The 40,853-nt window shown below is 39.5% G+C and carries 23 protein-coding genes; 2 read left to right on the forward strand and 21 right to left on the reverse strand.

The window, feature by feature from the left end; all coding sequences use genetic code 11:
• The 16 genes from ACT29I_RS23705 to ACT29I_RS23780 form a co-directional block, all read right to left on the reverse strand.
• The coding region (locus ACT29I_RS23705) for a hypothetical protein (RefSeq protein ID WP_444794599.1) at positions 1-206 on the reverse strand (206 nt) is incomplete at its 3' end.
• A 207-nt stretch (positions 207-413) separates the two neighbouring features.
• Complete coding sequence (locus ACT29I_RS23710; RefSeq protein ID WP_444794600.1) at positions 414-3,533, reverse strand: glycoside hydrolase family 2 TIM barrel-domain containing protein; 3,120 nt, start codon at positions 3,531-3,533, stop codon at positions 414-416.
• A gap of 20 nt (positions 3,534-3,553) precedes the next feature.
• Complete coding sequence (locus ACT29I_RS23715) at positions 3,554-6,205, reverse strand: M6 family metalloprotease domain-containing protein (RefSeq protein WP_444794601.1); 2,652 nt, start codon at positions 6,203-6,205, stop codon at positions 3,554-3,556.
• A 73-nt stretch (positions 6,206-6,278) separates the two neighbouring features.
• On the reverse strand, positions 6,279-6,884 hold the full coding sequence (locus ACT29I_RS23720) for a lysine exporter LysO family protein (protein WP_444794602.1): 606 nt from the start codon (positions 6,882-6,884) through the stop codon (positions 6,279-6,281).
• Positions 6,885-6,886: 2 nt separating this feature from the next.
• Positions 6,887-7,174: a LysO family transporter gene (locus tag ACT29I_RS23725; protein ID WP_444794603.1), complete on the reverse strand. Its 288-nt coding sequence runs from the start codon at positions 7,172-7,174 to the stop codon at positions 6,887-6,889.
• An 84-nt stretch (positions 7,175-7,258) separates the two neighbouring features.
• Positions 7,259-8,200 carry a hypothetical protein gene (locus ACT29I_RS23730; RefSeq protein ID WP_444794604.1) on the reverse strand — a complete coding sequence of 314 codons (942 nt, stop codon included), beginning with the start codon at positions 8,198-8,200 and terminating at the stop codon, positions 7,259-7,261.
• A gap of 18 nt (positions 8,201-8,218) precedes the next feature.
• Positions 8,219-9,718 carry a RagB/SusD family nutrient uptake outer membrane protein gene (locus ACT29I_RS23735; RefSeq protein ID WP_444794605.1) on the reverse strand — a complete coding sequence of 500 codons (1,500 nt, stop codon included), beginning with the start codon at positions 9,716-9,718 and terminating at the stop codon, positions 8,219-8,221.
• A gap of 19 nt (positions 9,719-9,737) precedes the next feature.
• Positions 9,738-13,169, reverse strand: a complete 3,432-nt coding sequence (locus ACT29I_RS23740; protein WP_444794606.1) for a TonB-dependent receptor — start codon at positions 13,167-13,169, stop codon at positions 9,738-9,740.
• Positions 13,170-13,277: 108 nt separating this feature from the next.
• The gene (locus ACT29I_RS23745) at positions 13,278-14,276 is read right to left on the reverse strand and encodes a FecR family protein (protein WP_444794607.1); all 999 of its coding nucleotides are present in this window, start codon (positions 14,274-14,276) and stop codon (positions 13,278-13,280) included.
• Positions 14,277-14,357: 81 nt separating this feature from the next.
• Positions 14,358-14,909, reverse strand: a complete 552-nt coding sequence (locus tag ACT29I_RS23750; RefSeq protein WP_444794608.1) for an RNA polymerase sigma-70 factor — start codon at positions 14,907-14,909, stop codon at positions 14,358-14,360.
• A gap of 325 nt (positions 14,910-15,234) precedes the next feature.
• The gene (gene ald, locus ACT29I_RS23755; protein ID WP_444794609.1) at positions 15,235-16,374 is read right to left on the reverse strand and encodes an alanine dehydrogenase; all 1,140 of its coding nucleotides are present in this window, start codon (positions 16,372-16,374) and stop codon (positions 15,235-15,237) included.
• Positions 16,375-16,497: 123 nt separating this feature from the next.
• Positions 16,498-17,478, reverse strand: a complete 981-nt coding sequence (locus ACT29I_RS23760; RefSeq protein WP_444794610.1) for a LamG domain-containing protein — start codon at positions 17,476-17,478, stop codon at positions 16,498-16,500.
• A 169-nt stretch (positions 17,479-17,647) separates the two neighbouring features.
• Positions 17,648-19,012, reverse strand: a complete 1,365-nt coding sequence (locus ACT29I_RS23765) for a DUF3472 domain-containing protein (protein ID WP_444794611.1) — start codon at positions 19,010-19,012, stop codon at positions 17,648-17,650.
• Between the two features lie 120 nt (positions 19,013-19,132).
• Positions 19,133-20,464 carry a BT_3987 domain-containing protein gene (locus ACT29I_RS23770; RefSeq protein WP_444794612.1) on the reverse strand — a complete coding sequence of 444 codons (1,332 nt, stop codon included), beginning with the start codon at positions 20,462-20,464 and terminating at the stop codon, positions 19,133-19,135.
• A gap of 48 nt (positions 20,465-20,512) precedes the next feature.
• Positions 20,513-22,327: a RagB/SusD family nutrient uptake outer membrane protein gene (locus ACT29I_RS23775; protein ID WP_444794613.1), complete on the reverse strand. Its 1,815-nt coding sequence runs from the start codon at positions 22,325-22,327 to the stop codon at positions 20,513-20,515.
• A gap of 19 nt (positions 22,328-22,346) precedes the next feature.
• Positions 22,347-25,412 (reverse strand): SusC/RagA family TonB-linked outer membrane protein, encoded by a 3,066-nt coding sequence (locus tag ACT29I_RS23780; protein WP_444794614.1) that lies wholly within the window; start codon positions 25,410-25,412, stop codon positions 22,347-22,349.
• A gap of 514 nt (positions 25,413-25,926) precedes the next feature.
• Here ACT29I_RS23780 and ACT29I_RS23785 point away from each other — a divergent pair.
• Both ACT29I_RS23785 and ACT29I_RS23790 read left to right on the forward strand, forming a co-directional pair.
• Positions 25,927-30,066: an ATP-binding protein gene (locus ACT29I_RS23785; protein WP_444794615.1), complete on the forward strand. Its 4,140-nt coding sequence runs from the start codon at positions 25,927-25,929 to the stop codon at positions 30,064-30,066.
• A gap of 350 nt (positions 30,067-30,416) precedes the next feature.
• Positions 30,417-33,131, forward strand: a complete 2,715-nt coding sequence (locus tag ACT29I_RS23790) for a LamG-like jellyroll fold domain-containing protein (RefSeq protein WP_444794616.1) — start codon at positions 30,417-30,419, stop codon at positions 33,129-33,131.
• 765 nt (positions 33,132-33,896) lie between these two features.
• Here ACT29I_RS23790 and ACT29I_RS23795 read toward each other — a convergent pair.
• The 5 genes from ACT29I_RS23795 to ACT29I_RS23815 all read right to left on the reverse strand — a co-directional run bounded on the left by ACT29I_RS23795 (position 33,897) and on the right by ACT29I_RS23815 (position 40,573).
• Positions 33,897-34,112, reverse strand: a complete 216-nt coding sequence (locus ACT29I_RS23795) for a hypothetical protein (protein WP_444794617.1) — start codon at positions 34,110-34,112, stop codon at positions 33,897-33,899.
• Positions 34,081-34,218, reverse strand: coding sequence for a hypothetical protein (locus ACT29I_RS23800; protein ID WP_444794618.1), 138 nt, complete (start codon positions 34,216-34,218; stop codon positions 34,081-34,083). Before ACT29I_RS23800 ends, ACT29I_RS23795 begins: the two co-directional genes overlap by 32 nt.
• 316 nt (positions 34,219-34,534) lie before the next feature.
• Positions 34,535-36,037 carry a SusD/RagB family nutrient-binding outer membrane lipoprotein gene (locus tag ACT29I_RS23805; protein ID WP_444794619.1) on the reverse strand — a complete coding sequence of 501 codons (1,503 nt, stop codon included), beginning with the start codon at positions 36,035-36,037 and terminating at the stop codon, positions 34,535-34,537.
• A gap of 17 nt (positions 36,038-36,054) precedes the next feature.
• Complete coding sequence (locus ACT29I_RS23810) at positions 36,055-39,435, reverse strand: SusC/RagA family TonB-linked outer membrane protein (protein WP_444794620.1); 3,381 nt, start codon at positions 39,433-39,435, stop codon at positions 36,055-36,057.
• Between the two features lie 160 nt (positions 39,436-39,595).
• Entirely contained in the window at positions 39,596-40,573 is a 978-nt protein-coding gene (locus tag ACT29I_RS23815; protein ID WP_444794621.1) for a FecR family protein, read from the reverse strand.
• Positions 40,574-40,853: the final 280 nt, after the last annotated feature.

The following is a 40,853-nucleotide window of genomic DNA, read 5'->3' on the forward strand; positions in this document are numbered from 1 at the left end:
ACATACCGACCACTTCCATGCGACAAAACAAGTTCTTTGTTGAATGTTAAGAAATCGAATGGTTTTTCAAATTGTTGACGGTATCTTTGTTCTTTATGCTTACCATAGCGTCCTAACTGCAAAAAGTTAATACGCCCTTTAATGCATAAAAATAGGATCAGAGTCTCTGTTACAAAGTCTTTTCTCCTTTTATTGATATTTGACATTTTTTCTAACACGCTATAGATGTGTGTTTTATAAATATTATTTCCCCTGATAATCACCTTAATGAAGTTGTCGAAATTCTCTATTAAGATACTGATTACCAGGGATTTAAACAAATAATTTAACTGCTTATTTTATTGATAATCAATGTTTTATATCACTTTCTAACGAAGTGTTGTCATAAAATATTTTTATAAATTCACTAAGAACTAGTCGTAATTCAGCCTACCTAAAGATTTAACCTCATCATTTCTTAAAACAGGTACCAAATAGAAAGAGTATTTATATTCCCCCGCAGGCAAACAATACTCAGGATGGACTCTTGCTCCCCAGCTATTATCACCCCCAACACCTGTTTGTGCATAGTCGACAAAAAATGAATACGCATCCCCTCTTTCCACTGAAGCTCCATGCTTTAACGGTTCATCTTTCTTTTTGTGATATAACTCTTTATAATCAAATGGAAGAATATTGGCACAAAGCGTACTATTGTTTTTAATTAATAATCCAACACCTGAATTATTTAGTATACTTATCCATCTCACATCAGTTTTGTATCCTGTTTCCTGCGGTCGTACATAAGGAAAATACTGATCCTCTACTGACCCAGAATAATGTCCTATAAAAGCAGAGCTTCTTCTGTCTGCATAGTTTTCGTGAGGACCTCTGCCCAACCACTGCACATTGTTAAGTTCATTATTCAGCAACACATGCATTCCAACCCTGGGGAGTTCCGGTAAAAGATGAGCATCGGCCAAAAACTGATATTGAACCTTTACTAACCCATCGGCAAATACAATATATTGTAAATTAACTACCGATTTAGTTACGTCATCCCACAAGGTAGCCTTAATCTTCATTGACTTATTTGCTATTTCTCCAACCTTAAAATCAGTACAAGTCATTCGTTCGCCTGCTTCCTTCCATACAGCAAGTCTCGAAGAAGCACTATTTCCCAAATCATTATCTGTTAAGGCCCGCCAGAACATTGGGCGTAGTTCACCTTTCAGTAATTCCACCTCGTCCACCGTATAACTAACCAAGGTACCCTTTGTCTGATTAAAAGAAAGACTGGCTTTACCTGCTTTTACATGCAGGACATTCTTTTTATTAGATGTTTTTAACTTACCGGATAGCTCCCGAATCGGTGCTTTCGTTTTTATCGGAAGTTGTATTTGCTCACTGGCAACTAAGTGCTTTGAACCCAGCATTGGTTCGCTATTTATCAATCTGGCCTCCAGTTTAATAAAATATTCTGCACCCGGTTGAGGAGAAATTGTTTTATACGGGATATCTACAACTAATGATTCCCCGGCATTTATTATTGGCACATCTATTTCTCCCTTATCAATAGCTTTCCCATCCTCGCTAATTACAAAGGAGAAAATGTAATTCTCAGTATTTTTAAAATCAAATCTATTGGTGATTTTTATTTGATGGCTAGCCATTGGCACAGCCTCAAAATGAAAGTTTTGATATACCTTTTTCACTTCCCATATATGTGGATTTAGGGTACGGTCGGCAGCGACTAATCCGTTGGCACAAAAATTACTGTCGTTAACAACACCTGCAAAGCCCATGTCGCCACCATACCCCCATATATCATTTCCTTTTTTATCTTTTATGGCAAATGTTTGATCTACCCAATCCCAGATAAATCCTCCCTGTAGTTGATGATGTTTATATATCAAGTCCCAGTAATCCTTAAGGTTACCAACGCTGTTTCCCATAGCGTGGGCATATTCGCATAAAATGAGCGGTCGGGTTTGTAAGCGATTGGTATGTCTTTTTAAATGCCACGGGCGGGCATACATCGGACAAATAATGTCAGTGCATGGCGCATCTCCGGCATCTTCTGACTGAACAGGACGGGTATCATCGATCTCCCTTATTAGGTCGTAACAAGCCTGCCAGTTAGGGCCGTTTCCTGACTCATTACCCATGGACCAGATAATGATTGAAGGATGGTTTTTATCGCGTTGTACCATTCGCTCCACCCTGTCGAGATAAGCATTTTTCCACATCGGCTGATTTGCTGTGGCTTTATCAGGTTCGTACCCCATGCCGTGCGACTCAATATTAGCCTCACCTACCAGGTACATTCCGTATTTATCGCACAGGTCGTACCATTCTTCGCAGTTTGGATAATGGCTGGTACGTACAGCATTAATATTAAATTGCTTCATCAGACGAATATCCTTCTCCATGCTTTCTACAGAAATAACACGACATGTATTCGGATCATGTTCATGACGGTTCACTCCTTTAATCAGAATGGGTTTTCCATTCACCAACAATTGACCACCGCTGATCTCAACACTTCTAAAACCCACCTGACGGGTCAAACTTTCAATCACTTTCCCTTCCTTGGTTTTATGGTTCAGTATTAAGGTGTATAAGTTAGGAATTTCCGCATTCCAGGTTTTAACCGAATCAATTTTGGTGACAAACTTTTGAGACTTCCCGGCTTTTCCATTTGCCTTGTAAACTTCTTTATCTCCGTACAATAAACAAACTTCTACCTGATCTTCATTTCTGTTTTCCCCTCTAAATCGTGTTGTCACATTAAACACCCCATCACGATAATCATTTTCCAGGTCTGCCTTTACAAAAAAATCATTTAGGTGAAACCTGGGACGAGCCATCAGGAAAACATCACGTTCCAGGCCACTTACCTTCCAATAATCCTGATCTTCGAGATAAGCACCATCACTAAAACGGTATACCTCCAGGGCCACAGTATTTTCTCCTTTACTAAGATATTGCGTGATATTAAATTCAGCCGGCAGTTTACTGCCCTGGCTATACCCCACTTTTTGTCCGTTTACCCAAATGTAAAAAGCCGATTTTACACTCCCCAGGTGGATAAATATCTCTTTTCCTTTCCAATCTGCAGGTATCTTAAATGGCTTTTTATAGCTTCCTACCGGATTAAAGTCATGCGGTATAAAAGGTGGATTAGCAGGGAAAGGATATGACACATCAGTATAAATAGGCGTACCAAAACCTTGTATCTCCCAATTTCCAGGCACTTCAATATTACTCCACCCACTCACATCAAAACCGTCTTTATAAAAATCAATAGGTCTGTCGGCAGGAGTCTTCACAAATGAGAATTTCCAGGTGCCGTTAAGCGATTTAATAAACGGACTGTCATACTTATTACGCCACGGATTTACATCCTCCACATCAAAAGGGATAAAAGTGGCATGAGCATGTTCTTTGTTAATATTGAAAACTTCAGTGTTTTCCCAATCCACTTGCCCCTGTTGTTGAGCAATGGCGGTTAAAAAAGAAAATAGTAATATGATAATATAAAATAGTTTCATCTTAGTTAGTGAATAAATTATTAATTTAATTTCCTGAATTTCATAGCGATAACCCTCCCATCTCCTGTATGAACAACAACAATATATACTCCGGTTTTCAAGGCACTTACAGATACATTCATCTGGTTTTTACGGCTTATAAGCAGCTGTCCCACCAAATTAATTACATCGACCTGCTTTACCGGCGATACCGTATTAAAATGTAGTTGCTGAAGCACGTCATCGTAATGCACAACCACAGCCTGGTTGGCCTGCAAATCCCATATGGCATTATCCTCGTTGATTTTAACACTCACATCATCCCAGAACCAGCCACGTGCCATCTCCTGATCGATACAAAATCCCAGATAAATCACTTCGCCTTTAAAACTTTTGGGTAAAGTCACTATGGTTTCCTCCCACACCTCACTTTGTTCGGGGTGTCCATTGTAAATCTCTGTCCAGGTATTCTTATCCAATGATACCGCCACCTTGTTTCCCGCTTCTCCATTAAGCACATATTTCTGCCAAAAAGAAAATTCCAGGCTTTCATACCCCTTGGTATCAATAGCTGGTGATATTAGCCAGAACACTTCCTTATTACTGTTACTGCCAAAGAACTGCATGCCATAAGCACCTCCCGTTGTATGGTTCGTACCCACCCCGGTCTTCCATTTATTTACTGTGCCCTGGTCACCATCATACGCATGCCATCCATGAGGTAATGCAGGTGGTACTACATTTTCAAAATCCTCGACAAACAAGCGAGCGCCCTCTTCCTTGTTGAAATAATGAATTTTAATATTTTCTTTCTCCGGGAATTGAACCTCATCCAATGTTTTTGTCATAAATGCTTCACGTGCAAAGTGTATAGCAACATTATCGAGGTTATTTTCAGCTTCATGTAAAGGTGCTTTACCTTCGAGCATAAATTCAAGTTGTACTGCACTTATTTTTTTGGCACTAATGGTATAAGCTTCCGGCATATTACTGACCGTATATGAGCTGGCTGGCAAGTGATCATCAATAAAGTTAAATTCATCTCCTTCCAGTTCAACTCTGATACTGTTTCTGATACTCCCGTCATTCAAATATGATTCCTTCCACATATCTCCATACCACGACAACACAGGATCTGGCTGTACAATTTCAAAAGACATTACACCTTCGTCCAATGATTTTATATGGGCAAAAGACACTCCTGATGATCCTCCATCGAAAAGTTTGGTGGATGGCATCGTATTAGCATCTAACTTGAGCTCGCTATGATCTGCCGTAAATAAATCATTTGCTGATCCCCGGTCTTTAGCAGCATATAAACCTTCATTATACTCAAAATCGGCTTCAAGTAAGCGAATGCCGGGATACCTACGATTATCATTAACACCTCTCTCTTTAACCATCATCTTTTTACTTACCTGATAAACAGCAAGACCCGATGCTGGCTGAGCAATATCATTCATCTCAGCCTGACGGTTTTCTACAAGAAAATACTGATCATCGCTTTTAGTGTTGACTTTTGCCAACTGATTCGGATGACTATTCATTGACCGAAGAGTCACTTGCCCCCAGTTATCGAAGTTTTTTTCGATGGGTTGCTCCCATCCTAACTTATAACGTGACCAGGCACAAAAGTTTGATGGCCGGTAGCCATTGTCGAGCCAGGAACCAGCCGACATTATAGCCCAGTGTCCCAGCCCATTAGATCGACCGGAACCGTCATATAAATCGGGCAAACCCAAAGCATGGCCAAATTCGTGTACAAAAGTACCGATACCGGCAGCCTGAACAACACCGTTATATTGCCTTGTTTCGCAGGCTATCACGTAATTATCAATTTTAACACCATCGTAATTAACAGCCTTATTCACTGTACCCGACAGGCTCCATGAATGCGGCCATATATATCGTTCTTCACCAAAATTATCAGCACCCAATCCTGCATGCATCACGATAATGGCATCCACCTTTCCGTCTTTATCATTATCATACTTTGAGAAATCCACACCATCATTTTCAGCCTCATCCACAGCTTTTCGCACCAGGTTACCCGTTAGGTACATTCCTTTTGATTCAGAGAAATTAGTATAAGGTTCGTTACAGCTATACCAACCGACAACATCAACATTTATATTTAACTGCTTGTGTGAAGCCTTTTCATAGAATTCCTTAAAACCGGCTTTTTCAAGTGTGCCCGGATCATTAAACAACGCATCTATATCTGCTTTTCCAATTTGATGTTTTTTATTCGAAAACTCTACTAATAGCAGCAGAATATTCAAATCACCTTTGGAAGGAACTGAATGCGTTGTCTGAATTGACTTTAACTTTGGATATTGTGTATTTACAGCATCCTGAACCTGCAATAAAGATGTTTTGTATTTTTCCTGATGATACTTATTTAAAGGTGTAACCCCTACTTCTTTATCAGTAACGATTAATTCATTCTCTTTATAATAAGCATAGAAATACCCATTATTCTTCCGACAACAGGGAATTCCATCTTCGGTTAATAAATAATTAAAGATATTGTCACCATATGGAAATAATGTGATGTTTTTCCCTTTTGAGTTTTTATAAATTACAGGATTGGAACATATAGGTGAACCAATCACCACTTTTTGCTGCTGAGCATTTATGGTTTTACTACCACAAAAAGAACAGACAATTAATAAAAGAAATATCTTTTGCATAATCTTTCATTGTGAAATATTGAAAAAAGTTGACCGCGCAGGTTAGCAGCATACAGCCTACAAACATAAGATGTTACAGCACCTCTAAAATTAAGGTAACCAGGACAGGTACTAGTATTGTGAGAACCATTCCGCTAAAAATTGCAATAATGCCATACTCTTTACCGCTAAATCTGACAATAATGGGTAAGGTAGTATCCATGGCAGTTGCTCCACCTGAAGCAATGCCCGACAACTTACCAAAGAACCGAACCATAATAGGTAACGCTAACAGAGTAATTATTTCACGAAAGATATTTGACAATAAGGCAATGACCCCCAGCTCTTTTCCACTCAACTCACTAATAAATATGCTTGACAATGAATAATAACCAAATCCTGCACCTACTGCCATGGCTTCTTTAGCATTAATATCTTTTAACATCAAAGATACCAGTGCTGTTCCAGCTAAACTGCCTACTACAACCAGTAAGGGCACCAGTACAATTTTAAAATTTATTTTACGAAGCACATAAAATGCAGATGTATCACTCCCGATACTAATGCCCACTAAAAACATTAATACGAACAAAGCATAAGTAGTTAAATCTTCAGAGAGTAGCCATTGTGGAAAATAATTGAGTATACCACCTAATAAACCCACCGAAAAAAAAGCCAGAATAATTAAACTTCCCTTCATTGTTATTTTTGATTATGGGTTTTAAAAAACAATTGATAAACTACTTTGGCCAATAAAACACTCCCAAGAACGGCTCCTAAAGTTAACCATAGGGCCTTATAACCTATTAGTGAAAAATTATTGATGATCTCTTTGTTAATACCAACCGAAATACCCAATAAAAAAAGTAACAGATACACTGACCATGTAACAGCCAAATCTACATTCTTCCGTGTTTTTTTCTTTTCGCGAAACAGTCTTCCAAACCCTATGCCCAGACCAAATAAAGCAATTACTATATATGAAGTCATTATTCAAAAAATAACATTAATCAATTTACAATGGAATAAGAGCCCGACTTAACAGGCTCTATTATCAATATTATTTGAATAATTCTATTTCTTTATCATCTTACAGGCTGCACTACACCAAGGGAAACTACCTTCGCTACCGTCATCTGTAACATAGTCGAATTGAATAATGTCCATAATGAAATTTTCATCATCCAGAGTGGCAATTAAATCATTTTTTAACCACCAGGCTCCCTTGCTATCCCAACCATTGTCTAATTTAGTTCCCGCCGGCACAATAAATTTAATATTATTTAAATCTGAGGCATCCACCGTTCCCTCCATTTCAAGGCCATTACCCCAAAAGTTCTTGATCACCAACTCATATGGTTTACCTGTAGCAGATACAGAAGCATCTCTGGTCCAATCACCATTGTCCGCTTCAAATATATAATCTCCTTCCCAACCGGACACATCATACAAAATTTTATTTAAAGAAATGGTTGTCTTCCCATTGGAGTTGCGAGCACCTGTACCCACTGTTTTTATATTCAGCACCACTTTTTTCTCGACATCCGCTTCTAACTTTTCATTATCAATAGAAAAAGGCACTTCAACAAAACTCTCTCCTTCTTTTATTACCAGATCGGTTGATTGAATATCAAACTCCACACCCGTCAAGGCAGTGGTAGAAGGATCAAGCTCAATTTGTACCGCGATATCTTGTTGGGCTTTTTTACCAAATAACCTTAAGCGGATCACATCGATTTTTTCCTCAAGTGGTGAGATGATCACATTAGCTTTGTAGGTTTCAGCATCCCACATTACCACAGAAGACTCTTGTTCTGAATCAAAGAGACCATCTGTTTCGCATGACCACATAAAAGATGCCGTCAATATTATTATTAAAGAATATATTAATATTTTCATCTGTCTAAAAATTAACAAAACCTTGATAGCCGGTGCAATTTCCACTTCCGAATCGAGTTCGGAGCAGGCTACCCACCTTAGTGGACTAATTATTTGCTCCGGCCATGCCGGTTTCATCTGTTTATATTTTGATTATTACAAAGCACTATTCGAATTTGTCTCGGATTCAGGAATTGGGAAATAAGCCTTATCTGTCGAAGAGAAATTCTCAGCTCCCGGTTTCCCGCTATTCTTCATTTTGTTCTCCAACAAATCCATCCCCCAACGTCTCAGATCGAAGAAACGATGTCCTTCATAGGCTAATTCAACTGCTCGTTCATGCATGATACGATTGCGCATCTGCTCTTTAGATAATCCGGCAGATAACACAGGCATGTGGGCCCGAGCTCTAACACGGTCAATAAAAGGCTTGGCAGCATCCGCTGTTTCTGTTTCATTTATAGCCTCTGCATACATCAATAATACATCTGAAAAACGTAACAATGGTATATTCTGTGATGAATACCAGGCTGAATTATCTTCTTCAGGAATATCGCTTAAGGTGTACTTTCTAAAGATAGCCCTGTTCGATTCTGCCCCAAAAACATAGCTATAGGATTGACCAAAAATGTCTACATCCGTATCGTTAAAAAATAAGGTTTCATACAAGCGTGTATCGTATTTACCCGTAGATGCAACCTGGCCTTCAGCTTTAAATTCATCCACCATATTTTGCGTTGCTTCAATGTTTCCCCATCCACCAATTTCCGGTGCTGAGGTAAACTTCGCGCTGACATGTCCAATATGACGACCGTTTGACCTCACAGAAGAGTATTGAATCTCAAAAACAGATTCCTTGTTATTCTCATTCGATCCGTCAAAATTACTCTTGAAATTATTGACCAAATCGTAGTTACCAATCTTATCGACCACCAATTTTTCCAATTGCTCTGCTGCATCACCAAATTTACCCTGGTATAACAAGGCTTTCCCTAAAAATCCAATAGCAGCTCCTTTTGTAGCTCTTCCCTGCTTAGACTTTATATATTGTTCCGGCAGTACTGAAATAGCATCATTAAAATCCTGTTCGATCAGCTTCCATACATCATCTCTTTCGCTTAGTGGCTTAGACAAGTCAGCTTCACCTGCAGGTGCTTTGTCCTGAAGAATAATTTTTTCCCAGTTATTTAACAAGCGAAAGTGTAACAGTCCTCTCAAAAATTTTGCTTCTGCCACAATACGATCCCGTTCATCCTTTTTTATTTTCTCCTCATTCATGGCACCCACCTTCTCAATTACCTGATTAGCATGAAATATTCCCCGATAGGCATCCTGCCAATAAATAGTACTTCGACTATTGCCCTCGGTATTGCTAAAAGTTGATATTGCTGTCCAGTCTGCGTATCGGTCGGGACCCGGCATGCACATATCTGAACGAAAATGTTCCACTACAAAGTTTACTTCGGTTACATTCCAACGATCTGCTGCTCCAATTTGGGCATAAACTGTTGCCAGGGCAGCTTCTGCATCAGCCTGGTTTCTGTAAAAAGCATCACTGGTCAATTTATCATCGGGTTTCTGTGTCAAAAATTCATCCTCACAAGCCCAAAGAAAGGGGAGTAACCCACAAATAAAATATGCTATATATCTTTTCATTATCGTCATTGTTTTTTGTTTAGAAAGTCATTTGAACACCAAATAAGAACATCCTGGACATGGGGTACAGTGAAGTGTCCAATCCGGGACTCCACACATCGGATCGTCCAATTTCAGGATCCTGACCGGAATAATCGGTGAAAGTAAACAGGTTCTGACCACTCACATAAAGACGAGCCCTTTGAATCCTTGCTTTTTGTGTTAATTCGCCAGGTAAAGTATAACCCAACTGGATATTTTTAACTCTCATGAAATCTCCATCTTCCAGGAACCGTGTGGACTCCCGGCTATTCTGGTTAGGATCTCCAATAACCGCTCTTGGCATAGATGTACTCCTATTTTCGGTTGTCCAGGCATTTAAAGTGGATGCAAATAAATTTCTTTTGGTACGCATCGATTCATAATAATACCTGTTACCATTATATATTTTATGCCCACCTGCTCCATGCAACAACACCGACAAATCAAAGGATTTATAAGACGCATCGAGGCTGAAACTGAAATTATATTTTGGTATACCAACCCCACTAAAAGCTTTGTCATCAGGATCTATTTTTCCGTTATCATCCAGATCTTTAAATCTTATATCACCAGGTTTGGCTCCTGGTTGTATTACTGTTTCCTCACTATTCACGTGAGCATTTACCTCTTCCGGACTTTGGAAAATACCATCTGTTTGATACAACCAGTATGATCCAAGAGCATAACCTTGTCTGGTTTGATGTGCAAAATGTTCTGAATAGTTCAATGCAGCTCCGGCAATACTTTCTTCGGCATATCCCATTTTGGTAACTTCATTTTTTGTTGTGCTAAGTGCTCCAAACAATGAATATTTAAGATCTCCAATATTGTTATGGTAGTTTAATTCCAGTTCGAATCCACTGTTAGTCATTTCACCGAAATTAACAGTCGGTGTTTTAAGACCTGTTGATGGTGCAATAGGCTTATTCACCAACATATCAGAAGTTTCATTATTGTAGTAGTTTAGACTGGCTGACAGTTTATTATTAAATAAACCTACATCAACCCCGATATTTATGGTTGTTGTTTTTTCCCATCTATATTTACGATTTTCAAGATCTCTGGCTATCGTCCCTGTCCAGACAGACTCACCCAAACCTTGAGAATAAGATAAAAATTCGCTGGTACCACTTGACATCAGTGGTAAATATTGATAGTGACTTAAACTGTTTTCATTACCCAACACACCATAACTGGCTCTCAGCTTTAAATTACTAAGTAAATCAACATCCTGCATAAATGCTTCCTCGGTCATACGCCACCCCACAGCCACAGAAGGGAATGTTCCATATCGTGAATCCGGTCCAAACTTAGAAGAACCATCGCGTCGTACAGTAGCCTGAATCAGGTAACGATTATCAAATGAATAATTGGCACGCCCAACAATAGAAGCCCGGGTATATGTAAAACGAGTACCTCCCACATTTTTGGTTCCATCCATACCTGCGTCCAGGGTATTAAAACCATGATCAAGAAATCCTGCTGGCACTTCGTCTACAACCAGTACAGGATCCCCATCATCATTAAGCTCAGCACCGTAATCATTTTTAAAACCTGTTATACTGGCCTCCATCCAGTCACTTTCTGCTTTTTTAGCAATATAACCGGCCATCAAACTAATACTATGCTTCCCAAAATTTTTATTGTAGCTCAGTATATTATTAATATTATACTCTCTCCAGTTGCTACGCATCTCATAAACTGTTGGATAAAAGACCTGTTCCTTATCGTTAATATTGTAAGCAGGGTTATGAGAGAAACTATGACGATTACTGTTATTAAAACCAGCCTCAAACTTATAATTAAGTCCTTTAACAATATCTATGCTTACATATCCATTAACAGACAAATATTGATCTGTATATTGATTATCATTAAAATATTCAGTACCAATAGGGTTATTATTAGCTGGCATACCTTTATTGGTATCGGCGTACCCAAAACCACTTTCGCGCGAATCGTCATAAATAGGTATAATAGGGAGAATCTCATATGTTTCTCTTATACTAAGCGCACGATTATCCCTATCGGTTTGATTGTAACTGAAATTGATACCTCCCTTTAGCCAATCTTCACCAAAATCAATTTTTGATCTTAAGTTAGCTTTCTGAAAATCAGTTCCTATAATTGTACCATCCTGATCTAACCAACCGGCAGATACATAATATTGATTTTTCTCTGTACCACCTTTTAAGCTCACATTATATTCCTGCATGGGAGCCTGGCGGAAAACAGCACCTAACCAATCTGTATCGAAGTAATAAGGTTCAGATAGAAAGGCAGGCTTGCTTTCATCAGAATTATTATCGTACATTGTATTCATCACCTGCATGTACTGTTCTGCATTAGCCATATCCAGCTCCGAAGTCTGAATTTGTTGTGCCCACTTAGCCGAAAAATCAATCGTTAATTTTCCACTTTCTCCTTTTTTGGTTGTAATGAGAATAACACCATTGGCTGCTTCCGTACCATATATAGCCGCTGCCGCACCATCTTTTAAAACCTCCATAGATGCAATGTCGGCAGGGTTTAACATGTACATGCTACCCGGAACCCCATCAATAATAACTAAAGGTGCATTGTTGTTTAAGGTACTGGCCCCCCTTATTTTAATATCCATCCCTGCACCGGGGCTTCCTCCAATGGAAGTGATGCTTACGCCTACCATTCTTCCTTGCAATGCTTCTGCGGGATTTGATACAGAAACCTTGGAAAGTTTGTCACTTTTTACACTGGCCACGGCGCCTGTTAAATCGCTTTTCTTTTGCACACCATAACCCACTGCAACAATTTCGTCTAAGCCGATAGACTCTTCAATTAGTGTAATATCAAACCGCATACGGTCGCCAATCGCAATCGTTTGCGTTTGATAACCAATAAAAGAAAACACAAGGTTTTGTGCACCTCCATCTACTTTTAACTCATAATCTCCATCTATATTGGTGATTGTACCCGTTGTAGTTCCTTCAACAAAAACATTAACACCTGGTAATGATTCTCCTTTAGAATCTACTACTTTACCTTTAATAATTCTTGTTAAATCCTGTTGGCCACTACTGGCATTATCGCGCTCTAATATAACAATTAACTTATCGGATATCTTATAAATTAATTTAGAGTCTTTCAGTGCGATATTCAACACTTCGGAAATATTTAAGTTATTCAGTTCAGCATCTATTACCTTCTGAAGATTTACATGATCATCCTTAAAAAAGACTGTAAAATTAGTTTGTTCCTCTATTCCAGAAAATATCTGTTGCAGTGTATTCTGCTGATTTTTAAAAATTAACTTTTGTGTTTGGGAGTATGTAGATGCAGAGACTTGCATCATACCAAAAATTATAAAGATTAAGGATATTTTCATAATCTTCCACTGTTTTGAATTGACATTTGGACATAACAATCCCATGTCGTTAGATTTTTTTTTCATAAATTTGAATGATTTTTTAAAAATACTTGATTTTAAATGAATCTAAACAGGAGGGTGTTGCTGCATCTTCCTGTTTTTTTAACGCTTTGCAAATTCCTTTCACATAGGCTATTGTATTTTAAAATTAATTAATATATCTCTGTGATTAGCGGTATACTCAATAGGTGTGGTCATTTGAATCGCATCCAATACCTGCCAAATGGTTTCCTCATTTCTAAATTTTCCGGTGTATTTTAAATCCTTTAATTCGTTACCCACAAAGGATATTTTTACATCGTACCATTTTTCGAGACGAATCATCAACTCCGAAAAAGGTATGCTTTCAAAATAAAACTCATTTCGGGTCCAATTGGTTTCTAACTCCAGATTGGCCGTTTGAATCTTTAACTTATTGCCCTTAAATTTTGCTTTTTGTCCGGGCTTTAATATCACACCTTCATTTTTGTTATATCCCTTTCGGCTCAGTTGAACTTTACCATTTACCAGCGTAGTTTCAATTCTATTGAATTCAGGATAAGCCATTATATTAAACTCGGTTCCTAAAACACTAACATTTAAGTCATCCACATCAACAACAAAAGGTCTTGAAGCATCATGGGCAACATTAAAATAACCTTCTCCCGTAAGTTTTACATGACGTCTTTTTTCTGAAAAATCATTGGCATATTGTAACTGAGATCCTGCATTTAACATTACAGTAGTTCCATCCGGCAACTCTACCGTTGACTTGGAACCATAAGGAACCTCCACTTTGGTAAATTTTGCCTGGGAAGCAGAATTAAAAGGATCGACAAATAAAACGTAAGTAACCAGAAAAACAATAGCTGCTACAGATGCAATTTTCAGGCTTTCTGTTAGAATACTTCTATAGGTAAATTTATGTTGTACCTGAGTAGTTTGTTTTGATAATTTTTCCCAGGCTAATGGTGTAGTATCCGTATTTGCTACTGAAGGTGTGGTATCCCACACATCCTTTAGTTGAAAATATTTAGCCTCATTGGATGGTGATTCCTGTATCCATTTTTTTAACTGAAGCAGCTCCTGTTCTGAAGCTGTATGATCAAAACTACAAATTATAATTCTCTCTATTTCTTCCAATTCCTTCATCTGCGGTTCTAAAATTCTTTCTGTTTTCTTTATACCAAGACAGATGAATTCAAAAAACTACGTCAAAGAGATTATGTTTTTTTATGAGAATATCGAATTTAACTTGGCAATCGGCACCAATTCTTTACGTAACTTGTTTAATGCCCGATAAATACGCGTCTCCACAGTTCGTTGTGAAATTTTTAATTTTTCAGCGATCTCTTTATTTTTTAAGCCTTGATAACGACTTAATACAACCACTTCCTTATAATCTGGTGACAATTTGTTTACTGCTTCTTCAATAAGCTTAGCTAATTCTTTTTGAATCAGGGATTCTTCTCTGTTATAATAGTCTAATTCAATATTCATCAGCTCTAAAAAGATAGCTTGGTGGTGTGTTGCTCTGATTTTAAGTTGTTCAAGATGATTTAAGCACAGATGGTAAACTGTTTTATAAATAAATGCTTTAAGTGAAGCGTTTATTACTATCTTATTTCTATTTTCCCATAACTTAACAAATGCCTCTTGCACAATATCAGAAGCTACATCATGCCTTTCAACAAACTTTAACGCATAAAACACCAATGACCGGTGATGATCCGCAAAGAAACGTTCAAAGTTATCGGGATTAATTAATTGATTTTCTCCTGACATCAATTAGTGCTTTTTAATAGATAATTAATTCCACCAAAATCCTAACCACCTCATTATAGGAAACTTCATTTTTCCTTTGTGACTAAAATAATTAAAACTAACTCATCCACCAATAATAAAAATCATGAATTTTTTTACATAAACAGACAACTCATCGATAAATACGAAACAACAATTAACAAAAAAGGAAAGTCGACTTTAAAAATACTTTGGTGAAGAATTTGGAATTCGCAACTGTTTATCAGCCTTAACTCCATCCTATTTCTATTCCTATAGTCAACTTTCCACAACACTCTTTCAAAATCAGATTTTATCAATCCAATTTTCAGTAACTATTCACTAAACATGGCTGTTGAATTACATCATCAACATCATAGTAATCCAGCCCAAAAACATCAGCAACGCTTTTATAAACCACTTTACCATCCACTATATTCAGGCCTTTTCTTATGGGTATATCATTTTGACAGGCCTTTTCCCATCCTTCATTGGCTATACGAATGGCATATGGTAAAGTAGCATTGGTCAGTGCCAGTGTGGAAGTATAAGGAACAGCACCGGGCATGTTTGCAACGGAATAATGAATCACACCATCAATCTCATAAGTTGGATCATCATGAGTAGTTGGGTGGGTGGTTTCAAAGCACCCTCCCTGGTCTACGGCAACATCCACAATAACCGTTCCTTTTTTCATGGTTTTCAACATATCCCTTGTAACAAGTTTTGGAGCTTTAGCACCTGGAATTAATACAGCGCCAATAATTAAATCAGCTGTTTGCACCAATGCCCGAATCGCATACTCATTAGACATCATCGTTTTAACATTAGCCGGCATTATGTCATCAAGGTAGCGTAATCGCTCAAGATCACGATCCAATATAGTCACATCCGAGCCCAAACCAGCAGCCATTTTAGCAGCTTCAGTTCCCACTATACCTCCGCCAATAATGACTACTTTAGCAGGTGGAACACCGGGTACTCCACCAGGCAGTACACCACGCCCGCCAAATGTACGTTCAAGATATTTAGCACCCTGCTGAACTGACATTCTGCCCGCGACTTCTGACATGGGGATCAATAATGGTAAGCTTCTTTCTTGCGGTTCAATAGTTTCATAAGCCAAACAAACCCCTTTGCTTTGGATCATCGCATCTGTCAATGGCCTACACGAAGCAAAGTGAAAGTAAGTAAAAAGAATTTGTCCTTCACGAACCAGTTTATACTCAGGCTCAATGGGTTCTTTCACTTTTATAATCATCTCTGCTATTCCGTAAACATCTTCAATAGAAGGAAGAATTTTACCTCCCGCCTTCAAGTATTCTTCATCTGTAAATCCACTACCATTTCCAGCAGTAGTTTGGATAAAAACTTCATGACCGTGTTTAACCAATTCTGATGTTCCTGCAGGTGTTACCCCCACACGGTTTTCATTATTTTTAATCTCCTGTGGTATGCCTATTTTCATTACTATCTATATAAATTGTATTTTTGTAACAACAGGATCATTGTTACTAATTATATTAAGATCTTCCGGAACCTGATACATACAGATTCCGAAAGAATATCACCTTATCCGTTTATTTAAAATCTAATTATTGCTAAGCAGTACTTTTTGTGTATAAACGGTACCGTTCTGTGTTAACTTTCCAATGAACAAACCAGCAAACCGGTTTAATGCCACAGTGGATTCACCTCCTTGCACTTCAACCTTGTAAACACATGCTCCGGTCAGGTTGTAAAGACAGAAAGTCTCGTTATCATATTCTGAACAGATTTTAATATTAGATCCGAATGGAATAATCTTTTCGAGGGTTGAATCAACAATCGGTTTGGAGATACCTGTTGAGATAAACCCTGATGCCACCCATTTTCCGGCACCATCTCCTAAACCTTGCAAAGTACCATCTAAATCTCCCTTTTCATCAGGCAGTACAGCACCTGAGGTTTGGTTAAAATCATAATAAGCCTCCAGATCTGTTTCTGAAACAGGGGCAGTTAACTCCCCATTCATATTATCCAAAATCTGCTGCTCTGTACGTGCACTGTTCCAGATCCTTACTTCATCCACTAAACCTTTAAAATCACGAAGTGTTTTGTGACTTTTAAAATATGTAGGATAATCACGACCAATCCCTAACGTGGAGGTTAGAGATAGTTCAACATGTTCTGCCGTATTAACGGTTGTAGCACCGTTGACGTAAAGAGTGGCCTGAGTTGGTTCCACCACCAATGCTACATGTGACCACTGGTCTACAGGCACGGACGTCTCGGAACTGACATCATAAAAATCACCATTCCAATGATATCCGAGCTTCTGATCCGCATTAAACTGGAGGCCTACCAATCCATTATTGGCACCATCTCTCATAAACAGAATACCAGCAGCAGATGCCTGAGTACCCACAGGTTTTATCCAGGCCTCCAGGGTAAAGGTATTGGTGGTTAAGTTAAGACCCTCTATCAAAACAACATCGCCACCACCAGTTTGGCTAAGGTCAAGTGCATTATTTTGGGCATTACCGGCCATGATGCCGAATGCCAATACCGTTAAAAGTAAAATTTTCTTCATGATCAATTAAATTAACTTAAATTAATAATGTTGAGATAAGGTGATTTATTTATACTCATCCATTTAATGCTGAATAGTAAAATATTCCTGACAGAAGCTACCTATGATGCAGCCTCTCATTTAATCCAAAAAACTTATAGAATTTTTCTGCATCCCTAAAACAATTAGGTTAGGGAAGTTTTGAGAAGTCGATGGAAGGTGCCACTCCCAATGCTTTTCTGGTAAACCTTGAATCCATTGTTGTATTTTCATTAAAAAAGCCACAATTCTTTAAAAAGAAATCTGTTTCTTCAGCTCCTCCCGCATAATCGAGTCTTTCAGCTTTTCGGGCTGTATTATCAGCTGTAAATATGGCCGATGTCATCTCAGTCCATTTACCTTCAGTGTTACACACCCATTGATTGGTATATTTCGCTTTCCGTGTAAATTGGCCCATCTCGGTGTAGAAATTTTCCAAAAATGAGTGAGGACGCTTCACAAAAGTGCTTGTCTTTGGGCGGCGAAAAGAAGCAATCAGTTCCCATTTTCCAATCTCCGGTGCATAGAAATAGGCCGTATAATCAGTTGAACTGTTTTCTGACGGTTTTGCACGTAACAGAAAACGATAGCTATTCCCGGCCTTCCAATTGTATTTCCTGAAACTCTGACCTCCCGATCCCTCAGACCCAAACTCTTTCACCGTCACATTTTCACCATGCCTTAATGGAATGATGCGCTCATCTTCGGGTATTTGTGATGGATCATCCGTTGTGTAAGGACTCCAGACAGAAAAAAGGATGGTACGCTCAGTAGGTGAGTTCACTTGTATCCCAAAGTAACCTTCTGCAAAACCGTTGGCCATAAAATAAGATCCCACAACATCATCACCTTCGTCAACTTTTACCTCATTGTAAAACCATTCGGCATCCCCCGATCCGGCAGGAATGGTATAATTTAAGTGAACCGATGGCCCTCGACGCCCCCAATAGAAACTATCCTCAACGTAATCTGTTCCCTGGCTGGTAGCTTCACCACCAATCATCAGGTGACTCACCTCTCCGTAGGTATAATCGCTTTTTGCCACACCTTGCAAATCTACTTGCACATAGCCTGGTTCAGCCACGGTAAAACGTGCAACCGGGATTACCTCCAGCTTACTGTTTTCGAGGGTAATTTCTTTGGTCTCACTCCCAACAGTCATCTTGATAGTGGAAGCGCCTTTGTTTTGCCTGCCCATTATTCCCAGGCTCAATTTTCCGGCCTTATTCACCCGGATAAATGTGCGAATAACACAGCTTTTCTTATCCCAGTTTTTCAGCCCGGTTTCAGTGATCATTGTCTTATTCAGTGCCACATCGTTTACCACCCAAGAATTACCTCCGACAGCAACTGCTTTGGTTAATTCTTTCTTTAATATTTCTGTTTCATCGACCTCTTCCACAACAGGTACTTCAGTGTCAATATCAGGTGTATCCTCTTTTGCGCAACTAGTGCAGCCCACCATAAACATCATTAAAACTGGCACAACGCCTATTGTATACTTTAAAAATCTCATTATTCAATAATTTTAAAATTTTAATTCTCCAGATGAAAATTTATGTAAATCGATAAACCTCCCTGATTTTATATCGCGTGAGGCTTATCCGATTTACATAAATCACAGAAATATAGCCTCTTAAAAACCTCTAACATACATCTCTGCCAAGCTTCCATTGTTTCCCCGTCTACTCTCGGTCATCACGTATTTCAGGTATCTCGCTTTTGACTTTGTCACACTAAAGGGTTGCGGATCATTTGTTAATGCCATGGTGTAGGTTCCAATTTTTGTCCAGTTCACATTATCAGTACTCGTGTAAAACTCACCGGCAATGTTATCAGCATTGTTGATTCGACGTACCAGATCAATTTGTGTCACTGTCACCTCTTCTTTCATATCCACCGTAATGTGGTAAGGCAAAGCCGCCTCTTCGGCTGGTGCACCATACCACGCACTGTGCCAGTAAGTACTCAGGTCGTCATCAATAATGTGTTTGGCAAGTCCATTAGCCAATCCACCTTCAGCCACGGCCTCCTCCGAGTCAAAGTCTATCACCTCCCAATCGGATCGATCGAGCAATGCCGCTTCGTAATTCAACGCAAAAAGACAGGTGTTTGCAGTAGAAGAGATACTATATTTTGATACAGAAGCCAATTGTAGTGGCACCATATAACTACCATAGGTTAATTTATCACGATCTACGGTGATGGTCACAACTCCCGAACTAATCCCCTTAGCGATAGAGATTGGATTTGGATCAATCTCATAACTACCTTCAGGCAGTAATTCGTAGACTGTTCCGTTAGCAGTATTGTAATCAATCATCAACTGCTCCTTCTCCTCTAATGTCACCTCCAGGTCAAAGATGTTTTCGTAATCCATCTTTACCGGTAGCTCCAGTTCAATAATGCTTGAGCCCACGTCAGAGAATGTCATGATCTCGGTGCCTGTAATACCCAAGTATACCATCGGATCGATCACATTGATCACGATGACAGCTGTGGATTTGTCTTCCGAAATGGCCTCACTACTGTTAATCAGTTTTACGGGTAATGCATACTGATCGGCAGCATAACCAGGCAGCGCCAAAATTTTACCAGGATCAAAGTTAATTGCAGTGGTAACACTTGACTTTTCACCATCCACCTGAAGGGCACGTGAAGTGATTGTATAACAATCTTCCGTCACCATCTTATAGTTGGTATTATTTTCCGCATTGAAAGCCGCCAGCTCTGCTTCATCCAACACGGTTAGGGACACACTCGCTAAACCATCACCCATACCACTGCGGTATACGCCCAGGTCATATACATAAGGAAGCCCAACGTTATACATGGTTACTTTCTGTTCGCCACTTTTCACGATATACAGCGTTGGATCTACCATGCCGTCCAACCTGTAATCCTCACAGGATGTGATTGCTACTCCCAAAAGGAGCAGCAATGAAAAATATATTGATATTATCTTCATAATTACTTTTTTTAGATAACTGCTTTATTAAAACAATGTCTCAGTTTATTACCAACCGTAGTTTTGAACCAACTGCTTGTTTCTATCCATCTCACGTTGTTTGATTGGGTACAAATAGTGTTTAGGCTTGAACACTCTTGTTTCAAACACCTCTCTCTGCCAAAACGATGCAGGCGTTGATCCTCCACTGGAATGTGCCTTAACATTCATACCATACATCGGTCCATCGTCGGTTTGTTCCGCAATCATCCAAGTACGGGTATCAAAATAACGATGTGCTTCAAACGACAATTCAATCTGACGTTCTTTGCGAATCAATTTCCGCATTTTAACTTGATCGCCCACCGCTTCCGGATACACCTGTTCGATGTTAGGCACGCCGGCACGTTCTCTCACCAGATTCATGTAGGTAAGGATATCCGCATGGGTTGGATCGTATTCATTCAATGCCTCGACATAATTCAAATAGATCTCGGCTAAACGAATCAATGGCCAGCTTAAAGTACCCCACTGGTTATTTTTAGTGTCTAATGAAGGATCCGTCATCTTCCTCCACATGTAACCCGGCTTCGGATAATCATGCGACTGACCCGGTCCGCTGTTACCATTTGTAGAAAAGTCGGGTACTTTGATATCATTGGGCCGCCCCATGTATATCCAATCTGCACCACTCCAAAACACTGATGCGTAAAAACGTGGTTCGCGATCCACATACATTCTGAAGGTACTCTTGCGACGAACGGTGCCTTCGGGCTGATCGATGGGATGTTCAAAATTGACAAACCCTTCTTCAGAGTATCCGGCAGCAGCATCAATCACCGGTGATCCATCTGTATTGTATGCGGTAATTGGATATTTACCATTCTTCATCGCGTAGGCATCAACCATTTGTTGCGTTGGCGCAACGCCACCGTAGGCCACACCACCAACTACACGAGGGATCGTCACAACAGTCCAGCGCCATGCTGGTGTAGAGTAGCCAAAAATGATTTCCTCATTCCAGTTCGCATGAAAAGTCTCCATATAGTTTTTATAGGGATCATTGTCTTCACTTTTATGTAACTGATAAACACCCAGGTCGATCACTGCCTTGTTGGCATCAGCAGCTGCTTTCCACTTCTCCTTGTCATAGCTGGCCGGAAAAAGCTTAGTCCCATCCTGGTTGGCCACACCGGCATACATCTCATTACCGTTAAACAACGGACGGGCAGCATAAAGGCTCAAACGGGCTTTAACAGCCAGCGCTGTTCCTTTTGTTGGTTTACCTAACCAGTTATTAGGGCGTGATGTTGGCAGCACCTGCGCACAAGCATCCATTTCGGCAACGATGTAGTTAATACACTCCTTCAGAGTATTACGTGGCACATCAAGGCTGGCTGCGTTAAAATCAACGGGCTCATCACCAATCAGTATAACAGGACCATACATACGTACCAACATGAAATAGTAATAAGACCTTAAGAATCTGGCCTCAGCGAAATACTGATCTTTCTCGTCGCTCGATAAATCAGGACAAGCGTGTACATTCCCCATAAAAGTGTTTGCTTCACGTATGCCTTGGTAACACACATCCCACTTGTCTCCCGGAGGGCTAGAAGGATTCCAGGTACCATCATTCATCTTACGATAACTTCGGTTGTACGTAAAAGAAGCCTCGTCCGAGGCCGGAATCCAAATATTATCGTCACCCACATCCGCCTCATTGGGCATAAAGCCATATACATTGTACAAATACTGCTCGGTCGTTTCACGCTTCAACCAGATTTTCTCGAAGGTTAAAGCTTCATCTTCCTGCCTCGCCAGGTAATCTTCACAGGATGCGAACAGGAAAACTGCCGCTATAATCAAAAATATATTCTTCATAATATTCTAATGCTTGTATTTAGAAATTCACATTAACTCCAAAGTTGATGATTCGTGACGGAGGATAACCTTCTCCTTGTCCGCCACCCATTTCAGGATCCCATAGCTTAAATGAGCTAAATGTTAAGAGGTTAACTCCAGATGCATAAAACCTCACATTATTCATATGGATTTTCTTTGCAATATTTTTGGGCAAGTTATACCCCAGCTCTGCATTCTTCAGGCGTATGAAACTGCCGTTACGCTGAAAGAAAGTAGAAGTACGTGTGTTATTGGTGTTATATGAAGAGGATAAACGGGGATATACCGCATTAGGATTAGGATTCTCCACACTCCATCTGTTAAGATACAGATCCTCGTACATGTTTGATTGCGTAACATTACCGGAACTGAAACCATAAATAGCACCCCCTCCCATTGTAAATGTGGTATTTCCAATACCCTGGAAGAAAACTGACAAATCCAGGCCTTTCCAGGCAGCGGTAGCTCCAAAACCATATACTATTTCAGGAATCGTAGTGCGACCAATGGCCACCTCATCTTTAATATCAACCACACCATCACCATTAATGTCTCTATACTTGATATCTCCCGGACGTACCGGACCAAACTGCTGTTCCGGATGGCTGGCAATAACGGCTTCTGATTCAAACAGACCCATGGATACCAATCCGAACTGTTGTCCGTAAGGTTTACCTTCCCGATTCCGATAGAGGTCCTCATAATCAGGCTGGTCGGTATCAATCAGTTTATTACGCGTATAGGTAAAGTTACCACGTGCCGTCAGATGCAGGTCACCCAGACTATGCGAATATTCCATACTGGCATCAAATCCTTTATTCTCCATTTTACCAACATTCACCCAAGGCTTGGTAGTTACACCTACAAAACCCGGCAGCGACTCACGCTGCATAAAGATGCCTTCGCGATCTTCCTGAAAGAGATCACCTTGTAACTTTAACTTTCTAAAGAACGACAATTCAATTCCTAAATTGAGCTTGGTAGATTCTTCCCAACCCACATTTTCGTTTGGCCATTCTCCAACACGAAGTCCGCTGTAGCCATTATGGTTCACACCAAAAGTGTATCCCGTAACTGGACGGTTAATTGTGGCATTGTAGATAAAACGGCGTGAACCACCAATCTTGTCATTACCCACTATACCATAAGATCCTCTCAGCTTAAATACATCCACTACGCCGGTTATGCCTTCAAAAAAGGGCTCACTTGATACCATCCAGCCAATGGCGCCGGAAGGGAAGAATCCAAACTGCTTACCCGGGCTGAAATTCTCCGACCCATTATAACCAAAGTTACCTTCCACAAAATACCTATCCTTGAAAGCATAGGTCATCCTACCTGCAATACCTTGGTTCTTGTACGGCAATGCACCTTCAGAACTACTTGCGGTCAATACATTTCGTTCTTTCTGATTATAAAGAAAAAGCCCGCCCACACGATGCACATCATTAAATAAGCGGTTATAAATCAATGATCCTTCCAGGTAAATGGTCCGTTCACCATAACTACCCGTTGCAAAACTTAACGTTTCCGTTCCCTGGTTGGTCTGATTATAGATAAGGTTTCCTTCATCATCACGCCCGGAAGCCAGCCATTGCTCTACAGCTTTTTTTCGGGTGATCACATTCATATTAAATGCATCCCATGAAAATTTCAAATTTGCTTTCAATCCCGGGGTAATCAACTCAGACAAATCCTGATCAAGGGCGATCAGCGACTGTGCTGAATTCTTGTACTCCTCAGAATAACCTGACTGCATCAGCAGGTTGTACGGGTTGTATCCTGAACCTTCTGCCGGTCCTGCAAATTTACCATCTGAAAACCTTGCCGGAAACGCATTGGGAGATGTCCGAAATGTATATTGCCATATGCGATCTCTACTTTCACCAGGTGAATCTTTTGATTCATACACATTGGCCAGATTGATACTCAAGGTAGTCGTTTCATGCAACGCCAGATCGAGGTTCGCGCGAAAGCTGTATTTGGAATAATTAATAGAAGAATTGTAGTCATTGGAACCATCTGACTTAAAAATACTCCCCTCATTATAGTAAGAACCCGATACAAAATATTTTGCGATGGTTCCACCTCCCGATACACTGGCATTGGTGCGCTTGTTGCGAGCCACTCCTTTATAAAGGGTTTTGATCCAGTCTACATTAGGATACAAATCAGGATCACTTCCATCCTTATATTTCTCCATTACTTCTGGTGAATAAAATTCACTTTCCGATGCTTCGTTATACAACTCTGCAAACTGGTGGGAATTAACCATTTCAGGCATTTGAGTAGGACTTACAAAACCTGTTTCGCTACGTACGCTGATCTTTGGTTTTCCTTCCTCTCCTTTGCGAGTCGTGATCAGGACTACACCATTTGCACCGCGCACACCATAAACCGCAGTTGCCGTTGCATCTTTAAGAATGGAAAACGAAGCAATATCTTCCGGATCTACCAGGTCAATGTCTCTTTCAATTCCGTCAATCAATACTAACGGTGTTTTATTGGCACCGAAAGTACTGATACCACGAATGTAAAATTCCGAACCCTGGCCCGGTTCTCCCGACCTGTTGACCGCCACTATGCCCGAAAGCTGTCCGGCCAGACTGCTGCTTACATTCGCTCCCGGCACCTTCAGGTTTGCTACTTTAATGCTGGATATGGATCCGATCACACTCTCTTTCTTTTGCGAACCATATCCCACAACAACAACATCTTCTAAGGTTTCAGAGTCTGCACTTAATTTAAAATTGATAATCATCTTATCTCCAACCGCTACTTCCTGATTGGCATAACCAACAAAAGAGACTACAAAAACATCGGCAATACCCTCGGAAACCAATGTATAATTTCCATCATAATCGGTAATCGTACCTTTTGTTGTTTCTTTAATCCAGATGTTGGCACCTACAATAGGCTCTCCCGTTTGGGCATCGGTCACATTACCCGAAACAGTTCGTTCTGTTCCACTTTGTCCGAATGAGTGAGCTGCGAAGTGCACAAAAATTAGTGCTATGCCCACCACCCGACTCAGAGTGTAACGTGTCGTACTTTTGTTTTTCATAAAATTTAATTTAGATTTTGAATTTTTAATGATATATGCTGATTTAATTTTTGAGTTTCTACCTTTCATACAGGTTTAATCAACCAATTCTATCATTGGTCTTCACAAAGTTGGGGATTTGTAGTTTTTGTGGAGGAAGATATATTCAGCAACATAGGGGGAATTTTTTGAAAAATCCATATTAATAAGTCATCACATAAGGTAATGGTTCTAAAAATAGTTCACTGTTACTGCGAGCTTAAAATCTCTGCTTCACATTTTCTCTTCGCTTTTTGTACTCCCTTAGAAAATTTATGAACTAATCAGGTAAAACACTTGGGATATAATCAGGGGCACGAAAATTAAAAGGAACTATTATTTATTTAATTATATTTCAGAACGCACTTTCCATGACCATAACGGTATCCATAAATCTTTTGAATTTTCAAATTCAAGACTTTGCTTAATCGTTTGAGTTTACTAATATTACCCTTACATTTGCTATTTTAAGTTTGAACACCAAGATATCAGTGAAATGCAAAAATACAGTAGAGACTTCCCAGGTTCAACCATTCAAAAAGAGGGGAAAAAGAACCAATATTTTCCCCATAAGTATTCTATCTATATAAAAACACTTTTTATACTTATTACACTTACACTCAATAGTTTTGGAAACTATTTATATGCTACCAATTTTTCACACATTAGTGCCAAAATAGGAAACGTGGAATATTATGCCAAATCAGTTATTGAAGACACCTTAGGTTATCATTGGTTAGATACTAATGATGGGCTACTAAAATTCGATGGATACGATTTTCGTCTCTACACTTTTAATGACATTTTTGACGAATACTTTTCGGCAAGTGACATATTAGGGTTAGCTAAAAACGCCAACGGTAGCATTTTTTATATCGCTACTAACGGAATGATTGCACAATTAACCACCTCTGGTCAGTTTGAGGTTTCCTACCTCAATACGCCCGAAAAAAAACAGGAACTAACCTCTTTTAGGCCAGGGAGGTCACTATTTTGGTTTGGCACTAACTCCGGAACTCTATCAGGAAAAACACTTGATGGATTAGATGAGATTGTATTTAATATCCAAACCACTGATGAAACCATCGTATCTATCAGCGAAGAAAAAAACAAGGTGATTTGGTTCAGCACAAACAAGGGACGTATTTTCAAAGGAGACATCTCTACGGGACTCATAAGCGAGCTAACCATGCCATTTAACAAAACACAAAGTTCCACAATGGTCACAACTGATGCTTCCGGTAACTTATGGATTGGCACGAAAGGTTCCGGCCTCTATTATTATAATATTGGAGAAAATAAATTCACCCGATTTCATACTCAGGCTACCTTGCAGCACCGTACCAACAGTAACATGATTACGTGTATATTTTGCGATAGTAAAGGATTAATTTGGGTCGGAACAGATGGTGGTGGCCTTAACCTCATTGACCCTAAGACTTTTGCTGTGGAAATATTTACCCATTCGGGCACAAATAATTTATCACTCCATACCAACACTGTATTAAATGTGTCAGAAACGGATAACAGTGATATTTGGGTATTCACTAATTATGGTAAAATCAACATCATGCCCCGGAGTCAATCAACGGCAAGATACTGTAGCGGAAGTGTACTGGACTCCCCCACGAGGGTAATCTCTGTGTTGAAAAGTCAAAGGGGAGAATTATGGGTTGGCACGGACGGAGTCGGGATCACCAGGTATGACGAGAAAGGAAACGCAATCACTCAATATGTGGCCAACAGCGGCACCGCCCACGGCTTACCCGGCAATTATATCCAAGCGATGGTAGAGGATCGAAATGGAATCATATGGATCGGCACTTATCAAAACGGTTTAGCTCAATTTGATTCCGCAAAAAAAAATTTCAAGCCGTTTCCATTATTTAATAAAGAAGGTGTTAGGGCCATTGATATCCGCACACTATTTATAGATAGCCAGCACCGAATTTGGATAGGGAGCAACATCGGGTTATTTGCCTTATCACTATCAGGCGACATCCTGGCTCATTTTCCATACAATTATAACAATGGATTGAATGGTTCGTTTGCAGAGGTATTTATAGAAGATGAAAAACACGACCTCTGGATTGGATTGGCAAACGGAGGTTTGGCGCTATTACAGGAAAAAGTAAAATTGTCAGAATCTTCCTTTCAAACATTCCAGCTAATCAATAGCACCAACCAGCGAGAGAATAGCATTCGCCATGGCACAACAGATAAGAACGGACACCTGTACTTGACTAACCACTATACACGACTTATAAAATTCGACACCAACAAACGTGAAACAGTTGCTATTGAAGGCTTTAATAATGATCAAGTTCACTCTACTATGTCGATTGTTGCCACCGACAGCACTAATTTGTGGGTATCGCGTATATCCGGCATTTCACATCTGAACCTGACTACAAGTCAGGAAACCCACTACAATTGGAGAGATGGCATCCAGAAAGGCAATTTTCTGAGCGGTAGTGTCACCACAGATGATAAAGGGCTGATCTATTTTGGCGGCATTGAAGGTGTCAACTATTTTGATCCGGATAGTATGCCGAAGAGCAAGAATAATCTCCAACTCTACATTAATCACTTTGAAGTATTGAACAGGGATGCATTTGAAATCATCCCCACACAACTCGGTATGGGGATCGAACACCTTCGCGAAGTTGAACTTAAACACGACCAGTCTTCATTTTCATTTACATTTGCAGTGATCACCAACCAACTGGATCCCGAATATTTTTACACATACCGTCTGAAAAACTATGACGACAACTGGACAAAAACTACAATTGATCGCACTGCCACATTCACAAAAATACCTCCCGGCAACTATATCTTCGAAGTTAAAGCAGGTACAAAAAGAGATACCTGGGATATCAATTCGCAACAAATTCAAATAAGGATACTCCCTTCAGTGTGGCTCACATGGTGGGCCTATCTCACCTATGCAGTATTAACTATTGCCATAGGCGCAGTAAGCATTTACTACACCATTCTTTGGGCACGCATGAAAAAGAATATGCTGAAGGAGAAATGGAAAAACGAACAAAACAAAGAGCTATATGACATGAAGATGAACTTCTTTGCAAAAATGTCGCACGAAATTCAAACACCATTAACACTTATTATTTCACCTATTGATAATATGATTAATCGGGCGGAAGGGAATCTGCTTTTACAACAACGTTTACAAATCATCAGAAACAATGCCCAGAGACTCTCTCGCATCTCACAAGAATTAATGACGGTTCGTAACATTGAAATGAAAAAGCTAAAGCTCAGAGCATCGTATAATAATATTTATCTTGACATTAATGACATTACCTTATCCTTTATGGAACAGGCTCGTTTTAAAAACATAGAGTTCACCTTTGAATGTACCGATAAAACGTTAATGGTTTGGTATGATAAAGATAAACTGGAGCATATTATGTATAATCTCCTGTCCAATGCTTTTAAATATACGCAACGAGAAGGGAAGGTAATGTTAAGCATCGAAAAAAATGCTACTACCGATCATGTCTTCATTAAAGTTTCTGATACCGGCATAGGTATTCCTGAATCAGATTTGAAGACAATTTTTGATTTATTTTATCAATCACCTAATGCCAAGCCGATTGGCGGAACAGGAATAGGCCTGGCTCTATGCCAGGAATTAGTTTCGCTGCATCAAGGCCGAATCTGTGTCCTCTCCAAAGAACTTGAGGGCTCCACCTTCACCATTGAATTGCCGCTGGGCAATGCCCACCTCAAAGCAGATGAGATAATTCAGGTTGAACAAATTTCCAACATCGAGAACACCCTATCACCAAAACCCGATGCATTTGTCCCAACACCTGTTGATGATTTGAAAAAACATAAAGACAAGCACCTTTTAATTGTTGAAGACAATTACGAACTTTCAAAATTCCTTAATGATACCTTCAGTCAACTCTACCATGTTCGCAAAGCTGAAAATGGCAAAGAAGCCTTGCTTCAAATAGAACAACAATTGCCAGATATTATCCTGAGCGACGTTATGATGCCAATCATGGACGGAATAACGCTCTGCAAAGAGGTCAAAGGAAATGTACGAATGCGGCACATTCCGATTATTTTGTTAACTGCGAAAAACTCGACTTCAACCAAACTGGAAGGACTTCAATACGGTGCACTTGAGTATATGAACAAACCTTTTAATGTTAATGAGTTAAAACTAAAAATTAACAACATCATTGAAACCCAGTCGCAAATAATAAAACAATTCAGAAATGAACTATTAGCAGAAGTCAATGTTGCTGAAGCAGAATCTCCTGATCAGGTATTTATCGATGCACTGATCTGTGAGCTTGAAAAAAATTATCAAAACTCTGAATTCAAACTGGAGGAGCTGGCGGAGCCACTTCACATGAGCTATTCTAATATATTCCGTAAGTTTCAATCATTAACCGGAAAAACTTTGGTTGATTATATGCGCTTTTTCAGGCTTAAGAAAGCTGCATCGTTAATTAAAAAATACAATTACACAATAGCAGAAATCGCTTTTCTGGTGGGCTTCAACGACTCAAAGTATTTTACAAAATGTTTTAAGAAGGAATTTAATCTCACCCCTAAAGAATTTAAGCAAAATTCAATAAGCGATAGATCTTCTTAATAGAGCTGGCAATATAATTTTGACGTATCAATTTCTTATCAAATGGTATTATACATCGCAACAGTTAATCTGCATTGTTAAGAGGAGAAGATTTACCCACCTTTTCCTCATATTTCAACAACTCCAATTATATCACCCTAATATGCTGAATATATACACCTTTTATATTTACCCTTTTGATAATTTTGAATACACGTGAAGTACAGGGTTTTCGTTACAGTTGTAGCACTATTTAAAAGCGAATGTAATTATTCAAAACCAAGTGGCTTTATATAAAATTTAATCCGAATAACGATGCTGATCTTTGTAAGCTCAGCGTGTTATTCGGCTCATCTAAAAAAAACTAAATCATGAAACAAATTTTCACTTTCATCGCCATGTGGATCTTCCTATCGGTTGGCCTGCATGCGCAAACAAAAAAAGTCCTCATCATTGGAATAGATGGGTGCAGGCCAGATGCGTTACAGATAGCCTCGACTCCGAATATCGACGCCTTAGTTGACAATTCGACTTATTCGATGGATGCGTTAACGACACCACCAACCTGGAGTGCAACAGGTTGGTCATCTATACTAACAGGTGTATATGTCGAAAAACATCAAGTGTATGAAAATACATTTGCCGGTGCTAATTTCGCAACATATCCTGATTTATTTAAGTTTATTGAAGAGGCCAATCCTTCTTTGCAAACCTCTTCAATGGTAGTTTGGGATCCGATAAATACTCAAATTGTTGGACACGCCGATTTTGAACAAAACTTTGAAACGGATGCAGAAATGACTTCCACGGTATCTGAATACATTATGGATAATGATGTTTCTACCTTATTTATTCATTTCGATGATGTGGATCATGCAGGTCATGCATATGGATTTAATCCTGAGAGTAATCCATACATTGGGGCTATTAAAACAACTGATGTTCTTGTAGGCAATATTGTTGCTTCAATTCGTAATAGACCTACTTATTCAGAGGAAGATTGGTTAATAATATTAGTTACCGACCATGGAGGCATTGGTAATAATCATGGTGGTACTTCTCTGGATGAACGAAACATTTTTTTGATTGCTAGTGGTAACAGCATTGCAAACAAGGAAATTACCAAAGAGATTTCGCATGTAACCATTAGCAGTGGCGTAGCTTTGAACGGGACAAATGAATATCTGGCTGCAACTGATCCTACACCTTTTATGTATGGTACTGACCAGGATTTTACCATCGAGTGTAGGGTGAGAACAACCGGTTGGAGCAGTGATCCTGCCATCATAGCAAATAAAAACTGGGCATCCGGAGTGATGAAGGGATTTATCTTAGCCGCACAATCCAATGGTTCATCCTGGAAAGTGAACCTTGGCGATGGCACACATCGTGTTGATGTGAATGGTGGAACGATTAATGATGGTAAATGGCACCATTTAGCCGTTAGTTGTGATCGCGATGGTGAAGTCGTACTCTACCAGGATGGTAAAAAAATTGGATCCGCTGCCATGTCGACCATTGGGGATATGAATTCCGGTCTTGCTTTGGCCATCGGTCAGGATGGTACGACATCATACAGTGCTCATTTTAACGGATCAGTATCAGAAGTACGTATGTGGAACAAAGCAATTGATGAAACCAATATTATTAAATACACCGCAGCGACCGTTGACAATACACACCCCGATTATACTTCTCTTCAAACTTATTGGAAGATGGATGAAAGTAATGGTACTGCAATAGCTGATTCAAAAGGCTCCAATCCACCCGTTTATTACGGATCTGCCTTGACATGGGATAACACTAACGGGTCATTGGAGGTGGCTGATTATACGAATACGCCACGTATTGTGGATGTGACAGCAACTGCTTTGGATCACTTGGGTGTACCTATCCCTGCTTCATTCGACGGTGTTTCCCTTCTTTCACCAGCCACACCCGCTGCCCCTACCCCTCATTTTATTGCCGACAGTTCATCCATCATGGTTGGTGGATCGGTCAATTTCACCGACCTGTCAGGCAATGCACCAACAAGCTGGGCGTGGACATTTACCGGTGGCACACCAGCCTCCAGTAATATGGCGAATCCTACTGTTTCGTATGCCGATGCAGGTACTTATAATGTTTCATTAACAGTGACCAATGCCCAGGGTAATGACACAAAAACAGTGACTGGTATGATCACTGTAAGTGAGGGATCTGCTGATCCTATTACTTATTTTCCGTTCAATGGCAATGCTAACGATGCATCAGGCAACGGCTTTGATGGAACAGTAGCAGGTGGCGTTACATTTAGCGCAGAAAACAAGGCTGTATTTGATAATACCGGTATGATTGAAATTCAGTCAGGTACGCAGGCTGCACAAAATCTGCCAACTCAGAATATGACTGTTGCCCTGAAAGTGAAAGTTACAACACTTGATACCTGGGGCGGATACATCGGTTGTTTCCAGGATAACGGATCCGTTGAACATGGCTGGCTAGTGGGTAATTATCAAAACAGGTTCAGTTTTGCTCTTTCTTCACAGACTACAGGAACGCTTACTTATTTGTATGATCATGATGCTATTCAGTTGGGGCAATGGTACGATCTGGCGGCCACCTACGATGGCACAATGATGAAACTCTATGTAAATGGTGATTTAAAAGTAATCTCTGCTGCCCAAACAGGGGCGATCAATTACCCAGAATCAGGGTGGTTCCAGATTGGATCTTACAAAGATAATGATGAGGATGGTCGCCACGATGGTGAGATGGATGAGATTAAAATCTGGGATCGTACATTAACCGATCAGGAAATAGCTGACTTAGTTAACAGCACACCTACTGCGATTGATACTGATACCGAGAAAAGCGGTAAAGCGGTCATTTTTCCTAATCCTTCTTCCAGTATCTTTACCGTTAAGACAGAAGATGATAACTGGAGCTCCTATAAAGTGGTTACTTTATCTGGAAAAATTTTAGAGACCAAAGTCTTGGAGAGCAATACAACAATCATAGATCTTTCGTCCATGAATAAAGGCATCTATCTATTATTAATGCAATCAGACCATTCGACTCAGACACATAAATTGATCGTAAATTAAAATAACAACACCCCTCTTAAGATTAGCATTTAAGAGGAATTTTAAAATACATTCGCAAACATTATAGGATGTCCTAATATTTAGGACATCCTATTTTTTTATGCTGATAGAAATTTGTACGATCATTGATTGACTTTTCCATATAGCAACACTGACCATTCGAAAGCTACAAACAAAGATCAGATATTGAACTACTTATCTATGGCTCCATGAAAGTTTAGCTACAAATAACCCCTTTTTATCCCATCCTGTGTTTGAAATATACCATTCATCCTCAGTAACCTTAATTATCTCCGAGGCATGAGTAGGTTATTCACACACAAAATTATCATTAGGAAAGATGGTAGGATCTTTTGACCAGTATACATGAGTTTGATTGTAGTCTGTTATCGCGCGACAAATGAACAGGTAAAAATACCATTTATATGTAATAATACTTGCCATTATTTTTTAAAATATAAGAGTCTCTGGGCCATGTCCCGGATCACTAAAAAGAGGATTTAAAGGATGCCGTTTCCATCTAAACCTTTCTTTCGAATCTGCCCTGCAAAGCTGTCCCCAACTGGCATATCCAAGGGCATTTGCTTGCATATTGTCAATATTATAGAACATATTCCATGTATCAGAATCTGAATCATGGTATATATGCGGTGCCGACAACACACGCTCAACTTCTGGTTTTGTTTCTAAGGCATAGTCATGATCCTCCCATTTGTCCTGCGAAAAAGTGTTTGCCGAAATATGAAAAAAGCGTGTTTCCCCTTTCTAGGGATTAATTGGCTTATGACCAATAATTCCATATGCGTGCCATTTACCTTCCGGTCCTTTTGCAAAACAGTGATCATTAGTATACCATGTTGTATCAATGGCCGACCGGGTATCGTTTGGGTTAAAAATATGTTTCCATTCTCCTACTATTTGCGGGATTTCTACATCCACTTCGTTTTGATTATCCCACCATTTCCTGAATTGCATACTCATTAGACATCATCGTTTTAACATTGGCCGGCATTATGTCATCGAGGTAGCGTAATCGCTCAAGATCACGATGCAATATAGTCACATTCGATCCCAAACCAGCAGCCATTTTAGCAGCTTCGGTCCTACAATACCTCCACCAATATTTATTCGCGGAAGTATTCGATTTTACAAAAACATTAAACTAAAATTCTGGTATTGGGGCTGTATCAAAAGTCTGTTTCTCGCAATCTCGAACGCTCGTACGGGACAAAGTTTTTCACAATCCCGAAAGCTTTAGGGACTCAGAATTAAACATTTTTTTATTAACACTTTGTGATTTCTGTTTCTATTCACTATACTTGAAATATTAACCCTATACTTTTGATACAGCCCCAATAAATAAACTTTTCACTAAATTCTGAATAGAATCCTTAAAAGGTGAGTTAATTAAGCATCCACATCATCAGATTAATATCATCTGCCCCCTGAAATTGTCGATCCAATGCTATTCCTAATTCATCAGAATTATATTTCACCTCATTATCCGGATATTTCCAACGCTTGGGAATGCGTAATCCATTCTCATTTGCAGGGCCAATATCGAAGGTTGGAATCCCGGTACGTCGATAATCGAAAAATGCCTGCCAGCCGGAATTGTTAAAAAAAGCTATATACTTTTGGGTTAAGATTTGGTTTAATCCATCTGTATTGTTACCCTTATAGGTGATATTATTTTTTGCCAGATAAGCATCAATTACAGATATTTCAATTCCATAATGTAACATGGATGCTTTAATTCCATTGTTGTAATAGAGTGCAGCATTACCGCTAATCCAGCCGCGATTGATTGCTTCGGCAATTACAAACTGTAGTTCAGGATACCCAATCTGAATAGTGGGCTCGCATACCGGTTTGTACCAATAGCTGTAGCTACGCGTAGAGTATTTACCATCAATAACAGCCTCATCCTTAAGCTCATTGATATCATCACCCGATTTTGCCCCCTGGTACGATGAGAATAGCAGTTCGCGGTTCTCCACGCCTACATTTAAAGCAGGCGCAGGATCTGCTACCACAAATAAGCGGGGATCCTCCAATTCTTTCACCAGGCTCACATAAGTGTCGCCCAACACTTCAAGTTCCCGGTAAGGTCTTTTACCAGGATATATTGGATTCTTGTTATCTGCGTTATCAATCCAATGGATGGATAAATTGTCTTCATTACTTGTAAAAACCGCATATTTATCAGGATTGGAAATAATGGCTGCAAACTGCTCCTTCAGCTCCAGGTCTGCATCGTTTATCTTCAAGCTAAGGCTCATCAGCATCCTCAGACGAAACACGTTGACTACTTTTTGCCATTTAGCCAGATTCCCGTCATAAAAAATATCACCGTTGGATATGGTCGCACCATTTTCGATGATGATCTCTAGTTCACTATTAGCCTGTTCTAACAAGTCAAAACACTGTAGGTAAACTTGTTTCTGGGTATCGTATTGGGGTGTAAAGTTATTATCAACAGCCCCCTTCATTGCTTCACTCATTGGAATATCACCAACCCTCTCCGTCATATACACATAAAAATATGCCTTAAAAAATTTAGCCATTACAGTGTAAATTTCAGCGGTTTCGGATCCTGCTCGCTGAGCTTCTTTCTCCATCTGTAAGATATCCCTTAAAGTTCCATAATAAAACTCTGTTTCTCCAAAATTATAATTCTGGTTCCCATAGATGGGTTCAATACAAACAAAATGCTGAGTATATCTTTGTGCAGGTCCATAAAACACCTCATAGGGTAGTTCCTGCATATCCAATAGCACCTTAGTGAAAATACTGGAAGGAGGAACATTGGTCGCACTATTGGGATCATCGTAAAGTTCATCGGCATCTTTGCATCCCAACAGCATCAATACAAATAGCACAGCTAAAATATTTATTGTTTTCATAACACTTAATTTCACGATTAGAAAATTAATTTGACTTTCACTCCATAGTTCCGCATAGTTGGTGTTTGCAATTGCGAGCGTGAACCGGTAAACTGGTCGCTATCCACATATTTTGCTTTTCCCCAGTACAGAAGGTTTCTACCAATTAATGAAATATTGGCGCTCTCCAACATTTTCATCCTTGACAATACTTTTGCAGGAACAGCATAATCCAACGATACTTCGCGAAGCTTAATAAAACTCCGATCCATGTAGGCATTACTTTCATTAGTGTAATAACTGGGCGCCCATGACCGGTACTTTGCAGTTACATCATTTTTCTTATAGGTTCGGGTATCACTTAATACCACACCCTCCGGGTCGCGTAACAATTCACCGCTTGTTACAATTACTCCATCACCAACAAAAGTTCCACTATACCCCGGTGTATCCCTGTTAATCCAGTCAGCAAAACGGTATTCTGTGGCCGATTCAGGGTGAGTTCCGGATCTCCACATCTGATAATCCACGTAATTGAAGATCAAGCCGCCAACCCGGCCGTCAATGGCAAAGTTCAAGGTCATGTTTTTATACGATACAGTATTGCTCATACCGGCCATCCAATCGTTGTTGTAGTTGCCAAAGAATTTATAGATGGGATCTCTTTGAGGTAACCCATTAGTGCCATACACGATCTCTCCATCGGCAGATCGCATAAAATCCCTGATCCAAACCTGATCCACACGTTCGCCCACTTTAATATTCCCTTCACGGGTTTCATCTCCGTAGAGTTTATGCAGAAACCGCTGTGAGGTAGACCAGTTCATGGTAACATCCCACTTTATATCTTTGCTTTTAACAGGATTTGCCCGCAGCGTTACCTCTACACCTTTTCGCAGGTATTCACGACCGTTCACCTGCCGGGTTTCATAACCTGACGACTCAGGTACATTCAGGTTAAATATCTGAGGACCGTCTATGTTTCGGTAATAGGCAACATCAAGACCAAGCCGCCCTTTCATAAACCGGATATCCATACCCACCTCAGAGCTGGTGCTGAATTCGGGTTCGATGAGCGGATTAAACTGTTGGCCACTATAAGTAAACGGCAAATTTCCATCCCATGCCGGCCCAGCTATTGAATAGCTTGGCGAAAGGTTATATATGGCCAGGTCGCCCCCAACCTTTGCATACGATGTACGCAATTTCAGAAAAGCGATAAAGCTTGGCAAAGTAACCATTTCTGAAATGACCGCACTTAGCGAAGCTGACGGATAAAAGAATTGATTGTTATTGCGCGGAAGGGTCGATGATTTATCGGTACGACCCGTTAAGCTCAGGTAGAGCATATTTTTATATTCCAGGTCAACATATCCATATAAACTGGCAACCTGTTTTAAGGTAGAATAGTTGGTTGGATACATTGCCTCAACTGAGTTCCTCAATGTATACAATCCGGGCACAAGCAACCCATTTTTGGTTTGTGCAGCCAGCTGGTTGGTTTTTGTCAAGCGCAGATTTCCGCCAATAGAGGCTTGGATCGAAAAGTTATCAGTGAGTTTTCTTTGGTAATTGGTCATAAAATCGCTATTGCTTTCAAAGAAATTGAAATAGGACTCCTCATAAGCTCCCAATTGGTTTTTATCTCCATAGAAGTTACCCGAAACAGGCCATTTCATCGATCTGTTGGTGGTATAATTACTGGCGCTGGTACGCACGCGAAAGTTCAGTTCGTCGGTCACCTTCGCATTCAATGCCACAAATCCATAGATATCATCTTTATGATAGCCTTTCAGGTTTTCGTATGCCACAAAATAGGGATTATTGTACTGTGTATACTCCACGTTACGTTGTTGGAACCCTTCCTTACCAGGATACCAGTAATCACGTAATTCTCGCACATCAAAATCGGCACCCTGCCAAATCATAAGATTATAGATAGGGCTTTGCGGGCTATATTCCAGCGATGGATAGTTTTTTGTATCCTGTTTATTAAAGGTGATACTGGTCTCTAGCCGGTAGCGTTTTTCCTCCCCCAAATCAAGGCTTCCTGAAAAGTTGAAGATGGCAATATTCAGATCAGTATTTGGGATTATCCCTTGCTGATAAGTATCAGTCGCCGAAAAACGCACATTGCTACGGTCAGTTTGCCCGGATATTACCACATTATTACTAGTAATTAATCCGGTTTCCAGAAAGTTATCCAGATTATTAACCCCTCTCGCCAACCAGGGAGTCGGTTGCCGCTCACCGGTAACAGGGTCAACAGGACTGTCATACTGACGGATCAACTGCCCTTCAAAACGGGGCCCCCACACATTGTAATCAGTAGAGTTCACGCCTTCGCGACCATCCCATCTGTTTCCGAAATCGTAAGCATAACCATCACCGGGGCCATATTCATGCTGAGTTTTGGGAACCACCAGAAAGCTGGGCTGAAACATAGTGCTGGAATTTAGCTCCACGGAAAATCCGCGGTCATCACTGGTGCCTCGTTTTGTGGATATCTGTATAGCTCCGTTCTTTCCTAAAGAACCGTATAGCGCTGCTGCTGCCGGGCCTTTCAATACACTGTATGATTCAATGTCATTGGGACTTAAGTTCCATGTATCGCTGGCTACAGGCACCCCGTCGACTACAATTAAAGGGGATACTCCACGAAGCAATATTGAGGGATCGCCAAACAAATTACTGGAGTTGGCTATCACAAGTCCGGAAACCTTCCCGCTTAGAGAACTAACGGGATTAATATCCGGCGCTTTAACAAGATTCTCACCTTTTACTTCCTGAACTGAATAACCAACGGTCTTTTGAACTTTCTTAATCCCCAGTGCAGTTACAATAACTTCTTCTACTCCTAAAGTTTCATCTTCTAACACCACGTTGATCACTGATTGTCCCTTGAGTGAAACTTCCTGGCTTATCTTACCAATAAAAGAATATACTAGAACGTTGGCATCATCAGGTATTGTCAATGTATAATTCCCGTCAAAATCAGTAGATACACCTATGGCTGTCCCCTTCACAATTACCGATACTCCTGGCAGGGATTCACCGTTTTGATCAGTTACTGTTCCGGTGATGGTTTTTTGTTGTTGCTGTTGATTTTGCATCCCAGTAACTGTCTTTATCGCAATATATTTATCAAAAATTTCATAAGTTAATTTAGCCTTAGGAAGAATTTCATTTAAAACTTCCAATACGGGTTTTTCCTTTACATCTACATCAAGGTTCTTATCATGTGCTATATCTTCAGTTTTATATATAAAATGAAGATCGGTTTTCTTCTCTATCTGCTTTAGAATTTCCACTACAGATGACTTTTCCATACGCATACTTACAAGGACATCTTGCCCATAAGATATTGCTGCATAACATTGGAAAAAACCGAATGCCCACAAGAAAATAGATATACGCATAATTTTAGAAATTTTGTACAATCGATAACGATTGTCACCGTTTAAATAATTTTTCATAAGTTTGTAGCATAAAGGATTAATAATACTCTTCTGCACGAAGAATTAATTCTACTTGATTATTAGACTGGGAGATAAAACCGATATTTCCCAGTCTATTTTTTTATCGCATTTTTAAATGAATTTCGTTAGGTTTATCATTGTGTAACACTATCTGGTATTCTATACCAGAGGAATATTTAAAGACATTTAGTATTTGTTCCAAAGGTTTGTTTTTAAGGATATCTCCAGAAAATTTGATATTTTCTACCTCTTTATCATCAAAAACAAATTTAACATCATACCATCGTTCTAATCTTAAAGCTATATCAGCAAGATTTTCATCATCCATACTATAAATCCCCTGCATCCATAATGTGTAAAAATTAATATCCGTTTTTCTTATATTCAATGACTTCTGGGAAATATTGTATGAAGCTTTTTGATTCGGATTCAAATTGGTCAACACCTTTCCATCCTTATTTTTAATATTTACATTTCCTTTCACAAGCGTAACATTCACATATTTTGAACCCTCAAAAGCATCTACATTAAATGTGGTGCCTAAAACTTCAACAATGAGGTTAGGTGTTATTACATGAAATGGATGCTTGGGATTGTGTTGCACATCGAACAGCGCCTCTCCAGTTAATTGAATATCTCTACTGCCTTTCTTAAATACAGAAGGATAAACTAAATGACTCCCTGCACTCAACCAAACATGGGTTTTATCGGGCAATAAAACCTCTACATTTTCCCCATACGGTACAATTATCTCATTGTAGGCTAACTCAGACCAAAAAATATTTTGCGAAACAAACATTAAAGCTCCCCCAACAACCAAGCTTATTAAAATAACAGCAGCATATTTTAGAAGCTCCAGTCCGATTACCTTTGCCTTACTCACTAATTCTTTAGGGCTATCCTCGGCGTATGCACCTGCATTGTAATTACCAAAATCAGTATACGACCAAAGATTTTTAATATTATTAAACTCCTTACGGTTTTCTGGTGAACTTTCAATCCAACTAACAATTTCTTCAATCTCTGATTTGTCTGAGATTTTATTAAATGCATATTTATGCAATTTATCTTTATCCATTGTGCTATTTATACATTGTTAGACAGTACGAATGCTTATTTTCAAGTGATTAAAATACTAACTTATAATTTCAAAACATTCATTCTAAATAAGCCTTTTTCTATTCTCCTATATTAGTAAGTACGTTTCAAAGCTGAATACCCTAAGTAAAATTGTAATTATTTGTTATTTTTGTAGACAGAAACTAATACAAAGTTTTAAATGGCTATAGTTTAAAATAGCGTTTTATTTTGTATCTTTAAAAAAAATGTCATGGATACAGATAAGATAAAAGAAGCTC

This window comes from Saccharicrinis sp. GN24d3, from assembly GCF_052400645.1.
Taxonomy (GTDB): Bacteria; Bacteroidota; Bacteroidia; order Bacteroidales; family Marinilabiliaceae; genus Saccharicrinis.

What these genes read in the sequence shown, in the direction of transcription:
- ACT29I_RS23710 (WP_444794600.1), bottom strand. Translation starts at nt 3,533, where the DNA reads ATGAAACTATTTTATATTATCATATTACTATTTTCTTTTTTAACCGCC.
- ACT29I_RS23810 (WP_444794620.1), bottom strand. Translation starts at nt 39,435, where the DNA reads ATGCGTATATCTATTTTCTTGTGGGCATTCGGTTTTTTCCAATGTTAT.
- ACT29I_RS23765 (WP_444794611.1), bottom strand. Translation starts at nt 19,012, where the DNA reads ATGAGATTTTTAAAGTATACAATAGGCGTTGTGCCAGTTTTAATGATG.
- ACT29I_RS23715 (WP_444794601.1), bottom strand. Translation starts at nt 6,205, where the DNA reads ATGCAAAAGATATTTCTTTTATTAATTGTCTGTTCTTTTTGTGGTAGT.
- ACT29I_RS23770 (WP_444794612.1), bottom strand. Translation starts at nt 20,464, where the DNA reads ATGAAGATAATATCAATATATTTTTCATTGCTGCTCCTTTTGGGAGTA.
- ACT29I_RS23800 (WP_444794618.1), bottom strand. Translation starts at nt 34,218, where the DNA reads ATGGCTGCTGGTTTGGGATCGAATGTGACTATATTGCATCGTGATCTT.
- ACT29I_RS23815 (WP_444794621.1), bottom strand. Translation starts at nt 40,573, where the DNA reads ATGGATAAAGATAAATTGCATAAATATGCATTTAATAAAATCTCAGAC.
- ald (WP_444794609.1), bottom strand. Translation starts at nt 16,374, where the DNA reads ATGAAAATAGGCATACCACAGGAGATTAAAAATAATGAAAACCGTGTG.
- ACT29I_RS23780 (WP_444794614.1), bottom strand. Translation starts at nt 25,412, where the DNA reads ATGAAAAACAAAAGTACGACACGTTACACTCTGAGTCGGGTGGTGGGC.
- ACT29I_RS23750 (WP_444794608.1), bottom strand. Translation starts at nt 14,909, where the DNA reads ATGTCAGGAGAAAATCAATTAATTAATCCCGATAACTTTGAACGTTTC.
- ACT29I_RS23795 (WP_444794617.1), bottom strand. Translation starts at nt 34,112, where the DNA reads ATGAGTATGCAATTCAGGAAATGGTGGGATAATCAAAACGAAGTGGAT.
- ACT29I_RS23740 (WP_444794606.1), bottom strand. Translation starts at nt 13,169, where the DNA reads ATGAAAAAAAAATCTAACGACATGGGATTGTTATGTCCAAATGTCAAT.
- ACT29I_RS23720 (WP_444794602.1), bottom strand. Translation starts at nt 6,884, where the DNA reads ATGAAGGGAAGTTTAATTATTCTGGCTTTTTTTTCGGTGGGTTTATTA.
- ACT29I_RS23725 (WP_444794603.1), bottom strand. Translation starts at nt 7,174, where the DNA reads ATGACTTCATATATAGTAATTGCTTTATTTGGTCTGGGCATAGGGTTT.
- ACT29I_RS23760 (WP_444794610.1), bottom strand. Translation starts at nt 17,478, where the DNA reads ATGAAGAAAATTTTACTTTTAACGGTATTGGCATTCGGCATCATGGCC.
- ACT29I_RS23745 (WP_444794607.1), bottom strand. Translation starts at nt 14,276, where the DNA reads ATGAAGGAATTGGAAGAAATAGAGAGAATTATAATTTGTAGTTTTGAT.
- ACT29I_RS23805 (WP_444794619.1), bottom strand. Translation starts at nt 36,037, where the DNA reads ATGAAAACAATAAATATTTTAGCTGTGCTATTTGTATTGATGCTGTTG.
- ACT29I_RS23790 (WP_444794616.1), top strand. Translation starts at nt 30,417, where the DNA reads ATGAAACAAATTTTCACTTTCATCGCCATGTGGATCTTCCTATCGGTT.
- ACT29I_RS23730 (WP_444794604.1), bottom strand. Translation starts at nt 8,200, where the DNA reads ATGAAACCGGCATGGCCGGAGCAAATAATTAGTCCACTAAGGTGGGTA.
- ACT29I_RS23785 (WP_444794615.1), top strand. Translation starts at nt 25,927, where the DNA reads ATGCAAAAATACAGTAGAGACTTCCCAGGTTCAACCATTCAAAAAGAG.
- ACT29I_RS23775 (WP_444794613.1), bottom strand. Translation starts at nt 22,327, where the DNA reads ATGAAGAATATATTTTTGATTATAGCGGCAGTTTTCCTGTTCGCATCC.
- ACT29I_RS23735 (WP_444794605.1), bottom strand. Translation starts at nt 9,718, where the DNA reads ATGAAAAGATATATAGCATATTTTATTTGTGGGTTACTCCCCTTTCTT.